Origin of the sequence: Streptomyces sp. NPDC046759 (assembly GCF_040645475.1) — a bacterium.
GTDB lineage: Bacteria > Actinomycetota > Actinomycetes > Streptomycetales > Streptomycetaceae > Streptomyces.
In genome coordinates, this window is record NZ_JBEYYJ010000034.1 from 1 (window position 1) to 56,495 (window position 56,495).

Consider the following 56,495-nt stretch of genomic DNA (forward strand, 5'->3'; position numbering starts at 1 on the left):
GTCACCAACGTCGAGGCGTCGATGTCCTCGCCGTCCTCGCTGCTGCACTGGACGCGGCGCATGATCGAGATCCGCAAGCAGAATCCCGCCTTCGGACTGGGGTCCTACAACGAACTGCTGTCCTCCAACCCGGCGGTACTCGCCTTCCTGCGGGAGTACGAGGACGACCTCGTGCTCTGCGTGCACAACTTCTCCCGCTTCGCGCAGCCGACGGAGCTGGACCTGAGCCGGTTCGGCGGGCGGCACCCGGTCGAGCTGTTCGGCGGGGTCCGCTTCCCGGCGATCGGCGAGCTGCCGTACCTGCTCACCCTGGCGGGGCACGGCTTCTACTGGTTCCGGTTGCGCCGGGACCCGGTCTAGGTACCGCCTCGGTCCGGCCGGGTGGGGCGGTGGGGCGTTTCCATCGCCCCACCCGGGGCACGCAGAAATGACACCCCCTCGCGCTCCGGGGAAAGGACGTGACGCCCCATGGCGGAAACGGTCACCTCATCCGGCACCACCTCGCTGCTCGCCTCCCTGGATCCTTTGTTGCGCGAGTGGCTGCCGAGGCAGCGCTGGTTCGCCGGCAAGGGACGCCCGGTCACCGGGTTCACGCCGGTGGCCGTCACCGAACTGCTGCCGCCGGACGGGCGGCTGGGCCTGTACCACCTCCTGCTGCGCGTCCACCAGCCGTCCGCCCTGGGCGCCGAGCCCCATCCGGGCGACTGCTACCAGCTCCTCATAGGCGTGCGCGAGGCGCTGCCGCCCCGCCTGGCGCCCGCGCTCATCGGACACGTGGAGGGGGGCCCGCTCGCCGGACGCACGGTGTACGAGGCCCTGTACGACCCCCGGCCCGCCGAAGTGCTCCTGGAGGCCCTGCGCACCCAGGCCCGCATCGGCGGGCTGTGTTTCGAGCGGGATCCGCACCAGGAGATCCACGAGGGTCTCGTGGCCCGGCTGATGACCGCCGAGCAGTCCAACTCGTCGGTGGTCTACGGCGACAGGTTCATCCTGAAACTGCTGCGCCGGGTGGTGCCCGGCACCAACCCCGACCTGGAGATACCCCTGGCACTGGCGCGCGAGGGCTGCCCCCGGGTGCCCGCGCCGACGGCCTGGCTGCGCGCCGAGCTGAACGGTGAGTCGTATGTCCTCGCGGTGCTCCAGCCGTTCGTCAGCGGGGCGAGCGACGGCTGGGAGCTGGCGTTGCGCGAGCTGGCCAAGGGCGAGGACTTCGCCGCCGAGGCGCGGGCGCTGGGCCGGGCCACCGCCGAGGTGCACACCGCCCTCGCGCTGGCCCTGCCGACGGTCACCCTCGGCCATGTCCAGCTGCGGGCGCTGGTCGACGGGATGACGGAGCGGCTGGAGGCGGCCGTAGCGGCGGTGCCCGCGCTGCGGCCGTACGGGAACGGGCTGCGCTCGGCCTACCGGGCGCTGGCCGGGCTCGCCGCCGAGGGCCGTACCTGGACCGCCCAGCGGATCCACGGTGACCTGCACCTCGGCCAGTGTCTGCGCTCGCCCTCCGGCGAGTGGTCGCTGATCGACTTCGAGGGGGAACCGGCCCGGCCGGCGGCCGAACGCAGGCTGCCCCAGCCGCCGGTGCGGGACGTCGCGGGGATGCTCCGTTCCTTCGACTACGCGGCCCGTTCGGTGAGTCCGCCCGCGCCGCAGTGGGCGCGCGCGTGCCGGGCCGCGTACTGCTCCGGCTACGGGGAGGTGGCCGGCCGCGATCCGCGCACCGATCCGGTGCTCCTGCGGGCCTACGAGACCGACAAGGCGGTCTACGAGGTCGTCTACGAGGCCCGGCACCGCCCCGACTGGCTCCCCGTACCGCTCTCGGCGATCCGTCGCCTCGCCGCGCCCGACCAGGAGGACCGTTCGTGACGACGAAGAAGTCAGCCCGCGCGAAGGACATCCCCGTCGTGGCCGTCTCCCCGGCGCCGGACGCGGGCGACCGCGACCGGCTCCGGCACGGCTCGCATCACGATCCGCACGCGGTACTGGGCGTCCACCCCGCGCCCGGGGGCTTGGTGTTCCGGGCCTTCAGGCCCTACGCACTGTCCGTCTCGGTCGTCACCCCCGATCTGCGGGCGGAGCTGCACGACGACGGCGACGGGTTCTTCTCGGGTCTGCTGCCGCTTCCGGACGTGCCGGAGTACCGCCTGCTGGTGGAGTACGACGGCACCGTCCAGGAGACCGAGGACGCCTACCGTTTCCTGCCCACCCTCGGCGAGCTGGACCTGCACCTGATCGGCGAGGGCCGGCACGAGCAGCTGTGGCAGGCGCTCGGCGCGCACGTCACCACCCATCAGGGCGTGCCCGGCACCCGGTTCGCGGTGTGGGCGCCGAACGCCCTCGGCGTGCGGGTCGCGGGAAGCTTCAACTTCTGGGACGGCAGCGGCTTCCCGATGCGCTCGCTCGGCTCCTCCGGGGTGTGGGAGCTGTTCGTGCCGGGGATCGGCGAGGGCGAGGCGTACAAGTTCGAGATCACCCGCCCGGACGGTTCACGCACCCTGCGCGCCGACCCGCTGGCCCGCCGCACCGAGGTCCCGCCCGCGACCGCGTCGATCGTGCACGCCTCGCACCACGAGTGGGCCGACGACGAGTGGATGGCGCATCGCGCCGACACCCCGGTGCCCGAGGCCCCCTTCTCCGTGTACGAGGTCCACCTCCCCTCCTGGCGCCCCGGCCTGACCTACCGGCAACTGGCCGAGCAACTCCCGGCGTACGTGGAGGAGATGGGTTTCACCCATGTGGAGCTGATGCCGGTCGCCGAGCACCCGTTCGGCGGCTCCTGGGGCTACCAGGTCACCGGCTTCTACGCCCCCACGGCCCGGCTCGGCACCCCGGACGACTTCAAGTACCTGGTGGACAGGCTGCACCAGGCCGGCATCGGCGTGCTGATGGACTGGGTCCCGGCGCACTTCCCGCGCGACGACTGGGCGCTGGCCGAGTTCGACGGACGCCCGCTGTACGAGCACCACGACCCGCTGCGGGCCGCGCATCCGGACTGGGGCACCCTGGAGTTCGACTTCGGCCGCCGCGAGGTGCGCAACTTCCTGGTGGCGAACGCCGTGTACTGGTGCGAGGAGTTCCACATCGACGGCCTGCGCGTGGACGCGGTCGCCTCCATGCTCTACCTGGACTACTCGCGCGAGCCGGGCCAGTGGACGCCGAACGAGCACGGCGGCCGGGAGAACCTGGACGCGGTGGCCTTCCTGCAGGAGATGAACGCCACCGTCTACCGCCGTTGCCCGGGAGTCGTGACCGTCGCGGAGGAGTCCACGGCCTGGGACGGCGTCACCCGGCCCACCCACCACAAGGGACCGAGCGGCTTCGGCGGGCTCGGCTTCGGCCTGAAGTGGAACATGGGCTGGATGCACGACTCGCTGCAGTACATGAGCCACGAGCCGATCCACCGCCGGTACCACCACCACGGGATGACCTTCTCGATGGTGTACGCCTACAGCGAGAACTACGTCCTGCCGATCTCCCACGACGAGGTCGTGCACGGCAAGCGGTCCCTGGTGTCGAAGATGCCCGGCGACTGGTGGCAGCAGCGCGCCAATCACCGCGCCTACCTGGGCTTCATGTGGGCGCACCCGGGCAAGCAACTCCTCTTCATGGGCCAGGAGTTCGCCCAGGGAGCCGAGTGGTCCGAGGCGCACGGCCCCGACTGGTGGCTGCTCGACCCGTCCTACGGCGCCGAGGCCGACCACCGGGGAGTGCGGGACCTCGTGCGGGACCTGAACGCGCTGTACCGGGCCGCTCCCGCCCTGTGGCAGCGGGACACCGATCCGGCCGGCTTCCAGTGGATCACCGGGGACGCCGCGGACGACAACGTCTTCGCGTTCCTGCGCCTCGACGCCGACGGCACCCCGCTCCTCGCGGTCTCCCACCTGTCTCCGGTGGTCCGCCACGACTACCGCCTCGGCGTGCCCGACGACGTGCCGGCCTGGCACGAGTCCCTGAACACCGACGCGGCCCGCTACGGCGGCGGCGACACCGTCAACCCGGACGTCATCAAGCCCGAACCCCGGACCTGGCACGGCCGCCCGGCAAGCATCCGCCTCACCCTGCCCCCGCTGGCCACGGTCTGGCTGCGGCCGGCCTGACAGGGCCGGCCGGCCGGCGCCGCCCCGGGCGGGCCGGTGGCGCCCGCCGGCCCGCTCCGGCCGCTACCCGCCGGTGACCGCGGCGCCCAGCGCCTTCGGCAGCCCGTCCGTGTACAGCACCCCGAGCCGCTGGGTGGCGCGGGTGAGGGCGACGTACAGGTCGCTCGTGCCGTACTCGCCCGGCTCCACCACCAGGACCGAGTCGAACTCGAGGCCCTTGGCCTGGCGGGGGTCGAGCAGGACGACCGTACGGGTCAGGTCGGGCTCGGCGCCCGCCGTGACACCGTCCAGCCGGGCGGCCAGCGAGCGGTGCAGCGCGCGCGGCGCGATCACGGCGAGGCGGCCCTCGGCCGGGGTGAGTTCGGCGGCCGCCTTGGCGACGGCCTCGGGCAGATCGCCGTCGGCGCGCCGCACCCAGGGCCGTACGCCCGTGGAGCGGACCGAGCTCGGCGGCTCGAAGTCCGGGTTCCCGGCGCGGACCACCGCCGCGGCCAGCTCCATGATCTCGGCCGGGGTGCGGTAGTTGACGCCGAGCCGGGTGTGTTCCCAGCGGTCCTCGACATAGGGGGCGAGGATGTCCGCCCAGGACCCGGCCCCGGCCGCCTCTGCGGTCTGGGCCGGATCGCCGACCAGGGTCATCGAGCGGGTCGGGCTGCGCCGCATCAGCAGCCGCCAGGCCATCGGCGACAGCTCCTGCGCCTCGTCGACGATGATGTGCCCGAACGCCCAGGTACGGTCGGCCGCGGCCCGCTCGGCGGCGCTGCGGTGGTCGGCCTCCTCCTGCCGCTCGGCGAAGCGCTCGGCGTCGATGATGTCGTGCGCCGACAGGACCTCGGACGCGTCCGGGTCACCGTCCTCCTTGTCCTCGAACTCGTACGTCCGGGAGGCGTACGACACGTCGAGGACGCCCTGCGCGTAGGCGATCTGCGTCGCGCGCTCGCGTTCGGCGCGCAGACGCGTCAGCCGGTCGTCCTCGCCGAGGAGTTCGGCCGCCTCGTCCAGCAGGGGGACGTCGGCGACGGTCCAGGCCCGGGTCACCGGGCGGCGGATCGCGTCGGCGTCCTCCTCGGGGAGGTGGCCGTCGGGCTCCGCGAGGAAGTCGGCGACGAGCCGCTGCGGGGTGATCCGCGGCCACAGCCGGTCGATGGCGGACCAGACCTCCGGGTTCTCGGCGAGTTCGTCGCGGATCTGGGTGATGTCGGAGGCGTCCAGCAGGCTGCTGCCGTCGTACGGGTCGGTGCCCACCCGCTCGGCGTAGAGCTCGGTGAGGGTGTTGAGGATGTGGCCCTCGAAGTGCTCGCGGGCCGCGTTGTGCGGCAGCTTCGCTGCGCGGGTGCGCTCGCGGGCGACGCCCACCAGGCCGTCGTCCAGCATCAGCACCTCGCGGTCGTGCTCGATCGCGATCACCGGGTCGGGCAGGGCCTGCCGGTCGCGTACGACGGCGGCGAGCACGTCGGCCATGCCGGCCCGGCCCTTCACGGCGGCCGCCTCCGGGGTGTCGGTGGCGGTCGCCCTCACCCCGGGGAACAGCTCGCCGACCGTGGCCAGCAGCACTCCGGTCTCGCCGAGCGAGGGCAGCACCTCACCGATGTAGCCGAGGAACGCGGGGTTGGGGCCGACGATCAGCACGGCCCGGCGGGCCAGCAGTTCCCGGTGCTCGTAGAGCAGATACGCCGCGCGGTGCAGCGCGACCGCCGTCTTCCCCGTCCCCGGTCCGCCCTCGACGACCAGCACCCCGCGGTGCGGCGCCCGGATGATCTCGTCCTGCTCGGCCTGGATGGTCTGCACGATGTCGCTCATGCGTCCGGTGCGCGCCGAGTTGAGCGCGGCCAGCAGCACGGCGTCGCCGTTGTGGTCCTCGTACCCGGTGCGGGTGGCGTCGCCGAGGTCGAGGATCTCGTCGTGCAGCGAGGTCACCGTCCGGCCCTCGGTGCCGATGTGCCGGCGGCGGCGCAGGCCCATCGGGGTGTGCCCGGTGGCCACGTAGAAGGGGCGGGCGACGTCGGCGCGCCAGTCGATGAGGACGGGGGTGCGCTCGGCGTCGTCCTCGCGCAGCCCGATCCGGCCGATGTGGTGGGCGGTGCCGTCGGCGAGGTCGATCCGGCCGAAGCAGAGCGAACCGTCGACGGCGTTCAGCGCGGCGAGCAGCCCCGAGCGCTCGGCGACCAGGATGTCCCGCTCCAGCCGGGCCTGCATGGGCTTGTCGCCCTGGGCGAGCGCGTCCGCGACCGAGGTCTCCGCCTCGCCGCGCAGCACGTCCACGCGCGCGTACAGTCCGTCGATGAATTCCTGCTCGTGCCGCAATTCATCGTCCGGAAATTCGGTGTTTGACAATTCCGCTCCCGCCCGGATATACTGTGCTCGTTGGACTTCTTCGCGACCGAAAAGAATTCAAGTCGCGAACCACCGAATATACGCACAGAAATCCCCCGAGCGCAATTGCTCAGGGGATTTTTCCGTGGGCGGCCGCTTTTACAGCACGTCGGCCAGCTCCTCCAGCAGCCGCCGCTTGGGCCGTGCCCCCACCATCGACCGCACCGGCTCACCGTCCCGGAAGACCATCAGGGTCGGTGTCGACAGCACACCGTAGGCGACGGTCGTGCCCGGATTCCGGTCCACGTCGATCTGGACGACCTTCAGCCGGTCGCCCTCCTCGAAGGCGATGTCCCTCAGCACCGGCGCCAGCTGCCGGCACGGCCCGCACCAGTCGGCCGTGAACTGCACCAGCACCGGCAGGTCCGAACCCCGCACCTCCGTGTCCCAATCCGAGTCCGTCACCTCGGCGAGACCGCTCACCAAGCTCATCGCGCATGCCCTCCCAGCTCGCATACGGGTTCCGGGCCCCCCGGAACCAGCGCCTCGGCGGCCAGCGCGTCGCGCGCCAGCTCGGCCCGCCGCAACTGCCCGGCGACCGTCTCCCGCACCGCCGACAGCTGCCCGATGAGCGCGTCCAGCTCGTCCAGCTTGCGCCGGTAGACCTCGAGCGAGGCCGGGCAGGAGTCGCCCTCCGGGTGCCCGGCACGCAGGCACTCCACGAAGGGCCGCGTCTCCTCGAGCCCGAAGCCGAAGTCCTGCAGGGTCCGGATCTGCTCCAGCAGCCTCAGGTCGGCCTCGCCGTAGGTCCGGTGCCCCTTGCCGTCACGCCGGGCCGGCAGCAGCCCGCGTGCCTCGTAGTAGCGCAGGGTACGGGTGGTGGTCCCGGCCCGCGCGGCCAGCTCGCCGATTCGCATGCCCACGACCGTAGGCGTTGACGTCGGCGTCAAGGCAAGCGGCGCCGTCCTCGCCCGCGGGGCGTCGTGTGGGGCACGGGCACTCAGACGGTCACCCCCGCCGACTCCTCCACCTCCAGCAGGGACGCGCTGTGCCGCTCCTCCTCGAAGGCCCTGCGACCGCCGCGCAGGCCGAACAGACGCTTGGCGACGGCGATGTAGAGGACCGCCAGGATGTTGAGCACCAGGGTGGCGATCTTCAGGTAGCTGACCTTCTCGGTGAGCTCGTAGATCTCCAGGGGGAGGAAGGCGGCCGTCGCGACCACCGTCAGATACTCCGCCCAGCGCTTGGCGTACCAGAGGCCGACCGCCTCGACCAGCTCGATCAGCGCGTAGGCGAGCAGCAGAGCGGCCACCAGCAGCAGGGTGGAGTGCTTGTAGCCGAACGCCTTCTGGATGGAGCCGACGACCGGCGAGTGGTCGAGGTCGTAGTGGAAGTGCCGGAAGACCGGGCGGAAGACGTCCATGTTCTCGTTGAAGAGCCGGCGCACGGCGTCCTGGCTGTTGCTGAACTTCCACACCGCCACCGCGACCAGCACGATGAACACCCCGCGCACCGCCCGCTCGACGGCCAGGAAGCGGAGGATGAACAGGTCGCGCAGCACCTTGCCGCGCGGCACCAGCGGCGCGTCGGACGCCGGCCCCGAGCCGTGCGGCTCGCCCAGCGCGAAGTCGCCGCAGCGCAGACAGCGCCACACGTCCCCGAGCGCGGTCTCGGCGTGCAGCCGGATCCGCAGCCGGGGGTCGTCGGGCGCGTAGGTGACGTGCCCTTTGCGGGCGCAGGTGCGCCGGTTCCAGTCGATCTTCATCCCCCGTGCCTCCACACAGTTGCTGACACACACGTCCGCACATACTGACGCCATACACGAACGTGCCGTTCCGGTTGATCCGGGTCGGTCGGCACGTTAGTGGATGGGGGCGAGGGTGCGTCAGCCGACGGCGGATTCCACCAGCTCCTTATCCTCCTCCATCGCCTCGGACGCGGCGGACTCACGGCGCGGCAGCAGGATGCCCACCAGGACCGTGCCGATGCCGAGGATCACCGCGCCGACCAGGCTGGTGTGCGCGACTGCGGTGGCGAAGGAGGAGCCGACCGCGTCGGCCATCTGCCGGGCGCCGGAGGCGAGTTCGGCGGCCTGCTGCTTGAGCTGCGCGGCCTGCTGGGGGTCCGGTGCCTTCGCCGCCCGCGCGGCCAGCGCGTGCGCCTTCTCGCCGATGCCCTGGGCGACGGCGTACCCGGCGCCGACCGAGTCCTGCGCGGTGTCCCGGGCGCTCGCCGGGAGCTTGCTGCCGGCGGTGGCGTCGGAGAGGTGGTGGCCGTAGGACGTCGCGAGCAGCGAGCCGAGGATCGCGATGCCGAGCGAGCCGCCCAGCTCCAGCGAGGTGTCGTTGACCGCGCCGCCGACGCCCAGCTCGGACTCGGGGAAGGCGCCCATGATCGCGTCGGTGCACGGCGAGAGGGCGAGGCCGATGGCGAGGCCGAGGATGATCAGCGGGGCGACGAAGTCGCCGTAGCCGGAGCCCGCGTCGATGCGGGTCAGCAGCGCGAGAGCGGTGGTGCCGCCGACCATGCCCGCGGTCACGGTGATCTTCATGCCGAGGCGCGGGGTGAGCCAGCCGGTGAGGGCGGAGCCGACGAAGACCGCGCCGGCCAGCGGCAGCATGCGTACGCCGGTCTGCAGGGCGTCGTAGCCGAGGACGAACTGCAGGTGCTGGGTGAGGTAGTAGAAGGCGCCGAAGACGGCGAGGAAGAACAGGGCGACGGCGAGGTTGGAGCCCGCGAACCGGCGGCCGGTGAAGCGGCGGACGTCCAGGATGGGGCGCGGGTGGCGCAGCTCCCACAGGACGAAGGCGACGAGGCCGGCGCCCGCGACCACGGCCGCCGTGACGGCCTTGGCGCCCCAGCCGAAGTGCGGGCCCTCGATGATCATGTAGACCAGCGAGCCGGTCCAGATCACCGACAGCAGGCCGCCGACGTAGTCGATGCGGTCGTGGTGGCCCGCCTTGGACGGGGGGACGAGGACGAGGGCGCCGACGATCGCCACGGCGGCGATGGGCACGTTGATCAGGAAGGTCGAGGACCAGCCGTGGTCGCGCAGGAGGGCGCCGGCGACCACCGGCCCGGCGGCGATGGCGAGTCCGGCGGTGGCGGTCCACAGGACGATCGCCTTGGCGCGCTCGGCGCGCGGGAAGGTCGCGGCCAGCAGGGAGAGCGTGGCGGGCATGATCAGTGCCGCGCCGACGCCCATCACCGCACGGGCGGCGATGACGGTCGCCGCGCTGTCGGCGAGGTAGCCGAAGACGGCGCCGGCGCCGAAGACCACGAGTCCGAGGACGAGCGCCCCGCGTCGGCTGTACTTGTCGCCGATGGCGCCGAGCAGCAGCATCAGGGCCGCGTAGGGGACGGTGTAGCCGTCGATGACCCACTGCAGGTCGGCGCTGGAGAGCCCGAGGTCCTTCGTCATGTCGGGCGCGGCGACCGTGAGGGCGGTGTTCGCCATCACGATGATCAGCAGGCTCAGGCAGAGCACGAGCAGTGCCCACCAGCGCCGGGCGTAGGGGCGCTCCATCTTCTCGACCGGTTCGGTCATGACGAGTCGCATGGCAGGGGGTCGCCTTCCTCGGTGTGCGACGAGTGACGTGGTGATCACTGTGATCTACACAGCGTCGTGTAATTGCACAGCAATGTGCAATGTACGCCGTTGCACAAGACTGTGCAAGTTGAACCGGGGAGGCGGCCGGCAGCCGGCGGGAGGGCACAATGACGGCCATGACCACGGGTAGCACCAGCCGCGCCGACGCCAACCGGCGCCGCATCCTCGACGTCGCCCTCGCCGAGCTGCTGCGCGATCCCGACGCCTCCATGGACCAGATCGCGCGCGCGGCAGGCGTCGTACGGCGGACGGTGTACGGCCATTTCCCCAGCCGTGAGGCCCTGATCAGCACGCTCGTCGACGAGGCGGTGCAGGCGCTGGCGGACGCGGACGCCGGAGCGCGCACGCGGGTGGGGGACCCGGCGGAGGCGGTGGCCCGCTCGGTGCTCGGCATCTGGGAGATCGCCGACCGCTACCGGCTGCTGATCGCCCTGGCCCAGCGCACGGTCACCGTCCAGGGCATCCGCGAACGGCTCGCCCCGCTGCGCGCCAACAAGATCCGTCTGCTGCAGAAGGGCCTGGACGAGGGCGTGTTCAGCTCCCCGCTGCCGGCGCCGGCCCTGGCGTACGTGCACGAGCAGATGCTCTTCGCGGTCATGGAGGCGGTGAACGACGGCCTTGTGACAGCACAGGAGGCGGGCCGCTCGGCCACGGTCACGGTGCTGACCGCGGCGGGCGTACCCGCCTCGCTGGCCACCGCGCTGGTGGCCAAGGTGAGTGAGGAGTGACGAAGGAGACCGGGCGGCCGAAGCACGGCGGGCTCGGCCGCCGGGCGGTGGTTGCCGGACGCCCGGCCCGGGTTCAGGCGGGGCCGGACGTCCGGAGCTTCCGGGCGGCTCAGGCCTTGGCCAGTTCCCCCTCCCTCGGTTCGGGAAGCCCGGTGACCGTCTGCCCTCCCTCGTCCAGCAGTGTGCTCTCGTCGAACGGCAGCTCACCCGACAGGACCTGCTCCACGCGGGCCTTGTCGATCTCCTTCGTCCAGGAGCCGATCAGCACCGTGGCCACCGCGTTGCCCGCGAAGTTGGTCAGCGCACGCGCCTCGCTCATGAAGCGGTCGATGCCGACGATGAGGCCGACGCCGTCCACCAGGGCGGGCCGGTGCGACTGCAGCGCGCCGGCGAGGGTGGCGAGACCGGCGCCGGAGACGCCCGCGGCGCCCTTGGACGCGACCATCATGAACAGCAGCAGGGTGATCTGCTCGCCCAGGTGCAGCGGCTGGCCCAGGGCGTCGGCGATGAACAGGGACGCCATGGTCAGGTAGATCATGGTGCCGTCGAGGTTGAAGGAGTAGCCGGTCGGCACGGTGATGCCCACGACCGGGCGGCTCACGCCGAGGTGTTCCATCTTGGCGATCAGGCGCGGCAGAGCGGTGTCGGAGGACGACGTCGACAGGATGAGCAGGAACTCGCGGCCGAGGTACCTCAGCAGCCTGAGGATGTTCACCTTGGCGACGAACCACAGCACCGGGCCGAGCACCAGGCCGACGAAGAGCACACAGGTGATGTAGAAGGCCAGCATGATCGTGCCGAGGGCCTTCAGCGCCTCTACGCCGGTCTCGCCGACGACCGCGGCGATCGCGCCGAACGCGCCCACCGGCGCCGCCCACATGATCATGGACAGGACCCGGAAGACCAGCTTCTGGATGTGCCCGATGCCGCGCAGGATCGGCTCACCGGACGTGCCCATCGCCTGGACGGCGAAGCCGACCAGCAGCGCGACGAGCAGCGTCTGCAGCACCACGCCACCGGTGAAGGCGGAGACGAACGTGGTCGGGATGATGCCCATCACGAAGTCGACGAGGCCCTCGCTGCCGCTGGCGGCCTGGGTGTGGCCGGCCTGTTTGGCCGCATCGGTCAGGTGCATGCCCGCGCCGGGGTGGAGGACGTTGCCGACCACCAGGCCGATGGCCAGGGCCACGAACGACATGGCGATGAAGTAGCCGAGCGCGAGTCCGCCCAGCTTGCCGACCTTCGCGGCGCTGCGGATCGAGCCGACACCGGTGACGATGGTGCAGAAGATGACCGGCGTGATCATCATCTTGATCAGGTTCACGAAGCCCGTGCCGAGCGGCTTGAGCTCCTCGGCGAAGTCCGGCGCGGCGAACCCCACCGCGATACCCAGGGCAACGGCGACGATCACCGCGAGGTAGAGGAAATGGGTGCGGTCCCGCTTGACGGGGGTTACGGCAGGTACCGTATCGGCTGCTCCGGCCACGGCGGCCCTCCTTGACGACGTCGTCGGTGTCACCGGCGTGCGGCTCACGTCCGGGGGATTCGGGGATGCGGTGACTATCTCCCGGCCTGTGAGGCCGGTCACCCTTCCGTTCATTTAGTTCACGCCAGAACGGAGAGGCAGACTGACGGCATGCGCCTCCCCGTCCTGACGCGACCTCGCAGCCTGGCGGGCCAGCTGTTCGCCATGCAGGCGGTGCTGCTCGCCCTCGTCGTGGCCGGTTATGCGCTGTTCACCCTGGTCAGCGACCGCGGTCAGGCCGAGGGCGCGGCCCGCCGCCAGGCCACGGCGGTCGCCCGCTCGATCGCCGACTCCCCCTCGGTACGGGCGGCGATCCACACCGCGCAGCCCTCGACGGCGCTCCGGCCGTACGCGCTGAAGGTGCAGACGGACACCGGCGTCGACTTCGTCACGATCATGACGCCCGAGGGAATCCGCTGGACCCATCCGGACCCCCGCCAGATCGGCAGGCGGTTCATCGGCACCATCGCGCCCGCCCAGCGGGGCAGGACCTTCACCGAGACCTACACCGGCACGCTCGGCCCGTCCGTGCGCGCCGTCACGCCCGTGGAGGAGCGTGGCCGGGTCATCGGCCTGGTCAGTGCCGGCATCAAGGTGGAAGCGATCAGCGCGCGGATCCAGGAGCAGGTCACGGCACTGTTCGGCGTCGCGGCCGGCATCCTCGCGCTCGGCGGCGTCGCCACCTACGTGATCAACGCCCGCCTGCGCCGCCACACCCACGGCATGAACGCCACCGAGCTGAGCCACATGCACGACTACCACCAGGCGGCACTGCACGCGGTCCGTGAGGGCCTGCTGATGCTGGACGGGCAGTTCAGGGTGGCGCTGATCAACGACGGCGGGCGGGAACTGCTCGGCGTCGGCCAGGAGGGCGAGGTGATCGGCCGCTCGGTCGCCGACCTGGGCCTGCCGGCCCCGCTGACCGGCGCGCTGCTGTCCTCGGAGCCCCGGGTGGACGAGGTGCATCTGACGGCGTCCCGGGTGCTCGTGGTGAACACCTCCCCCGTGTCGGGGGGCGATCGCCGCGGCACGGTGGTGACCCTGCGCGACGTGACCGAACTGCAGTCCCTGATGGGCGAGCTGGACTCGGAGCGGGGCTTCACCCAGGCCCTGCGCTCGCAGGCGCACGAGGCCGCCAACCGTCTCCACACGGTGGTGTCCCTGATCGAGCTGGGCCGGGCCGAGGAGGCGGTGGAGTTCGCCACGGCGGAGCTGGAACTGGCCCAGGCCCTGACCGACCAGGTGGTCGCGGCGGTCGGCGAACCGGTGCTGGCCGCTCTGCTGCTGGGCAAGACGGCACAGGCGAACGAGCGCGGCGTGGAGCTGGTGGTGTCGCCCGCCAGCCGCCTGGACGACGGCCTGCTCCCGGACGACCTGCCCGCACGGGACCTCGTCACCATCCTCGGCAACCTGATCGACAACGCGGTGGACGCGGCCCAGGGAAGCGTCCGGGCGCGGGTGACCGTGACGGCGTACGCCTCCCCGGACGAGGTGGTGCTGCGGGTGTCCGACACGGGCCCCGGGGTCGACCCGGCCCACGCGGACCTGGTATTCCAGCGGGGGTTCTCGACGAAGCCGGCCGGGCCCGGCGGGCGGGGCCTCGGACTGGCCCTGGTCCGGCAGGCGGTGAACCGCCACGGGGGCACGTTGACGGTGGCGGAGTCCGACGAGGACGGCGGGGGCGGAGCGGTGTTCGAGGTGCGGTTGCCGCTGCGGTCGGCGGTGGGGGACGGCAGATGACGCAGGAACGGCAGCCGATCCGCGTGCTCGTGGTCGAAGACGACCCGGTGGCCGCTGACGCCCATGTGATGTACGTCGGCCGGGTGCCGGGGTTCGTCGCGGTCGGCAGGGCGCACACGGGCGCTGAGGCCCGCCGCGTCCTGGACCGTACGGCCGTGGATCTGCTGCTGCTGGACCTGCACCTTCCGGACGTGCACGGCCTGCAGTTCGCCCGCTCCCTGCGCGCGGCCGGGCATCACGCGGACGTGATAGCGGTGACGTCGGCGCGGGATCTGGCGGTGGTGCGGGAGGGTGTCTCGCTCGGGGTCGTGCAGTACGTCCTGAAGCCCTTCACCTTCGCCACGCTCCGCGACCGCCTGGTCCGTTACGCCGAGTTCCGCGCGGCGGCCGGCGAGGCGAGCGGGCAGGACGAGGTCGACCGGGCCCTGGCGGCCCTGCGCGCACCGACGCCCGCGGCGCTGCCCAAGGGGTTGAGCGGACCGACCCTGGAGCGGGTGACCGGTGCGCTGAGGGAGGCGCGGGAAGGGCTCACGGCGGCGGGGCTGGCCGAGGCGGTGGGGATCTCGAGGATCACCGCCCGGCGCTATCTCGAGCACCTGGTGGAAGCGGGACGCGCCGAACGCAAGCCGGTGTACGGGCAGGTGGGCAGACCGGAGCTGGTGTACCGATGGGTCCGGGGGCCGGGCCCGGGGCGGTGAGCCCGGCTTCGGCGCGGGCCTTTGGTGCGTCGGACCTCGGCTGCCCGGCCGGGCGCCGCGGTGCGGGCGCCCGGCCGGGTGACCCCCCGGTTACAGGTACGGGCGGGTGATGAGCTCGATGGCGTGGCCGGCGGGGTCCTTGAAGTACACCCCGCGCCCGCCGTGCTCGGTGTTCGTCTCGCCTGGGCGTCGCATGTGCGGATCGGCCCAGTGCTCGATGCCGCGCTCGCACAGTCGCCGGTACGCCCGGTCGAACAGCTCGTCGTCGACGAGGAACGCGTAGTGCTGCATCTGGATCTCCACCGGCGGCTCGGCGAACTGGAGCAGCACGCCGTCGGTGAGCTGGATGTTGGTGAACGGGCCCCAGGACGGTGCCGGGGGGAGTTCCAGGAGCTCCCGGAAGAACCGGGCGGACTCACCCCGGTCCCTGGCGGCGATGATGGTGTGGTTGAACGTGACTGTCATGCGGCTGGCCTCGCTGTGGTTCGGCACGGAGAAGGGACTCGCGGTGCAGGAGCACGGGGAGGTCCACGTGCCGAACCGAGGGGGTGCGGTCCACGCACCCGGCGTGCGGTCAGGCCTCCACCGGATCGCCGATCCGTGTGTGGCGCAGGGCCGGTCCGGTGTTCACGTCGGACGACCTTACTCGATCCGGCGGGCTGCGCCAACGGCCTTCGGCCGGCCTGGAGTTCGCACCGGAAGGCCCGATCCGGCGCGCACGCATTGACCTGACCGGACCACCGCTCTTACCTTCACACGGCAGTCATCTCCGCGCCACCCCCACGTGTGCTCAGGAGGTCATGCCCGTGCGCCCCACCGCCGCCCTCTCCGCCCTCCTCACCGCGGCTCTCGCCGCCACCGCGCTCACCGCGTGCGGCGACGGCTCCGGCAGCGGCCCCGACACGATCAAGGTGTCGTACAAGCAGTCCACCGACAACTCCGTGAAGGTGATGGACACCTACCTCGCGGGGATCAAGAAGGAGTTCGAGAAGAAGTACCCGGGGAAGAAGGTCGAGTTCGTCCCCATCAAGGCCCCGGACGCGGAGTACTACACCAAGCTGCAGCAGATGCTCCGCTCCCCGAGGACCGCGCCGGACCTGGTCTACGAGGACACCTTCCTCATCAACTCCGACATCACCAGCGGGTACTTGAAGCCGCTCGACCCGTACCTGGCCAAGTGGCCGGAGTGGAGCCGGTTCATCGGCACCGCGAAGGCGGCGGCCAGGGGGCAGGACGGTAAGACGTACGGCGTTCCGGACGGGACCGACACCCGGGGGCTGTGGTTCGACAAGCGGGTGTTCGGCAGGGCCGGACTGCCGGCGAACTGGCAGCCGAGGACCTGGGACGACGTCCTCGCCGCCGCCCGGACCATCAAGGAGAAGGTGCCCGGCGTCATCCCGCTCAACGTCTACACCGGCAAGCCGGCGGGCGAGCGGTCCGCCATGCAGGGGTTCGAGATGCTCCTGTACGGCACGGGCGACGGCACCTCGGATCCGCTCTACGACCGCACGGCCAAGAAGTGGCTCACGGCGGGTCAGGGGTTCAAGGACGCGTTGAAGTTCGTCGAGACCGTGTACCGGGAGAAACTCGGCCCCGACGTGTCCGACGCCCTCGACCCCAATTTCGCCACCTCCGTCAACGGCGAGCTCCTCCCCCAGGGCAAACTCGGCATCGACCTCGACGGCTCCTGGCTGCCACAGGAGTGGCTGCCCGGCAGCGGGCACGCATGGCCGGACTGGTCCAAGCAGCTGGGACTGGCGTACATGCCGACGCAGACCGGCCGGGCGCCGGGCAAGGTGAGCATGTCCGGCGGCTGGACCTGGGCCATCCCGGCCAGGGCCGGCAACCCGGACCTCGCCTTCGACTTCATCAGGACGATGCAGACCGAGGCCAACGCCAAGAAGTGGTACATCGCCGACTCGGGCATCTCGGTGCGCGAGGACGTCGCGAAGGATCCGTCGTACGCGACCGCCCAGCCCGGGATCAAGTTCTTCACCGACCTGGTGTCCGTCACGCACTACCGGCCCGCGTACCCGGCGTACCCGAAGGTGTCGACCGCCCTCCAGGAGGCCATGGAAGGCGTGACGACGGGTGATTCGTCCGTGGAGAAGGCGGCGAGCGGGTACGACGAGACGCTCAAGGACGTCACCGACGGCCAAGTGGCCGGGCAGTGAGGGCTCACCGCCGGCTCGGCCGCGCCCTCCCCCTCGGCCCGGCCGTCGTCCTGCTGCTGCTCTTCCTCGCCGGCCCGATCGCCTACTGCGTCTACATCGCCTTCACCGACCTGCAGCTGACCGGTCAGGCGCACGCGTCGTTCGTCGGGTTCGCCAACTTCCGCCGGGCCTTCCACGACGACGCGTTCCTGAACGCCGTATGGCTGACCCTGGTGTTCACCGTGCTGTCCTCGCTGGTCGGCCAGAACACCGTGGGGCTCGCTCTGGCCGCGCTGATGAAGCGGGCCTCGAAGCCGGTGCGCACGCTCACCGGTGGGGTCGTCGTCACGGCGTGGGTGCTGCCGGAGGTGGTCGCCGGGTTTCTGCTGTACGCCTTCTTCCGACGGGAGGGAACGCTGAACGCCATCCTTCGGTGGCTCCATCTGCCGCGGCAGGACTGGCTGTTCACCCTTCCCGTCCTCGCGGTGTCCTTCGCCAACGTCTGGCGCGGCACGGCGTTCTCGATGCTCGTCTACTCCGCCGCGCTGGACGAGATACCCGCCGAGATCACGGAGGCGGCCGAGGTGGACGGCGCCGGCGGGTGGCGGCGGATGTGGCACATCACCCTGCCGATGATCCGGCGGTCCATCGGCACCAACCTGATGCTCAACACCCTGCAGACGCTGTCCGTCTTCGGGCTGATCTGGGTGATGACCCGGGGCGGCCCCGGGAACAGGAGCCAGACGCTGCCGCTGTTCATGTACGAGCAGGCCTTCCAGAACAGCATGATCGGGTACGGCACCGCGGTCGCCCTGCTCCTGCTGCTCGTCGGCTCCCTGTTCTCGGTCGTGTATCTGCGGCTGCTGCGGACGGAGGTGTGAGACGGCGATGCCGAGGAACCGCACCTCGCGGCGGCTCGCCGCCGACGTGTCCCTGCTGGCCGTGGCCGTGGCCTTCGCGCTGCCCCTGGCCTGGGTGGTGCTGTCCGCCGTCGATCCGCACGCCGGCCTGCGGGTGCGGATCCCGGACGGGTTCACCCTGGGCAACTTCGACGCGATCCTGACCCCGGACATCACCTACACCCCGCTGCTCAACAGCCTGGTCCTGTGCGGCGGAGCCACCGCACTGACCGTCGTCTGCGCCGCCCTCGCCGCCTACCCGCTCTCCCGGTTCCGCTCCCGGCTCAACCGGCCGTTCCTGCTGACGATCCTGTTCGCGACCAGCCTGCCGATCACCGCGATCATGGTTCCGGTGTACGCGCTGTTCGTACGGGTGAACCTGATCGACACCCTGCAGGGCACGATCCTGTTCTTCGCCGCCTCCCAACTGCCGTTCGCCATCTGGCTGACGAAGAACTTCATGGACGGGGTGCCGAAGGAGCTGGAGGAGGCGGCCTGGACGGACGGGGCGTCCTCGCTGCAGTCCCTCGTCCGGATCGTGCTGCCGCTGATGGGGCCGGGGCTCGCGGTCGTCACCGTCTTCTCGTTCGTGATGATGTGGGGGAACTTCTTCGTCCCGTTCATGCTGCTGCTCACCCCGGACCAGATGCCGGCCTCGGTCAGCATCAACGACTTCTTCGGCAACCGGGGCATGGTCGCGTACGGACAGCTCGCCGCGTTCTCCGTCATCTACTCCACGCCCGTGATCCTGCTGTACGTCCTGGTGGCCCGCAGACTGGGCGGCGGCTTCGCGCTGGGCGGGGCGGTGAAGGGGTGACACCTGGTAACCGCAGGTGACGGGCATGACACCGAATGCCACGACGGAATGTGCGAGCGAGACGTACGAACACACCATGCGTCATCTCGTTCGAACGGACCGTAGTCAGCGCCCGCGGGCCCCCCTACCTTGTGCGAGGTGCGCCAACCCTCAGCTCCCCCGTTCAACGCCCCGGCCGCCCGCAGACTGCGCGCCGCACTCGGCATGGGCCCCGAGCACGTCGCCTACGGCATGCGGGTCTCGTACGGCCTGCCCTATGTCACACCCGATCTCGTGATCGCCTGGGAGCGCGGCGCCGCCGTCCCCTCCAGCCCCGAGCTCACGGCTCTCGCCGGAGTGCTGTGGTGTTCCCCGGGCGAACTGATCGGCAGGCCCCACACCCTGCGCGAGCACCGCATCGCCCGCGGGCTCGCCGGCGAGGACGTCGCCCGGGCCGTCGGCCTGGACCACCGTGCGTATCAGCGCATGGAGGAGAACGACGACTGGCGCGGCAACGAACGCCAGTCCGCCGCACTCGCCGAGATCCTGGATCTGTCACTGCCCGACTTCGTCAGCGTGACCAAGCGGGACGGCCGGCTCGCCGGCCTGCTGCGCAGCGCGGTGACCACACGCTGGCAGGCCTATGTGCGGCCGGTCGCCAAGGTGGTGCCGCTGGACCGGGGGCTGCTGGAGGACGTCCTGCAGCAGCTGCACACGGACTACCAGGGGCAGATGGTGGCCAGCCTGTCCTGGGGCGGGAACGACGCGGCCAACGCCTCGAGCGAGGCCGGCCGCGAGTTCATCGACGGGATCGTCGAGCGCTTCTGGACGCTCGCCGCCTCCTGAGCCCGTGCCCTGCCGGCCCGTCGCCCGCCGGCGCTGCGACCGGAAAGGTGCACCGGCTCGCGACGCCCGCCGCGAGCTTTCCGGAAAACCTTTCCGGTCACAGCACTAGAAGACCGACTCCGCCTCGTCCATCCGGTCCTTCGGCACGGTCTTCAGCTCGGTGACCGCCTCCGCGAGCGGCACCATCACGATGTCGGTGCCGCGCAGCGCGGTCATGCGGCCGAACTCGCCGCGGTGGGCGGCCTCGACGGCGTGCCAGCCGAAGCGGGTGGCCAGCACGCGGTCGTAGGCGGTGGGGACGCCGCCGCGCTGGACGTGGCCGAGGATGACCGGCTTGGCCTCCTTGCCGAGGCGCCGCTCCAGCTCGTACGCCAGCGCGGTGCCGATGCCCTGGAAGCGCTCGTGGCCGTACTGGTCGATCTCGCCCTTGCCGTAGTCCATGGTCCCCTCGGCGGGGTGGGCGCCCTCGGCGACGCAGACCACGGCGAACTTCTTGCCGCGTGCGAAGCGCTCCTCGACCATCTTCACCAGGTCGGCGGGGTCGAAGGGGCGCTCGGGCAGGCAGATGCCGTGGGCGCCGGCGGCCATGCCGGACTCCAGGGCGATCCAGCCGGCGTGCCGCCCCATGACCTCGACGACCATCACCCGCTGGTGGGACTCGGCGGTGGTCTTGAGACGGTCCATGGCCTCCGTGGCCACGCCGACGGCGGTGTCGAAGCCGAAGGTGCGGTCGGTGGAGGAGATGTCGTTGTCGATGGTCTTGGGGACGCCGACGACCGGCAGGCCCGCGTCGGAGAGCATGCGGGCCGCGGTCAGGGTGCCCTCTCCGCCGATCGGGATCAGCGCGTCGATGCCGAACTCGTCGACCATGTCGGTCGCCTTGTCGCAGGCCTCGCGCAGCCGGTCGCGCTCCAGCCGGGAGGAGCCGAGGACGGTGCCGCCGCGGGCCAGGATGCCGCTGACCGCGTCCAGGTCGAGCGTGCGGTAGTGACGGTCGAGCAGACCTCGGTAGCCGTCCTCGAAGCCGATGACCTCGTCGCCGTACATCGTCACGGCGCGGTGCACGACCGAACGGATCACGGCGTTCAGGCCGGGGCAGTCGCCGCCTGCGGTGAGAACTCCGATGCGCATCGTGCTGTGTCTCCTGCTCGCTGTGGGTACCGGTGAGCCGGTGTCGATTGTTTCACGTCCGCCGGAGCAGCGAGCCACTTGACGGGCGCCTTATCCGGCAGCAGGGGTATTGTCAAGAGGGTTCTGCTCACCTTGGTGGGCGATTTTTATGCCGACCACGCGACATTCAGGACATGAGGAACGGAGTGGGTACGTGACGCGCAGCGTGTACGTCACCGGTATCGACCGCGGTGACGGCCGCCAGGTCGTGGAGCTGGGGGTCATGGAACTCCTGACCCGGCAGACCGACCGGGTGGGCGTCTTCCGTCCGCTCGTGCACGACGGTCCCGACCGGCTGTTCGAGTTGCTGCGGGCCCGCTACCGCCTCTCCCAGGATCCCACGACCGTCTACGGCATGGACTACCAGGAGGCGTCCGCGCTCCAGGCGGATCAGGGCACCGACGAACTGGTGTCGGCGCTGGTCGACCGCTTCCACCTGGTGGCGCGCGACTACGACGTCGTCCTCGTCCTCGGCACCGACTTCGCCGACACCCAGCTGCCGGACGAGCTGTCCCTGAACGCCCGCCTCGCCAACGAGTTCGGCGCCTCCGTGATCCCGGTGGTCGGCGGGCGCAGGCAGACGGCGGAGGCGGTGCTGGCCGAGACGCGCAACGCCTACCGGGCGTACGACGGCCTGGGCTGCGACGTGCTGGCGATGGTCACCAACCGGGTGGCCCGCGAGGACCGCGACGAGATCGCCGAGCGGCTCGCCACCCGGCTGCCGGTGCCCTGCTACGTCGTGCCCGACGAGCCCGCGCTGTCCGCGCCGACCGTCTCCCAGATCGCCCACACCCTCGGCGCGAGGATCCTGCTCGGCGACGACTCCGGGCTCGCCCGGGACGCGCTGGACTTCGTCTTCGGCGGGGCCATGCTGCCCAACCTCCTCGGCGCCCTGACCCCGGGCTGTCTGGTGGTGACCCCCGGCGACCGCGCCGACCTGGTCGTGGGCTCGCTGGCCGCGCACAGCGCCGGCACCCCGCCGATAGCCGGCGTGCTGCTCACCCTGAACGAGGTGCCGCGCGAGGAGGTCCTCACCCTCGCCGCCCGGCTCGCGCCGGGCACCCCGGTGCTGTCCGTGGCCGGCAACAGCTTCCCCACCGCCGAGCAGCTGTTCTCGCTGGAGGGCAAGCTGGGCGCGGCCACCCCGCGCAAGGCGGAGACCGCGCTCGGCCTGTTCGAGCGGTACGCCGACACCGCCGACCTGGCCCGCCGGGTCTCGGCACCGAGCAGCGACCGGGTCACCCCGATGATGTTCGAGCACAAGCTGCTCGAGCAGGCCCGCTCCGACAAGCGGCGGGTCGTCCTGCCCGAGGGCACCGAGGAGCGCGTGCTGCACGCGGCCGAGGTGCTGCTGCGCCGCGGCGTGTGCGACCTGACCCTGCTCGGGCCGGAGGACCGGATCCGCAAGAAGGCCGCCGACCTCGGCATCGACCTCGGCGACACCCAGCTGATCGACCCGGCCACCAGCGAGCTGCGCGACGCCTTCGCCGAGCGGTACGCCGGCCTGCGCGCCCACAAGGGCGTGACGGTCGAACTCGCCTACGACGTCGTCTCGGACGTCAACTACTTCGGCACCCTGATGGTCCAGGAGGGCCTGGCCGACGGCATGGTGTCCGGCTGCGTGCACTCCACGGCGGCCACCATCCGCCCGGCCTTCGAGATCATGAAGACCAGGCCCGGCTCGTCGATCGTCTCCTCGGTGTTCTTCATGTGCCTGGCCGACAAGGTGCTGGTCTACGGCGACTGCGCGGTCAACCCGGACCCGGACGCCGAGCAGCTCGCGGACATCGCCATCCAGTCGGCGACGACGGCCGCGCAGTTCGGCGTGGAGCCGAGGATCGCCATGCTGTCGTACTCGACGGGCACGTCCGGCTCCGGTGCCGACGTCGACAAGGTGCGCGAGGCCACCGAGCTGGCCCGCACCCGCCGGCCCGACCTGAAGATCGAGGGGCCGATCCAGTACGACGCGGCCGTGGAGCCGTCCGTCGCCGCGACCAAGCTGCCCGGGTCCGAGGTGGCCGGGCAGGCCAGCGTGCTGATCTTCCCCGACCTCAACACCGGCAACAACACCTACAAGGCCGTGCAGCGCTCGGCCGGCGCGATCGCCGTCGGACCCGTCCTCCAGGGTCTGCGCAAGCCGGTCAACGACCTGTCCCGGGGCGCGCTCGTCCAGGACATCGTCAACACCGTCGCCATCACGGCGATCCAGGCCCAGACGCCCGCCAGCTGACGTCACAGAGAGAGCTTTCGAACACCGTGACCGCGACCCGTGTCCTCGTCCTCAACTCCGGCTCCTCGTCGGTGAAGTACCAGCTCCTCGACATGCGCGACGCGAGCCGGCTCGCCGTCGGCCTGGTCGAGCGGATCGGCGAGCAGACCTCCCGGCTCCAGCACACCTGCGTCACCTCCGGCGGCACCCGCGAGCACAACGGTCCCATCGCCGACCACGACGCCGCGCTCAAGGCGGTCGCCGAGGAGCTGAGCCGGGACGGTCTGGGCCTGGACTCCCCTCAGCTGGCCGCGATCGGGCACCGGGTGGTGCACGGCGGCATGTTCTTCACCGAGCCGACCGTCGTCGACGACGAGGTGCTCGCCGAGATCGAGCGGCTGATCCCGGTCGCCCCGCTGCACAACCCGGCCAACCTGACCGGCATCCGCACCGCGCGGGCGCTGCGCCCCGACCTGCCCCAGGTCGCCGTCTTCGACACCGCGTTCCACACGACCATGCCGGAGTCGGCGGCGCGCTACGCGATCGACCCGAGGATCGCCGACCGTCACCGCATCCGCCGCTACGGCTTCCACGGCACCTCGCACGCGTACGTCTCCCGTCGGACCGCGCGGCTGCTGGGCAAGGACCCCTCCGAGGTCAACGTCATCGTGCTGCACCTGGGCAACGGCGCCTCGGCGTCGGCGGTGGAACGGGGCCGCTGCGTGGACACTTCCATGGGGCTGACGCCTTTGGAGGGTCTGGTGATGGGTACGCGATCCGGTGATCTGGATCCGGCCGTCATCTTCCATTTGGCCCGGGTTGGCGGAATGTCCATGGACGAGATCGACACTCTTCTCAACAAGAGGAGCGGTCTGTTCGGTCTGTGCGGGGACAACGACATGCGGGAGATCCGCCGCCGGATCGACGAGGGCGACGAAGAGGCCGCTCTCGCGTTCGACATTTACATTCACCGGCTCAAGAAGTACATCGGCGCCTATTACGCCGTGCTCGGGAAGGTGGACGCGGTCGCGTTCACGGCCGGCGTCGGCGAGAACGCGGCGCCCGTGCGGGAGGCCGCGATCGCGGGCCTGGAGGGGCTGGGCCTGGCGGTGGACCCGGAGCTGAACGCGGTGCGCTGCGGCGCGGCCCGGCTGATCTCGCCCGAGGGCGCGCGGGTGGCCGTGGCCGTGGTGCCGACGGATGAAGAACTGGAGATCGCGACGCAGACCTATGCGCTGGTCGGAAAGAACAACTGAATAGCACCTGAGCGGTGTGGCACTCATTTGTATCTTCCGCCAGACGGAATATTCCGTAGCGAAACAAACCGATAGGATCGCCCCATGCGCCGTTCGAAAATCGTCTGTACTCTCGGCCCCGCGGTCGACTCCCACGAGATGCTCGTCGCCATGATCGAGGCGGGCATGAACGTGGCCCGGTTCAACTTCAGCCACGGCTCCCACGCCGAGCACCAGGCGCGGTACGACCGCGTCCGGGCCGCGTCCAAGGAGACCGGCCGGCCCATCGGCGTCCTCGCCGACCTGCAGGGCCCGAAGATCCGCCTGGAGACCTTCGCCGAGGGTCCGGTGGAGCTCGAGCGCGGTGACGAGTTCGTCATCACGACCGAGGACGTTCCGGGCGACAGGAACATCTGCGGCACCACCTACAAGGGGCTGCCGGGCGACGTCTCGCGCGGCGACCAGGTCCTGATCAACGACGGCAACGTCGAGCTGAAGGTCCTGGACGTCGAGGGCCCCCGGGTGAAGACGATCGTCATCGAGGGCGGTGTCGTCTCCGACCACAAGGGCATCAACCTGCCCGGCGCGGCCGTCAACGTGCCCGCGCTGAGCGAGAAGGACATCGAGGACCTGCGCTTCGCCCTCCGCATGGGCTGCGACCTGGTCGCGCTGTCCTTCGTCCGGGACGCCAAGGACGTCCAGGACGTGCACCGCGTCATGGACGAAGAGGGCCGGCGGGTCCCGGTCATCGCCAAGGTGGAGAAGCCCCAGGCGGTGGAGAACATGGAGGACGTCGTGATGGCGTTCGACGGCGTGATGGTCGCCCGTGGTGACCTCGCCGTCGAGTACCCGCTCGAGAAGGTCCCCATGGTGCAGAAGCGCCTGATCGAGCTGTGCCGGCGCAACGCCAAGCCGGTGATCGTGGCGACCCAGATGATGGAGTCGATGATCACGAACTCCCGGCCGACCCGCGCCGAGGCCTCCGACGTGGCCAACGCGATCCTGGACGGCGCGGACGCGGTCATGCTCTCCGCCGAGTCCAGCGTGGGCGCCTATCCGGTCGAGACGGTCAAGACCATGTCGAAGATCGTCACGGCGGCCGAGCAGGAGCTGCTCTCCAAGGGCCTGCAGCCGCTGGTGCCCGGCAAGAAGCCGCGCACCCAGGGCGGTTCGGTGGCCCGCGCGGCCTGCGAGATCGCCGACTTCCTCGGCGGCCGGGGCCTGATCGCCTTCACCCAGTCGGGTGACACCGCGCGCCGCCTCTCCCGCTACCGGGCGGTCCAGCCGATCATCGCCTTCACCACGGACGAGGGCACCCGCAACCAGCTCACCCTGAGCTGGGGCGTGGAGCCGCACGTCGTGCCGTTCGTGAACACCACCGACGAGATGGTCGACCTGGTGGACCAGGAGGTCGCCAAGCTGGGCCGCTTCGACGCGGGCGACACGGTCATCATCACCGCCGGCTCGCCCCCCGGCGTCCCCGGCACCACCAACATGCTCCGGGTCCACCACCTCGGCTCCCAGAGCAACTGACAGGCCCCGTAAGGAGCTTGTACGGCGCTGAGGGCGCCCCCCGCGAGCAGGGGGCGCCCTCAGCTGTGTGCGGCTCCCGAACGGGCCTGTGGGACCGGTCAGCCGGTCGTGTACACGTGCATGCCGGGCACGTGCAGGTTGCCGCCGAACTGCGCCGCCTGGGTCACCTTCACGTTGGTGAAGTAGATCAGCGGGATGTTCAGCGGGGGCGGGCTGTCGGGGCTGAACGTGACCGGGATCAGCCCGAGCAGGTTGCCCGAGATGCTCTCCGTGTACATCACGGTGTCGCCGCCCCGGATGGTGGACGTCGAGCCCTTGGACGCCTGCACGTGGTAGGTCTTCCCGGACTGCTTGTCGTTCACCGTCTGGTGCAGGTCGCCGATGTCCGTGCCGCCGGAGATGACGTACTTCAGCACCTTCTTGGTGGCGCCGCTGGCCGTCTTCACCTCGACGATGCCCTGGTAGTCGGCACCCTTGAGCAGCAGGGAGCTGGCGTTCAGGTACCAGGGGTCGTCCGCCACCGGCACCTTGTTGTCGACGCCGCTCTCGTCGGTCGTGGCCGCGGGGCAGTTCTGCGCCGAGGCGGAGGAACTCGCGGACGGGCTCGGCGTGGCCGACTCGGCCGCCTTGACGGTGTCCTGGGCCGTCCTGGAGACCGTGTCGGTGGTCTTCCGCACCGTGCCGGTCGTCTTCTTCACCGTGTCCCCGACCGTCTTGCCGGCCTTGGAGACGGTGTCCTTCACGGTGTCGGTGAGCTTGGAACCGGACGACGAGTCCGACGCCGGCGAGGAGTCCGGGGACGCGCTCGCCGACGGGGTCGCGGACGGCGTCGAGCTCGCGGACGAGCTGCCGGAGTCCTTGCTGCCGCCGCCGAGGATGCCGCCGAGCGTGTCGCCGATGGTGTCCAGCAGACCACCGCTGCTCTTGGACGCGGACGGGGTGGGCGTGGGCGTTGCCGTGTCACCGCCGGAACCCGACGGCCCGGAGCCGGAACCCGAGTCGGCGGAGCCGGAGGTGGCGGTCGGCTCGGGCGTGGCCTTGTCGCCGGAACCTGAATCCGGCGAAGAGGTCTTGCCCGTGCCACCCGACTGCGTGTCCCCCGCGCCGGTGCTGGCCGAGGGCGACGGCGTGGCCGTGTCCCCGGACGAGCTCTGCGACGCGGACGGCGACGGCGACGAGGAGGGGTCCTTGGAGGCGTCCAGCGCCTTCACGCAGTCCTTGTACTCGTCGGCCGTCAGGCTCTTGGACGTCGTCGACGGCGACGGGGTGCCGCCGTTGCCGGCCGCGAGGGCCAGCGTGGACGTGAAGCCCATGCCCATCAGCACCGCCGTCGGCATCGCCACGGAGGCGATCGCCTTGCCCGCCGGCATGTGGAACCTGGTGAACAGCGGCTTCCTGGGGGCCGCGTGTCGGGGCCCGGTTCTCGCGCGGGACCCGTCCACATCGGTCCCGCGGGTCACCTCGTCAGCCGGCACTGTGCCTCCCGTTCGCCCCGTTGGCCGGGCTCGTTCCTGACAGGTCGTTCTTCCCGGGTACGCCCTGGTAGGGGACATCGCCCGGCCCGTCCGCGTGCTGCTCCGGCAGCGGTGCGGTCTGCGGGGCACCGCTCTCACCCGGGGTCGCCTCGGCCGGCGGCTGCGGCTGCGGAGGCGCACCCGGCACCCAGGCCACGGCCATCGCCCCGCCGATGAGGGCGAAGAGGAAGCCCACGACGAAGCCGCCGAAGTTGGAGACGGGGATGGACACCAGCGCGAGCAGGATCGCGGCGACCCCCGCGAAGACCCGTACGTGCTTCTGGAACCAGAGGCTGATGCCCAGGACGATCAGCAGCACACCGATGATCAGGGAACCGGCTCCCGCGGTGGTCGCCATCGCCAGCGTGAGATGTCCGATCTGCAGGTGGGCGTACGGGAAGTACATGATCGGGAAGCCACCGAGCAGGACGAACAGACCGGCCCAGAACGGACGCGTGCCCCGCCAGGCGCGGAACTGCAGCCTCCGGCGGGTGAACTGGCCGGATGCGGCGGCAGAAGTCTCGGCGCTCATGGAAAACAGCTCCCTGGTGCGGCGTTGCTGTGGTGGTGATGTGTGCCGCGTGTGAAAGACGCGGCCGGAAGGTGACGGGCGGGGGTGCCGTCGGCTCCCCCGCCCGTCAACTCGTGCTTAGTAGCACTCGTGCGTACCCGTCTGCAGCGACATGTGCAGGCCGCTGAGCTTGAAGGTTCCGGCCGTGGTCGCCCAGGCCGTCTGCTTCACGTCGGTCAGCGTGGCCGAGTCGGCCTGCTGTGCGAACCCGTAGGGGTTGGCCTGCTCGCTGCCGCCCTTCATGCCCGGACCCTTGTCGGCGTCCTTGCCGGCCACACCGATGTCGATGTTGTTGAAGGTGGCGTCGGCGTTGAGGTCGGAGACGTCGATGTAGAGGTTGTCAGCCTCGACCGGCTTGTCGGCGCCCGCCTTCAGGACGAGGCTCACCGAGCCGAACACCGGGATGTTCGGTGTGACGACGGACTGGCACATGTTGTTGATCGTGGCCTTCTTGAAGGCCGAGACCGCAACCGGGTGCGCCGTCTTCTGTCCGTCGAGGGTGTACCCGCTGTCGATGGCGCCGTACTGCTCGAAGCCCTGACCGACAAGCTTGTCCGCCGTCACCTTGAACGACTGACCCGACACGCTGAACGACGCGGCGAGAGCGCCCTGCGCGAGGGCGACACCTATGCACGCCGTGGCGGCCACGCTGGGCACCATGACCACAGCGAACCGCTTCCATCTGGTCCCGCCACGCACCTGGGACTCCATATTTCCTCCTTCTCGGACGTACATCTCCTGGCCCGGTCTCGCCCCAGTCGGAGGCTCAGCCGGGCAGGGATGGGAGAAGTGCTACGTCCTCGGTAAGGAGAGCGCCCGCGCTCGGCGGCGCGAACCGCGCCCGAATCACCGGCGATCACCCCCGAGCGACAACCACTGGTCGCGCCTGACACGCATCACGCACAACCTTGCTGGACAGGCTTCGCCGGGTGGGCGAAGACCCCCCTGCCCAAGACCCGGCGCCACTGCCGCCGGCTCTGCTCGGTGGGGACCCAGATTCTCCCGTGACCCGACCGGCTGCCGGGGTACGCGAATGGACCGAGCGTCGCCGATCGTGGTGCATTCTCGGCCCGGACACAAGGGGGTTCGTTACTGGCTAGTAACGGCCGGATAACCGGAGTACGACCGACCGGTCTCGGAGTGCGACTCTCGGTGGCATCCAAGGGCAGAGCAAAGCCGTTGATCCCTGGACGAAACCAGACAGACCAACGGCCTCGACTTACTCCGAGTAACAGTTTGCGCCATTACCAAGATTTGGTAAAGCGGAGTCGCCCTGACGCCTCGTCGGCAAATCTTTCACCTCGGCATCACAAGCCGTGGCGTTTAGCGACTGGTCAGAACAGAGCCCGGGCGAGCGCCCTTCGCGCGCCGACCACCCGCGGATCCTCGGGGCCCACGACCTCGAACAGCTCCAGCAGTCTGCGCCTAACCGTGTCCCGGTCGTCACCGACGGTGCGCTGCACGGTCTCGATCAGGCGCCCGAAGGCGTCCTCCACGTGCCCGCCCACCAGGTCCAGGTCGGCGGCGGCGATCTGCGCGTCGACGTCCTTCGGCTTCTCGGCGGCCTCCTGACGGACCTTCTGCGGGTCGAAGCCCTGCACCCGCTGCAGCAACTCGGCCTGCGCGAGGCCCAGTTTGGCCTCCGGGTGGCCGGGGTCGTCGGCCAGCACGTTCTTGTAGGCCCGGACGGCACCGCCCAGGTCGCCCGCGTCCAGCGCATCGGCGGCGGCGTTCAGCGCGGCGTCGTACGGCCCCGCCTGCTCGACGGCCGCCGCGCCCGGCTGCGCGTCCGGGTCGACGCTCAGACCGGTGATGCCGAACCGCTCCTCGGCCACCTGTACCAGCTGGTCCAGGGTCTGCCGGATCTGCTGCTCGCCGGCGGCTCCCTGGAAGAGCGGCAGCGCCTGTCCGGCTACGACCGCGAACACAGCCGGGATGCCCTGCACCCCGAACTGCTGCATCAGCATCTGGTTGGCGTCGACGTCGATCTTGGCGAGCAGGAAGCGCCCGGCGTACTCGACGGCCAGCCGCTCCAGGACCGGGCTCAGCTGCTTGCAGGGCTGACACCACTCGGCCCAGAAGTCGATGACGACGGGTACTTCGGCGGACCGCTGCAGGACATCGCGCTCGAAGCCCGCCTCATCGACGTCGATGACGAGATCGGCCGGGGCGACGGCACCCGTGCCACCCTGCCGGGCGGCCTCGGCGCGCGTCTGCTCGGCCTTGGCCTTGGCCTCCTGGGCCGCCTTCACCGCGGCGAGGTCGACGACGCCGCTCATGGACATGTTCCGTGGCTGCATGCGTCTATCCTCCCCCGTCACCGCGTCGGAATGAAAAAACAGTGCGTGCGGGCGCCGGGTCCCCACCCCACGCCCCGTGGTCGCCGCTCGTGTACGTCCCTCACGAGCTTTCGCTACGAGTCGTAGCGTAATGCCATGCGGGCCCCGCGCGACACCACCCCGCGGTGATCTCCCTCACGGCCGCACAGTTCCCGCCGGTTATGGTCGGGGGATGCAGAGCCGCACTCCCGCCAGCCGTACCGGGCGCCCGCGCAGCGCCGCCGCGGACACCGCGATCCTGGCCGCGACCCGGGAGGCGCTGGTGGAACTGGGCTGGTCCAAGCTCACTCTGGGGGACGTGGCGACGCGGGCCGGAGTGGCGAAGACGACGCTGTACCGCCGCTGGGCCGGCAAGCCGGAGCTGGTGTGCGACGCGGTCGCGGAACTCTTCGACGAGCTGGAACTCCCCGACCGGGGCAGCCTGGCCGCCGACATCGAGGGCGTGGTCCTGCAGTTCGCGGCCATCCTGGCGCGCCCGGAGGCGAAAAGTGGCCTGATGGCGGTGGTCGCCGAGTCCACCCGCGACGACGCCCTGCGCGAGCGGATCCGCGCCTCCATCGTGCAGCGCCAGATGCGCCTGGTCCTGGAGGGCCGCGCCCGGGCCCAGGGGCGGGGCGAACTCCCTGCGGAACCGGATCCGGAGGAGTCCGCCCGCACGGTGGACCTGATCTTCGACATGGTCGCGGGTGCGGTGGTGCACCGCACCCTGGTGAGCGGCAAGCCGGCGGACGAGGAGTGGGTGCGCAGCTTCACCCGGGTGCTGCTGCTGGGCCTGACCGCTCAGCCGATCGGGTGATGCGGGGGGCCAGGGGACGGAGCCCCGGCGCCCCGCACGAGCCGACGGCGCCTAGTGCTGCGACCGCACTAGAAGCCGGCCGGTTCGGTGTACACGCCCCACTCGTCGCGCAGCACCCCGCAGATCTCGCCCAGCGTCGCCTCGGCCCGCACGGCGTCCAGCATCGGCTCGATCATGTTGGAGCCGTCCCGCGCGGCGGCCAGCATCCCGTCCAGCGCCGTCCGCACCGCGGACTCGTCCCGCGCGGCCTTCCGCTCGGCGAGCACCCGCACCTGCTCCCGCTCCACCTCGTGGCTCACCCGGAGGATCTCCAGATCCCCGGTGACGGACCCGGTGGCGACGTTGACGCCGACGACCTTCTTGTCGCCCTTCTCCAGCGCCTGCTGGTAGCGGAAGGCGGACTCGGCGATCTCGCCGGTGAACCAGCCGTCCTCGATCCCGCGCAGGATGCCGGAGGTGATCGGCCCGATGGGGTGCTGTCCGTCGGGGTGTGCCCTGAGCCCGCGCTCCCTGATCTGCTCGAAGATCTTCTCCGCGTCGGCCTCGATCCGGTCCGTCAGCTGCTCGACGTACCACGAACCGCCCAGCGGGTCGGCCACGTTGGCGACCCCGGTCTCCTCCATCAGCACCTGCTGGGTGCGCAGCGCGATCTCCGCGGCCTGCTCGCTGGGCAGCGCCAGCGTCTCGTCGAGCGCATTGGTGTGCAGCGAGTTGGTCCCGCCGAGAACAGCCGCCAGCGCCTCCACGGCCGTACGGACGACGTTGTTGTACGGCTGCTGGGCCGTCAGCGACACACCGGCCGTCTGCGTGTGGAACCGCAGCCACTGGGCCTTCTCGCTCCGGGCGCCGTACACGTCCCGCATCCAGCGCGCCCAGATCCGGCGCGCGGCGCGGAACTTGGCGATCTCCTCGAAGAAGTCCACGTGCGCGTCGAAGAAGAAGGACAGACCCGGCGCGAAGACGTCCACGTCGAGTCCGCGGGAGAGCCCCAGCTCCACGTACCCGAACCCGTCGGCGAGGGTGTAGGCCAGCTCCTGCGCGGCCGTGGCCCCCGCCTCCCGGATGTGGTAGCCGGAGACCGACAGCGGCTTGTAGTCGGGGATCCCGGCGCTGGTGTACTCCATCAGGTCGCCGATGAGGCGCAGATGCGGCTCGGGCTGGAAGAGCCACTCCTTCTGCGCGATGTACTCCTTGAAGATGTCGGTCTGGAGCGTGCCGTTGAGGACCGACGGATCGACGCCCTGCCGCTCCGCGGCGACCAGGTACATGCAGAAGACGGGCACGGCGGGCCCGCTGATGGTCATGGAGGTGGTGACGTCCCCGAGCGGGATGTCCTTGAACAGCACCTCCATGTCGGCGGCCGAGTCGATGGCGACACCGCAGTGCCCCACCTCGCCGAGCGAGCGCGGGTCGTCCGAATCGCGCCCCATGAGCGTCGGCATGTCGAAGGCGACGGACAGACCCCCGCCGCCCGCGGCCAGGATCATCTTGTACCGCTCGTTGGTCTGCTCGGCGTTGCCGAACCCGGCGAACTGCCGGATCGTCCAGGTACGCCCGCGGTAGCCGGTCGGATGGAGCCCGCGCGTGAAGGGGTACTCCCCGGGCCAGCCGATCCGCTCGAATCCCTGGTAGGTGTCGCCCGGGCGGGGCCCGTACACCGGCTCCACGGGATCGCCGGAGAGCGTGGTGAAGTCAGCGTCGCGCTTGCGCGCGGCGTCGTAGCGGGCCTGCCAGCGTCGGCGGCCCTCCTCGATGGCGTGAGCGTCCATACTATCGAATTTACTTGGACGTCCTAGTAAATGTCGATGGCTGACCGCCGCACGATGTCCGTACGGCGGTGAGACGCGTTACACCTTGGCGGCGGCCGGGGCCTGGTGGGCCACCTTGGCCTCCAGCTCGCGGCTGATCCTCCGCTCGACGAAGAAGGCGGCCGTCGGGATCGTCCCCGCGAGCAGCACCCACAGCTGCCTGCCAATCGGCATCTTCGTCTTGGAGCCCAGGTCGAAGGCGACGACGAGGTAGACGACGTACAGCCAGCCGTGGGCGATGGCGACGACCCGGGTGACGTCCGCCGCGCCGTCGATGTGGAGCCCGTACTTCGCGATCATGCTCAGGCACAGCAGCACCAGAAGGACACCGGTGGTGTAGGCCATGACGCGGTAGCGGGTCAGCACGCTCTTCTTCATGGAGTCGAGCGTAACCACCCGTTCCGGGAGATCTTGGCCGGGGTCACTTGTCCTCGAAGTCGTGGGCCGCGACCCGCAGCGGACGGAGCATCGCGAAGATCTCCGCGCACTCCTCCGCGTCGTACACCCCGAGGCCGAAGTCCATCGCCATCAGGTCACGCGTGGCCGCGTCGACCACCTCGCGGCCCTTGTCGGTGATGACGGCGAGGGTGCCGCGGCCGTCGTTGGGGTTGGGCCGCCTGGCGACCAGCCCGGACTTCACCAGCCGGTCGACGGTGTTCGTCACCGATGTGGGATGCACCATCAGCCGCTCGCCGATCTTCGACATCGGCAGCTCTCCGGCCTTGGAGAAGGTGAGCAGCACCAGCGCCTCGTAGCGTGCGAACGTCAGTCCGTACGGCTTGACCACCGCGTCCACCTCGGCGAGCAGGATCTGCTGGGCCCGCATGATCGAGGTGATCGCGGCCATCGACGGCACGCTTCCCCAGCGCTGCTTCCAGAGCTCGTCGGCACGGGCGATGGGGTCGAAGGGGAGACTGAGAGGCTTCGGCACGGCACCAGACCCTACCGGCCAGTCATATTCCGGGCAGCCCCGTCTCGGCTTTCGGTCGCCCGGGCCGCCACGGCCAGCGCGCAGCAGCACAGCACGCCCGCCGCACCGGCCCCGGCGACGGCCGTACGCACCCCCGCCACCTGCGCCGCCGCACCGGCCAGCGCCATGCCGACGCCCTGGACGGTCATCAGCCCTCCGTGCAGCACGGTCATGGACCGCCCGCGCAGTTCCTCCGGCACGGCTCGCACGAACCACTGGTCCAGGCCCAGGGTGTACGCGGCTGCGGCCCCGGACAGCAGCAGAAGCAGCAGGGACAGGGCGAGCCCGGGACGCAGGGCGTACCCGAGGTAGGGCAGCAGGCTCAGGCAGAGCAGCGGGAGGGCGACGCGTTCACGGGCCTGCGGCCCCAGCCGGGCCCCGGCGAACAGCTCGCCCGCCACCGTGCCGGCGGGCAGGGCGCACATCAGCACTCCGAGGCCCGCGGAGCCGCTGCCCAGGTCGTCGGCGTACGGCGCCGCCAGCGCCTCGGGGACGACGGAGAACGCGGCCGGAACCCAGAACATGAGCAGCAGCACGCGCACGCGAGGGCCGGCGAGCAGCGGGCGCAGGCCCGGCGCGGTGTCCGTGCCCCGGCGCGCACGGGCGGGGCGGCGCCGGGTGCCGCAGCGCAGCAGCACCGTCGAGGCGAGGAAGGTGCTCACGGTGATCAGCAGGGCGTGGCGCGGGCCGACGACGGTGAGCAGCAGCCCGCCGAGGCCGTAGCCGGTGAGCAGGGCGCTCTGGGCGACAATCCGCAGCAGGGAGCGGCCGAGGACGAACAGGTCGCCGTCGCCGAGGACGTCGGCCAGCGTGGCCATGCGGGTGCCGGAGAACACCGGCGAGACGACGGCGAGCGCGCAGCGCAGCGCGAGCAGCAGGCCGATACCGGTTCCCGGCGCGGTCATGAGGGCCGCACAGGCCGCGCACACCAGGTCGCAGGCCACCAGCACCCGCCGGGCGGGGAAGCGGTCGGCGAGGGGCGCGAGCAGGGCGCCGCCGACGGCGTACGGCAGGAAGCCGAGCGCGAAGGTGAGCGCGCTCAGCAGGGGCGAGCGCGTGAGGTCGTAGACGAGGACCGACAGCGCGATCTCGCTGACGATCACGCCGAGCATGGACAGCACATGGGCGGCGAAGACGGCCCGGAACTCGGGCACGGCGAAGACACGGCCGTAGCCGGCGGACGCCGGGGCGGTCTGGGTGGGTGCGGACATGCCGGGCAGCGTGCCGCGCACGGGACGGGACGCCGTAGAGTTTCGGCCCCAGCCGAATCTTCCCGGGGGTGGGCATGGCGTCGCGACTTCGCTTCGGCGACGACGACTTCCTGCGCTGCCGGTTCGCGATCTCGCCGCTGTGGGAGACGCAGGAGGCGGTGCGCACCCTGAGACGGCCGGACCGGCACGCCTACCAGGCGCCCTGGCTGCGGCGGATCAGGGACGCGGCCGCCTCTGTCGACCTGAGTCCGCTGTGGCTGCTGATGCCGCGGCGGGGGCACTCCCCGGACTGGCTGGGCGCGCCACCCCTCGGACCGGCCGCCACGTTCGAGGAGGAGATCACGGCCGTGCGGGCGTCCGACCCGGAAGCCGCTCGCGAGGACACCGCCCGCGCGCTGGCCTGCACACCCGGTGCGCTCCACTCCCCGCGCGGGCGGGCCTGGCTGGCGGATCCGGTACGGATGGTCCGGGAACTGGCGGACGCCATGGAAGCGGCCTGGCAGGCGCTGATCGCACCCGACTGGCCCCGGCTGCGGGCCCTGCTGGAGGCGGACGTGGCCTTCCACTCCCGCCGGCTGGCCGAGGTGGGGCTCGGCACGCTGCTGCCGGAGCTGGACGACCGCCTCTCCTGGGACGGCCGTACGCTGGCCCTCGCCCTGCACGTCGAGTACGCCCGCGACCTCGACGGACAGGGCCTGGTCCTGATGCCGAGCGTGTTCTCGTGGCCCGACGTGATCACCGGCTTCGACCCGCCGTGGCAGCCCACGCTGGTCTACCCCGCCCGGGGCATCGCCGGCCTGTGGAGCGAGCCGGGCGCACGGGCGCCCGAGGCCCTGGCGCGACTGCTGGGCCGCAACCGGGCCCGGGTGCTGGCCGCGCTGGACGAGCCGGCGAGCACCGGCGCCCTCGCACACCGGCTGGGCCTGGCCGCGTCATCGGTCTCGTCCCACCTGACGGTCCTGCGCGACGCGGGCCTCCTCACCGCGCGGCGTTACGGCCACCAGGTGCTGTACGAAAGGACGCCGTTGGGGCTCGCCCTCACCGGCTCCGCGTAGGACGGCCGGTCTCGAGGGTCGCGGGGAACCGCGCGATCGACCACGACGACCCGCACCCGGCGGCGCACCGGACCCCCTCTCGCATCGGCCGAGCCGACGGAGTCACCCGTACGCCTCGAGCCGGCGCAGCACCCGCGGCGTACGCGCACGGGTGACCGGCGCCCGCAGACACCGCCGGGCCGCAGGCGTCCCGGCGAGCGGCGCCTTGAAGACCGCGAGCGACCCGGCGACGACCAGGACCAGCGGGCACAGGTACGCCACGGTGGCCGCGAAGGAGCCGAAGAGCCGCAGCAGCGACTCCAGCCCCAGCCCGGTCAGGCACACCGTGAGGACCAGCGCGCGGACCACCAGCTCGACCAGCCAGTTGACCAGGGCCCGTTCGGGAGTGATCCCCCGCTCCAGCCAGAGGCGGAGCCGGTCGAAGGACCATGCCGTCGCCCAGCCCGTCAGCGGCCGCAGCAGCACCCGGTCGGCGACCGAGCCGCACGTGCCTCCGCGGGCGCGGTACTCGCACCCGGTGAGCAGGCGCACGCCCTGCGCGTCGGGTACATAGCGCCAGTAGGCGCTCACCTCGGTGATCGGGGAGAGCGGATGCGAGGAGGAGTACCGCACGGCGCACACGCGCGTGCCGTCGGGGCGGTCCCGCTCGCCGGCCGCGACGCCGTTGCCGGGCACGGTGAGCAGGGGAAGCACGCGCCAGGTGCAGGCGAAGCGACGCGGCTCGCCCGCCGTGCCCGGCAGCGGCTCGATGGACTTGAAGCGGAGGTCCCAGCGCAGGCGCGTGACGGGGTCCTGGGTGCGCGCCCACAGCTCTTCGAGGTCGGCGCGTATGTGTGTCTCTCTGTAGAGACCCATGGTGTTCCCCCAGGCCAGAACGTGAATTCGAGCGATCGCTCGGGTGATCAGGAGGGGAAAGTACACCTCCCCGGGCAACCGCTCAAAAAGGGGCCCGCTACTGCGCCAGATGGCGTTCGACGGTCTCGACCTTGGAGGTGAGCCCGTCGGTCACGCCGGGGCGGATGTCTGCCTTGAGGACGAGCGAGACACGCGGGGCGCGCTCCTCCACAGCGGCGACGGCGCGCCTGACGACGTCCATGACCTCGTCCCACTCGCCCTCGACGGAGGTGAACATGGCGTCGGTGCGGTGGGGCAGCCCGGAATCGCGGACCACCCGGACGGCGTCGGCGACGTACTCCCCCACGTCCTCACCGACACCGAGGGGCGTCACGGAGAAGGCGACGATCATGCGTTGACCACCCCTTCCTTGCGGGCGCGGGCCGCGATGACGGCGTCCTCGGCCTCGCGGCGCAGCCTGCGCTCGGCGAAGAAGCCCCCGGTGGGCAGCACCGAGAGGACGAAGTAGAGGGCGGCGGTCTTCAGCGGCCACTTGGTGCGGTTCCAGGCGTCCGCCCAGAAGATCACGTACAGGACGAACAGGACGCCGTGGACCGCGCCCATCACGGGGACCGCGTTGAAGTCGGTGGTCCGCTTGAGCACCGAGCAGACGAGGAGGACCAGGAAGGACACGGCCTCCGGGGCCGAGACCAGGCGGAGGCGGCGGAGGGCGGTGGCGGTCTTGATGTCCACGGATCACCTTCGGTGGGAGTTTTCCCGACGGTCTGCGGTTACGGTCCGTCGGCGGCGGGCTGCGGTTTGTGAACGCACGCACAAGCGTCCCCCATTGTGGCAAACGGCGGCCCTGGGGGTCCGCTCAGGGTCGGTATCCACCCACGGGCCCTGTTCCGTCCACCCGCGGCGCCGCTACTTTCGCTGCGTGGCGATGTTCCGACTTCAAGGCAGCAAGGTGCTCGCCGTCGACATGACCGGGGACGCCGTGAAGGCGAAGAACGGCTCGATGGTCGCGTACGACGGGCAGATGAGCTTCAAGAAGCTCACCGGTGGAGGCGAGGGGCTGCGCGGGATGGTGACCCGGCGGCTCACCGGCGAGCAGATGACGGTGATGGAGGTGAAGGGGCACGGCACGTGCTGGTTCGCGGACCGGGCGACCGAGATCAACCTGGTGAGCCTTCAGGGCGAGAAGCTGTACGTGGAGTCGAGCAACCTGCTCGTGACGGACGCGGGTCTGCGCACGGGCACGACGTTCACCGGGCTGCGCGGCGCCTCGCAGGGCAACGGGCTGTTCACGACGACGGTCGAGGGACATGGACAGGCGGCGATCATGTCGGACGGGCCGGCGGTCGTGCTCCGGGTCAGCCCGCAGTACCCGCTCATCGTCGATCCGGGCGCCTACATCGCCCACCAGGGCAACGTCCGGCAGTCCTTCCAGTCCGGTGTGACGTTCCGCACGTTCCTCGGGGAGGGCGGCGGCGAGGCCTTCCAGATCCGCTTCGAGGGCGACGGACTGGTGTACGTGCAGCCGAGCGAGCGGAACACGATCGCGGGGGATCTGTAGACATGGCGTTCCGGGAGATCAACTCCAAGATGGTCGAGGCGACCGTGCTGCCCGGGCAGCGGCTGTTCAGCCAGCGCGGGGCGATGCTCGCCTACCGGGGGGACGTGTCCTTCACACCGAACATCCAGGGCGGCCAGGGCGGGCTGATGTCCATGATCGGGCGCCGGGTGTCGGGCGAGGCGACGCCGCTGATGACCGTGGAGGGCAGCGGCACCGTCTTCTTCGGGCACGGCGGCCACCACGTCCACGTCATCAACCTCTCCGGCGACACCCTCTACGTCGAGGCCGACCGGCTGCTCGCCTTCGAGGGCACGCTCCGCCAGGGCACGATGTTCATGGGCTCGCAGGGCGGGGTGATGGGCCTGGTCCGCGGCCAGGTCACCGGTCAGGGCCTGTTCACCACCACCCTGCAGGGCCAGGGCTCCGTCGCCGTGATGGCGCACGGCGGCGTCTTCGAGATCCCGGTCACCCCCCAGCGGCCGGTGCACGTCGACCCGCAGGCGTACGTCGCCCATCACGGCGAGGTCCGCAACAGACTGTCCGCCGCGCTCGGCTGGCGCGAGATGGTGGGCCGCGGTTCCGGAGAGGCCTTCCAGCTGGAGCTGAGCGGCAACGGCACGGTGTTCGTCCAGGCGTCGGAGGAAAAGCTGTGAGCGCGTACGGAGGCACCTACGGCACCCCCGCCGGCCCGGTGGTGCACGACCCGATGACCCTGCCCGCCGACGACAACGTGAACAAGTACACGTTCTGTGTCGAGCTCAAGAGCGGGCAGTGGTTCCTGCAGAAGGGGAAGATGATCGCCTACTACGGGGCGATCGAGTTCAACGGCATCGGACACGGCCGACTCGACCGAATTGTCCGTACGGCATTCCATTCGCCACTGCACGCGAGCGACTGGGTCGTGGCAGGGGGCTCGGGCAAGATGCTCCTCGCCGACCGGGCGTTCGACGTCAACTCCTACGACCTGGACGACGGGAACTTGACCATTCGCGCGGGCAATCTGCTCGCTTTTCAGCCAAGTCTCGCGCTGAAGCAATCGATCGTGCCGGGTTTTCTGACCCTTATCGGAACCGGAAAGTTCGTGGCGGCATCTAACGGGCCGGTGGTGTTCATGGAACCTCCGATCCGGGTCGACCCGCAGGCGCTCGTCGGTTGGGCCGACTGCCCGTCACCGTGCCATCACTACGACCACGGGTACCTGACGGGCGTATGGGGCGGTCTACGTGCGATGACGGGCCTCGGCGGGGCCTCCGGCGAGGAGCACCAGTTCGAGTTCGTGGGCGCCGGCACGGTGCTGCTGCAGTCGACGGAGACCCTCATGCAGGAGGCCGCGACGGGTGTCGTGCCGTCCGAACCGGGGGTACCCGGAGGTGGCGGAGCGGCACCGTCCGGACACGGTCCGCAACCGTCGGGTGCACCGCGCCTTCCCGGACAGCTGGGGGACCTCCAGCGTCGCTTCGGGCTGTGAGCGGTAGTCTGCGGAGTGTGACATCGAACGCGTGCGCACCGTCACACCACCCGAAGTAGTTCGCCATTCAACTTCTTAGGTAGACTTCATTCATGGAGACCGAGACGGCCACGCGCTGGCTGACCGATGCGGAGCAGTGCGCCTGGCGCACCCACCTGGAGGTCAACAGGCTGTTGACGTACCAACTGGAGAAGGATCTGCAGCCGTTCGGCCTGACTATGAACGACTACGAGATCCTCGTGAACCTGTCCGAGTCGGACGACGTGCGGATGCGGATGAGCGACCTGGCCTCCGCGACCCTGCAGTCCAAGAGCCGGCTCTCCCACCAGATCACGCGTATGGAGAACGCGAACCTGGTGCGCCGTGAGAACTGCGAGTCCGACCGTCGGGGCCTGTACGCCGTGCTGACCGAGCACGGCATGGAGACGATGAAGAAGGTGGCGCCCCATCACGTCGCCTCCGTGCGCCGGCACTTCATCGACCTGCTGTCGCCGGAGGCGCTGACGGAGCTGGACAAGGCGTTGAAGCCGATCGCCGAGCACCTGCGGGGGCAGCGGGGACGTCCCTGAGCCCGGCCGAGGAGGCAGGGGGCTGGGGCCGGGCGACCGGGGGGCGGCCGTCAGGCCTGCGGCGGGGCCTGTGTCAGGCCCGCCACCAGCTCGTCGGCCGCCCGGTAGGGATCCAGCTGACCGGCGGCGATCCGCTCCGCGAGGGCGGACAGGCGGCGGTCGCCGTGCAGGTCGCCGATGCGTTCGCGCAGGGCCGTGACGGCGATGGTCTCGACCTCGCGGGCCGCGCGGGCCCGGCGGCGCTCGGCGAGCACCCCGCGCTCCTCCATCCACGCGCGGTGCTTCTCCAGGGCCTCCACGACCTCGTCGACGCCCTCGGAGCGGGCCGCGACCGTCTTCACGATCGGCGGGCGCCAGTCGCCGGGGCCGCGGGCCTCGCCGAGGCCCAGCATGTGGTTCAGCTCGCGGGCGGTGGCGTCGGCGCCGTCCCGGTCGGCCTTGTTGACGACGTACACGTCGCCGATCTCCAGGATGCCCGCCTTCGCCGCCTGGATGCCGTCGCCCATACCGGGGGCCAGGAGGACGACGGAGGTGTCCGCCTGGGAGGCGATCTCCACTTCGGACTGGCCGACGCCGACCGTCTCGACCAGGATCACGTCGCAGCCGGCCGCGTCCAGGACGCGGATCGCCTGCGGCGCGGCCCAGGCCAGGCCGCCCAGATGGCCCCGGGTGGCCATGGAGCGGATGTAGACGCCGGGGTCGGAGGCGTGCTCCGACATGCGGACGCGGTCGCCGAGCAGGGCGCCTCCGGAGAACGGCGAGGACGGGTCGACGGCCAGGACGCCGACCCGCTTGCCCTGCTTGCGATACGCCGTGACGAGCGCGGAGGTCGAGGTCGACTTGCCGACCCCCGGTGAGCCCGTCAGGCCTACGACGTAGGCGTTGCCGGTCAGCGGGGCCAGCGCCGCCATGACCTCCCTGAGCTGCGGAGACGCCCCCTCCACGAGGGAGATCAGCCGGGCCACGGCCCGTGGCCGGCCTTCCCTGGCCTGGGCCACCAGAGAGGAGACGTCCTGCATCAAACAGCTCCGTTCACTTCGCGGCCGCACAACGGCCGACGTACGACGAAATCAGGGGTACAGCAGACCTCAGGCCTTCGGCACCCGCACGATCAGTGCGTCACCCTGGCCTCCGCCACCGCACAGCGCGGCCGCGCCGACGCCGCCGCCGCGCCGCTTGAGCTCCAGCGCCAGGTGCAGCACGAGACGGGCGCCGGACATGCCGATCGGGTGGCCCAGCGCGATCGCACCACCGTTCACGTTCACCTTTTCGGTGGACACGCCGAGGTCCTTCATCGACTGCACGGCGACCGCGGCGAAGGCCTCGTTGATCTCGATGAGGTCGAGGTCGGAGACCTCCAGGCCCTCCTTCTTCAGGGCGTGCAGGATGGCGTTGGACGGCTGGGACTGCAGGCTGTTGTCCGGGCCGGCCACGTTGCCGTGCGCGCCGATCTCGGCGAGCCACGTGAGGCCCAGCTCCTCGGCCTTGGCCTTGCTCATCACGACCACGGCCGCCGCACCGTCCGAGATCTGCGAGGAGGAGCCGGCGGTGATCGTGCCGTCCTTGCTGAAGGCCGGGCGGAGCTTGCCCAGGGACTCCGCGGTGGTGTCACCGCGGATGCCCTCGTCCTTGCTGAACAGGACCGGGTCGCCCTTGCGCTGCGGGATCTCCACCGGGGTGATCTCGGCCTCGTACAGGCCGTTCTTCTGCGCCGCGGCGGCCCGCTGGTGGGACAGCGCGGCGATCTCGTCCTGCTCGGCGCGGCCGATGCCGAGGCGGGTGTTGTGCTTCTCGGTGGACTCGCCCATGGCGATGCCCTCGAAGGAGTCGGTCAGACCGTCGTACGCCATGGCGTCGAGCATCTGGACCGCGCCGTACTTGAAGCCCTCGCGGGACTTCGGCAGCAGGTGCGGGGCGTTGGTCATGGACTCCTGGCCGCCGGCCACGACGATGTCGAACTCGCCGGCGCGGATCAGCTGGTCGGCCAGGGCGATGGCGTCGAGGCCGGACAGACACACCTTGTTGATGGTGAGCGCCGGGACGTTCATCGGGATGCCGGCCTTCACGGCCGCCTGGCGGGCCGGGATCTGGCCGGCGCCGGCCTGCAGCACCTGGCCCATGATCACGTACTGCACCTGGTCGCCGCCGATCCCCGCACGGTCGAGGGCGGCCTTGATCGCGAAGCCGCCCAGGTCGGCGCCGGAGAAGGACTTGAGGGAGCCCAGCAGTCGTCCCATGGGCGTACGTGCGCCCGCGACGATCACCGAGTTGTTCGTTCCAGAAGGCATGAGCTGCGATCCCCTTACCGGCCTGCCCAGGCCGAGGAGTGAACGAGGGTTTACTTCGAATGTACTGATGGCACTCCGTGCCGTCATCGGGCCGTCGGTGTGATCGCGCGCACGTTGCGTAACCACCGCCGTAGCGCTGCACTGAATCCATGCTGACGCGAATCGACCACATCGGGATCGCCTGCCACGACCTCGACGCCACTGTCGAGTTCTACCGGGCGACGTACGGCTTCGAGGTGTTCCACACCGAGGTCAACGAGGAGCAGGGCGTGCGCGAGGCCATGCTCAAGATCAACGAGACGTCGGACGGCGGCGCCTCCTACCTCCAGCTGCTGGAACCGACCCGCGAGGACTCCGCGGTCGGCAAGTGGCTGGCCAAGAACGGGGAGGGCGTCCACCACATCGCCTTCGGCACGGCGGACGTGGACGGGGACGCCGCCGACATCCGGGGCAAGGGCGTGCGCGTGCTCTACGACGAGCCGCGACGTGGTTCCATGGGGTCACGGATCACCTTCCTGCACCCCAAGGATTGCCACGGTGTCCTGACAGAACTGGTCACTTCGGCCCCTGTTGAGTCCCCTGAGCACTGACCCCCGTACATAAGGGCCGGTAGGGTTGGGGGCGGTCGTCCCTCAAACAGGGACGACCGCATGCCGGGGTCCGGGTTTCGGGGGACGAGCGTCGGGGCAGCAGCCCGTGCTCCGCCGTTGATCTGACACCATTCCCCGGGGGCCCCGTTCGGCGGAGGACGAGGCTCGTTGGAGAAGCTGACCAGGGGACGGATGGGACCGCGCAGTGCGGGGCTACGAGAGCCAGGAGCGAGAGCCGGCGGCTGACGTCGACCACCTCTCTCGGTTCGAGGCCGAGATGAAGCGGCTGAAGACCGAGCGGGAAAAGGCGATCCAGCACGCCGATGACCTCGGCTACCAGGTCGAGGTGCTGCGCGCCAAGCTGCACGAGGCGCGCCGCACCCTGATGACCCGGCCCGCCTTCGACGGCGGTGACATCGGCTATCAGGCCGAGCAATTGCTCCGCAATGCCCAGATGCAGGCCGACCAGCTGCGCCAGGACGCCGAGCGGGAGCTGAGCCAGGCCCGCGCGCAGACCCAGCGCATCCTGCAGGAGCACGCCGAGCAGGCCGCCCGGCTCCAGGCGGAGCTGCACCAGGAGGCGGTGACCCGGCGCCAGCAGCTCGACCAGGAGCTGGCCGAGCGCCGCGCCACCGTCGAGTCGCACGTCAATGAGAACGTGGCCTGGGCGGAGCAGCTGCGCGCCCGCACCGAGCAGCAGGCCCGCCGGCTGCTGGAGGAGTCCCGCGCGGAGGCCGAGCAGGCGCTGACCGCCGCCCGCGCGGAGGCCGAGCGGCTGACCCGGGAGGCCCGGGAGCGGCTGCAGAACGACGCCGAGGCGGCCCGCGCCGAGGCCGAGCAGCTTCTGCGCCGTGCCCGCACGGACGCCGAGCGGCTGCTGAACGCCGCCTCCACGCAGGCTCAGGAGGCCACCGACCACGCCGAGCGGCTGCGCACCGACGCGGTCGGCGAGTCCGACGCCGCCCGCCGGCAGGCCGCCGAGCTGAGCCGGGCCGCCGAGGAGCGGATGGCCGCGGCGGAGGAGGCGCTGCGCAAGGCGCAGACCGAGGCCGAGAAGCTGCAGACGGAGGCCAAGGAGGCCGCCACCAAGGCCCTCGCGAGCGCCGAGGCCGCGGGCGAGGCGCGCACGCGCACGGCCAAGGAGCAGGTCGCCCGGCTGGTCGAGGAGGCCACCAAGGAGGCCGAGCAGACCAGGTCCGAGGCCGAGCAGCTGGTCGCGGACGCCCGCGCCGAGGCCGAGAAGATCGTCGCCGAGGCCTCCGAGAAGGCCCGCACGATCACCGCCGAGGAGAGCGCGACCCAGCTGTCCAAGGCCGCCAAGACCGCGGAGGACGTGCTCAACAAGGCGTCCGAGGAGGCCAAGCGGACCACCAGGGCCGCCGCCGAGGAGGCCGAGCGGATCCGCACCGAGGCCGAGGCCGAGGCCGACCGGCTGCGTGCCGAGGCGCACGACATCGCCGAGCAGCTCAAGGGTGCGGCCAAGGACGACACCAAGGAGTACCGCGCCAAGACGGTCGAGCTGCAGGAGGAGGCCCGCCGGCTGCGCGGCGAGGCCGAGCAGCTGCGCGCCGACGCGGTCGCCGAGGGCGAGTCGATCCGCGCCGAGGCCCGCCGGGAGGCGGTCGCGCAGATCGAGGAGGCGGCCAGGTCCGCCGAGGAGCTGCTGGCCAAGGCCAAGGCGGACGCCGACGAGCTGCGGCAGAGCGCGACCACCGACAGCGAGAAGGTCCGCACCGAGGCCATCGAGCGGGCCACGGCCCTGCGCCGGCAGGCGGACGAGACCCTGGACCGTGCCCGCAAGGAGGCCGAGCGGCTGCGCGCCGAGGCCACCGAGCAGGCCGAGGCGGCTCGGACGGACGCCGAGAGTGCCGCGCGCGAGCTGCGCGAGGAGACCGAGCGCGCCGTCGAGGCCCGCCGTCTGGAGGCCGCCGAGGAGCTCAGGCGGCTGCAGACCGAGACGCAGGAGCGGCTGGAGTCGGCCGAGCAGGCGCTCACGGACGCCCGTGAGGAGGCCGCCCGGATCCGCCGCGAGGCCGCCGAGGAGGCCGAGCGGCTGCGCGCCGAGGCCGCCGAGCGGATCCGCGCGCTCCAGCAGCAGGCCGAGGCCGAGGCCGACCGGCTGCGCACCGAGGCCGCCGCCGACGCGTCCGCCTCCCGCGCCGAGGGCGAGGCCGTCGCCGTACGACTGCGCAGCGAGGCCGCCGCCGAGGCCGAGCGGCTGAAGGTGGAGGCCCAGGACACCGCCGACCGGGTGCGCGCGGAGGCGCAGGCGGCCGCCGAGCGGCTCGGCGCGGAGGCGTCCGAGACGCTGGCCGCCGCCCAGGAGGAGGCCGTACGGCGCCGCCGCGAGGCCGAGGAGACCCTCGGTTCCGCACGGGCCGAGGCGGACCAGGAGCGCGAGCGGGCCCGCGAGCAGAGCGAGGAGCTGCTGGCCTCGGCGCGCAAGCGCGTGGACGAGGCGCAGACCGAGGCGACCCGGCTGGTCGAGGAGGCCGACCGGCGCGCCACCGAGATGGTGTCCGCCGCCGAGCAGCACGCCCAGCAGGTCCGGGACTCCGTCGCCGGGCTGCACGAGCAGGCGCAGGAGGAGATCACCGGGCTGCGCTCGGCCGCCGAGCACGCGGCGGACCGTACGAGGCGGGAGGCCGAGGAGGAGGCGGACCGGGTCCGCGCCGACGCCTACGCCGAGCGGGAGCGGGCGAGCGAGGACGCCTCACGGATCCGCCGCGAGGCGAGCGAGGAGTCGGAGGCCGCCAAGGCGCTGGCCGAGCGTACGGTCGCGGAGGCGATGGCGGAGGCCGAGCGGCTGCGCGCGGACGCCGGCGACTACGCCCAGCGGGTGCGCACCGAGGCCTCGGACGCGCTCGCCGAGGCGGACCAGGCGGCGGCCCGCACCCGGGCGGACGCCCGCGAGGACGCCAACCGGATCCGTTCGGACGCGGCGACCCAGGCGGACACCCTCATCACCGAGGCCCGCAGTGAGGCCGAGCGGCTGCAGACCGAGACGATCGCGGAGGCCGAGCGGCTGCAGACGGAGACCGTCGCCGAGGCGGACCGGGTGCGCGCGGAGGCTCTGGCGGCCGCCGAGCGGATGATCGGGGAGGCCACCGGCGAGGCCGAGCGGCTGCGCGCCGAGGCCGCCGAGACGGTCGGCTCGGCCCAGCAGCGCGCCGAGCGGATGCGGGCGGAGGCCGAGCAGGTCAGGGCGGCCGCCGAGGCCGAGGCCGAACGGCTCGTCAACTCCGCGCGCCAGGAGGCGGAGCGGACGCTGGACGAGGCCCGCAAGGAGGCCAACAAGCGGCGTTCGGAGGCGGCCGAGCAGGTCGACACCCTCATCACGGAGACCACGGCCGAGGTCGACAAGCTGCTCGGCGAGGCGCGGGAGCAGGCCCTCAAGACCACCGCGGACGCCGAGTCCCAGGCCGACACGATGGTCGGAGCGGCGCGTGCCGAGGCCGAGCGGATCGCCTCCGAGGCGACCATCGAGGGCAACTCGATGGTCGAGAAGGCCCGTACGGACGCCGACGAGCTGCTGGTCGGCGCCCGCCGGGACGCCACCGCGATCAGGGAGCGCGCGGAGGAACTGCGCGACCGGATCACCACCGAGATCGAGGAGCTGCACGAGCGGGCCCGCCGCGAGGCCGCCGAGACCATGAAGTCCACCGGCGACCGCTGCGACGCGCTCATCAAGGCCGCCGAGGAGCAGCTGCAGAAGGCCCAGGCGAAGGCCAAGGAGCTGGTGTCGGATGCCAACTCCGAGGCGGGCAAGGTCCGCATCGCCGCCGTCAAGAAGGCGGAGGGGCTGCTCAAGGAGGCCGAGCAGAAGAAGGCCAGCCTCGTCAAGGAGGCCGAGGAGCTCAAGGCCGAGGCGATCCGCGAGGCCCGGCGCACGGTCGAGGAGGGCAAGCGCGAGCTGGAGATCCTGGTGCGCCGGCGCGAGGACATCAACGCCGAGATCTCCCGGGTCCAGGACGTCCTGGAGGCGCTGGAGTCGTTCGAGGCGCCGACGGGGGGCAAGGACGGGGCGGTCAAGGCCGGCGCGACGGTGGGCGCCCCCCGATCGGGTGGCAAGTCGTCAGAGGGCTAACCTGAGCGGAGCGTTCCGGTAACGTCTGGGGGCTTTGCCCGACTCTTTGGCAAGCCGCCCGGCGGTCAGCCACTCAAAAGAGGTGCCATTCTCCAGATCAAAACCGTATCCGCTCGATGACACACCGCTTCGGCCCCTAGGATTCCCCTTATCACCTCACCGGTCTCATTCGACAGGAACCCCATGAGCGACACTTCCCCCTACGGCTTCGAGCTTGTGCGGCGTGGGTACGACCGCGCTCAGGTGGACGAACGTATCTCCAAGCTCGTCTCCGACCGTGACAGCGCTCTCGCCCGCATCACCGCCCTGGAGAAGCGCATCGAGGAGCTCCACCTCGAGACGCAGAACGCCCAGGCCCAGGTCACCGACGCCGAGCCGTCGTACGCGGGTCTCGGCGCGCGGGTCGAGAAGATCCTGCGCCTGGCCGAGGAAGAGGCCAAGGAACTGCGTGAGGAGGCCCGGCGGGCGGCCGAGCAGCACCGCGACCTCGCCGAGTCGGCGGCCCAGCAGGTCCGCAACGACGCCGAGTCCTACGCCGCGGAGCGCAAGGCCAAGGCCGAGGACGAGGGCGTCCGGATCGTCGAGAAGGCGAAGGGCGAGGCCGCCCAGCTGCGCAGCGAGGCGCAGAAGGACGCGCAGTCCAAGCGCGAGGAGGCCGATGCCCTCTTCGAGGAGACCCGCGCCAAGGCCGCGCAGGCCGCAGCCGACTTCGAGACGAACCTCGCCAAGCGCCGCGAGCAGTCCGAGCGCGACCTGGCCTCGCGTCAGCAGAAGGCCGAGAAGCGCCTCGCCGAGATCGAGCACCGCGCCGAGCAGCTCCGTCTGGAGGCGGAGAAGCTGCGCACCGACGCCGAGCGCCGCGCCCGCCAGACGGTGGAGACGGCCCAGCGTCAGGCCGAGGACATCGTGGCCGACGCCAACGCCAAGGCCGACCGCATCCGGTCGGAATCCGAGCGCGAGCTGGCGGCCCTCACCAACCGCCGCGACAGCATCAACGCCCAGCTGACCAACGTCCGCGAGATGCTGGCCACGCTGACCGGTGCCGCGGTGGCCGCGGCCGGCACGTCCACCGACGACGAGCCGATCTCCCGCGGCGTTCCGGCGCAGCAGTCCCGGTAACCGCCCGCAGGTCACGGTGAAGGCCCGCATTCCCCCCGGGGAGTGCGGGCCTTCGCCATGCCGCTACCGGAACGCCGGCAGGTTGCGCGCGACCCACGCGCCGAAGGGGGCGGCCGGGCGGCGCAGGACGGCCGTGACGTCGGGGCCGGTCCTCCGCTCGGCCGGAAGCGGTGCACCGAGGACGTCGAGCGTGCCGCTGACGGCCTCCTCCGGCATGAACCGGCTCATGTGGGCGTGCGCGTCCTCGCGGGAGAGTTCCACGAAGGCCACCTCCTCCCCCAGCGCCTCGGAGATGACCGCGGCCTGCCCGCGCGGGCTGATCGGCTCGGGGCCGGTCAGCTCGTAGGCGCGGCCCGCGTGTCCGTCCTCGCGCAGTACGGCCGCGGCGACCGCGGCGACGTCCGCGGGGTCGATCACGGGCAGTGCCACGTCCCCGAAGGGGGCGAAAACCGTGCGCCGGGTGCGCACCGACTCGGCCCAGGCGAGCGCGTTGGAGGCGAAAGCCCCGGGACGCAGGACGGTGCAGCTGTGCCCGGATGTGCGCACCGCCGCCTCGAACTCACGCAGCCGGGCGTGCGAGGGCGCCGCCGGGCGGGTGGCGCCGACCTGCGAGGAGAGCAGAACGACCTGCTCGACGCCGGCGTCCGTGACCGCCTCCAGAAGGGCGTCCGGGCTCTCGCCCCGGCTGTTGAGCTCCCCGCCCAGCAGGAGGAACAGGGCCCGGGCTCCCCGGAGCGCGACCCGCATGCTCCGCGCGTCCCCGACGTCGGCCCTGGCCCACCGGACGCCTGCCGTGGCGTGTGCGGGCTGTGGGCGCCGCGAGACCGCCACCACCTCCTCCCCCGCCTCGGCCAGCAGCTCCACCAGCACCCGCCCGACGTTGCCGGTCGCACCCGTCACCGTGATCATCGCGAACCCCCGTAGTGAGTTAGTTGACTGACTTGTAAGTTACCACGCACCCGCCGGGGGCTGTCTATAGTCAGTTGGGTGACCAACTCAGTGAATCGGCGGGCGCGGGCCTCGCAGAAGCGCCGGCGGCTCACGGCGGCCGCGGCCCGGGTCCTGCACGAGCAAGGGGTCGAGCGCACCACCCTCGCCGACATCGCGCGCGAGGCCGAGGTCCCCGTCGGCAACGTCTACTACTACTTCAAGACCAAGGACGAGCTGGTGCGGGCGGCACTCGGTGAGCACAGCGCGCAGCTGGACGACCTCACCGGCCGGCTGGACCGGCTGCCCGGCCCGCGCGAGCGCCTCAGAGCGCTGGTCGAGGCCTGGGTCGAGCAGCGCGACGTCGCCGCCCGCTACGGCTGCCCGACCGGCACCCTGACCGTGGAACTCGACAAGCGCGCCGACGGCACCCTCGACGCGGAGGCCGGCGCGGTGATCCGGCAGCTGCTGGACTGGGCCGGACGCCAGTTCCGCGAGCTGGGCCTCGCCGAACCCGACGACCTGGCCCTCACCCTCGTCTCCGCCTACCAGGGCATGTCCCTGCTGGCCAACGCCCTGCGCGACCCGGACGTCATGACCCGCCAGGGAGCCCGCCTGCTGCGCTGGCTCGACTCCCTCCGGGCGCCGGAGAGCAGCCACTGACCCGGCGCACGGCGTCCGGCGGTCCGGCGAGGCGTCCGGCGCACGGCATCCGGCGGCCACGGCTCAAGTGGCACGGGCCCGGCGGCCGTCCTAGCGTGGCCGCATGATCCAGCTGGAGGGGCTGACCAAGCGGTACGGCGACAAGGTGGCCGTCGACGGGCTCACCTTCGCGGTCGGGCCCGGCATCGTGACCGGCTTCCTCGGGCCCAACGGCGCGGGGAAGTCCACGACCATGCGGATGATCCTCGGGCTCGACCACCCCACCGCCGGCGACGTCCGCATCGACGGGCGGCACTACGACCAGCTGAAGGACCCGCTGACGTACGTCGGCGCGCTGCTGGACGCCAAGGCCGTGCACGGCGGGCGCAGCGCCTTCAACCACCTGCTGTGCCTCGCGCAGAGCAACGGGATCCCGACCCACCGGGTCGCGGAGGTCCTGGAGACCGTCGGGCTAACCGCCGTGGCACGGAAGAAGGCCAAGGGATTCTCGTACGGCATGGGGCAGCGGCTCGGGATCGCCGCGGCGCTGCTCGGCGACCCGCGGATCCTGATGTTCGACGAGCCGGCGAACGGGCTCGACCCCGAAGGCATCCACTGGATCCGGAACCTGATGAAATCGCTGGCCGCGCAGGGCCGGACGGTGTTCGTGTCCAGTCACCTGATGAGCGAGATGGCGCTGACCGCCGACCATCTCGTCGTCATCGGGCAGGGACGGCTGCTCGCGGACACCTCCATGGCCGACTTCATCCGCCAGAACGCGCGGTCGTACGTCCGCATCCGCTCGCCCCAGCGCGAGCGGCTGCTCGACGTGCTGCACGGGGACGGGATCACCGTCGTGGAGGCGGGCTCGGCCGCGCTGGAGGTGGAGGGCGGCAAGGCCGAGCGGATCGGCGAGCTGGCGGCGCGGCACGGGATCGTGCTGCACGAGCTGAGCCCGCAGCAGGCCTCGCTGGAGGAGGCGTTCATGCGGCTGACGGCCCAGGCGGTGGAGTACCACGCGCGTGCCGGGCCGGAGCCGGCCGCACAGGAGTGGGGCGCCGGCTGGAAGGAGCGTGCGGGATGACGGCCGTCCGGGTCATCCGGTCCGAGTGGACCAAGATCCGGTCGGTGGCGTCCACGGTGTGGACGCTGTCGCTGGCCGCGGTGGTCACGATCGCCCTCGGGATGCTCATCTCCGCGCTGTCGAGGAACCAGTACGACTCGATGCCGGTGCAGGACCGACTGTCGTTCGATCCGACGTACGTGTCCTTCACGGGCATGAGCCTCGGCCAGCTCGCCATGATCGTGTTCGGCGTGCTGGTCGTCTCCAACGAGTACAGCACCGGCATGATCCGGGCCTCGCTGGCCGCCGTACCGCGGCGCGTCACCTTCCTGTTCAGCAAGATCGCGGTGGCCGCCGCGCTCGCCCTGGTGGTCGCGATGGCCACGAGCTTCGCGGCGTTCTTCCTCGGCCAGGCGATTCTCGGCGCGCACCGGGCACAGATCGGCGACCCGGGGGTGCTGCGCGCGGTGTTCGGGGGCGGGCTGTACATGACGCTCATCGCGATGTTCTCCATGGGCGTCGCCGCGATGCTGCGCTCACCCATGCTCTCGCTCGGCATCCTGATGCCGTTCTTCTTCCTGATCTCCGACGTCCTCGGCAACGTGGACGCCACGAAGAGGATCGGCCGCTTCCTGCCGGACCAGGCGGGCAGCCGGATCATGCAGGTGGTCGCGAAGGCCGACGACACCCCGTACGGGCCCTGGGGCGGGCTCGGCATCATGGTGCTGTGGGTGATCGCCGCGCTCGCCGGGGGGTACCTCCTGCTCAAACGCAGGGACGCCCAGTAGACCCGTCTGTGACCCACAGTACGGTTCTGGCTTTACTTTCCCTTGGGTGGAACCGTCAGCGCCTCGATATCCTCCTAACCCTTACGGGGGCGTGTGCCCCGCTGTCCTGAACCTTTCGATGGGTGCGGAGCATGATCGAGGCTGTCGGCCTGACCAAGCGCTACGGCGACAAGACCGCCGTCTACAACCTTTCCTTCCAGGTGCGGCCGGGAGCCGTCACCGGCTTCCTCGGGCCGAACGGCTCGGGCAAGTCGACGACGATGCGGATGATCCTCGGGCTGGACAACCCCACCTCCGGCTCGGTGACGATCGGCGGCTACCCGTACCGCAAACTGCCCAACGCCCCCCGCCAGGTCGGCGCGCTGCTCGATGCCAAGGCCGTGCACGGCGGGCGGACGGCCCGCAACCACCTGCTGAGCCTCGCCCAGCTGTCGGGCATCCCGGCCCGCCGCGTGGACGAGGTGCTGGGCGTGGTCGGCCTGCAGGACGTGGCGAGGAAGCGCTCGAAGGGGTTCTCGCTCGGCATGGGCCAGCGCCTCGGCATCGCCGCCGCGCTGCTCGGCGACCCGCAGGTGCTGCTGTTCGACGAGCCGGTCAACGGCCTCGACCCCGAGGGCATCCTCTGGGTCCGCAACCTGATGAGGGCCCTCGCCGCGGAGGGCCGTACGGTCTTCGTCTCCTCGCACCTGATGAGCGAGATGGCGCTGACCGCCGACCACCTCATCGTCATCGGGCGCGGCCAGCTGCTCGCCGACATGAGCGTGAAGGACTTCATCTCGGCCAACTCCGCCGACTTCGCCCGGGTGCGCACCCCCGACGGCGAGCCGCAGCTGCGCGAGAAGCTCGGCACCACGCTCGCCGAGGCGGGCGGCCATGTGCTGCCGGAACAGGACGGCGCGCTGCGCGTCACCGGGCTGCCGCTGCCCCGGATCAGCGACCTCGCGCACGAGGCGGGCGTCCGGCTCTGGGAGCTGTCGCCGCACCAGGCCTCGCTGGAGGAGGCGTACATGCGGATGACGCAGGGCGCGGTGGACTACCGCTCGACCGTCGACCAGAAGGCGGGCCTGCAGCAGCCGCTGCCGCCGGGCGCGCAGCCGCCCATGCCGGTGCCCGGCCAGGGCCAGCCCGGCTGGTACGCCCCGCCGCCGCCCGAGCAGAGCGGCCGGCCGTTCGCGATGCCCCAGGCGCCCGCGGGCCCGTACGGCGGCCAGGGCGCGCCCGGCGCGGACGCCGCCAACCCGTACGCCCAGCCGGCCCCTCAGGCCCCTCAGGCGCAGCCGGCCCCGCAGGACCGGACGGCGATCCTGACCCCGCAGGCGCAGCCGGCCGCTCCGGCCCCGCGGGACCGGCCCGCGCCCCCCGCCGCGGCCCCGGCCGCGCCGCAGCAGGAGCCCGCCGCCGCTTCCCCGGCCGTCACCTCCGCCCCCGCCGACCCGACCAAGCCCGAGGACGCACGATGAGCACCCACCAGCCTCCGATGCCGCAGGCCCCCGCCGCGCCCCACTGGCAGGCGGCGCCCGGCGGCTCGTACCCCGGTTACACCTCGCCGATCCCGGTCGTGCGCACCCACCTCGGGCACGCGCTGGCCTCCGAGTGGACGAAGATCAAGTCGGTGCGCTCGACGATGTGGACGCTCGGCGTCTTCGTGCTGCTCGCCCTCGGCATCGGCCTGCTCTCCGCCTCGGTGGTCGCGTCCGACTCCGGGTCGACGTCCCTGTCGGACCAGAACCCGCTGCAGTTCGGCTTCTTCGGCCTGCTTCTCGGCAGCATGTGCATCATCACGCTCGGCGTGCTGACCACGGCCTCGGAGTACGGCACCGGCATGATCCGCACGACGATGACCGCCTGTCCGAGCCGGGCCCGGGTGCTCGCCGCCAAATCCATCGTCTTCTTCTGCGTCGCCTTCGTGGTGACCCTGGCCACGTCCGGTTTCATGGCCATGGTCCACGCGTCCATGCTGGGCGGCGTCGGCGGTGCCCGCACGCCCTCCGCCGGGGACTGGCTCAAGGCGACCGTCGGCATCAGCCTCTACCTCGCGCTGCTCGGCCTGTTCTCGCTGCTGATCGGCTCGATCATCCGGCACTCCGCGGGCGCCATCACCATCATGATCGGAGCCGTGCTGGCGCCACTGGTGATCGCGCTGTTCATGGTCTCCAACTCCCTGTCCAAGGTCCGGGAATGGCTGCTGGAGTACTCCATCCCGAGCCAGATGAGCTGTTTCTACGACAACGCCATCAGCACGTCCGGCCCGACGGGCTGGGACCCGCTGTTGATCATGCTGGGGCTCACGGCCGCCGCGTTCGCCGGCGCCTACGTGCTCCTTCAGCGGCGGGACGTCTGAGAGCCGAGGCCCTTCCACGAGCCGGCGTAGCGGCCGGCTTCAGAATTTCGGCGCGTTACGGGACCGCTGCACCCGCGTGGTGCGGCGGTCCTTCGCGTTCCAGCACGCCTTGTGCCAGTGGCGGCGGTCGTCGACGCCCGCGTACTCCGGCCAGGCCACCACGTGCGGGACGCCGGAGTGGATCAACTGGTCGCAGCCCGGGCAGCGGTAGGTCTTGCCCTGCGCGCTCGCCCCGGCAACATGGCGCACGCTCCACTCCTCGCCGTGCCAGCTCTCGGTCGACTGCCAGCCGCCGTACCGGCCGACGGGGTCGTCCTCGGCGCTGCGGCCCGACGATCCGGCGGCATTCGGTCGGTTGCGACGCGGGGACACGGGACACCTCTCGGGGCTATACAGGAAGCACGGTTGCATCCAGCCTACGCGCCACCGCGAGGGGTACGCGTACGGAACCGAATCGCACAAGTCCCCCTCCAGGGCGACCCATTCTGCAGACAATCCGCAAATCTCCCCGCCAGGCCGTGTCCTGGGCACGTGTCAGACGGTTATGCCGAGTGGGGGAGCTCCGGGTCGGAGCCAAGGAAGCAGGAAATGCGATGTACGTAGGAAGTTTTGTGCTGGGCGCCCAGTTCCCGGGTCAGGGCCCCGGGGAGGCCCTGCACCGGGCGGTCCGCTCGGCGGAGGTCGCCGAGCAGGCCGGGCTGGACGCCGTGTGGCTGGCGGAGCACCACTTCGTGCCGTACGGCACATGTCCGTCCGCCGTCACCCTGGCCGCCCTGCTGCTCGGCCGCACCCGGCGCATCCGGGTCGGCACGGCGGTCAGCGTACTGCCCACCGCCCACCCCGTCGCCCTCGGCGAGCAGGCCGCGCTGCTGCACCTGACGAGCGGCGGACGGTTCACGCTGGGCGTGGGCCGCGGCGGACCCTGGGTGGACCTGGAGGTCTTCGGCGCGGGCCTCGCGGCGTACGAACACGGATTCCCGGAGTCGCTCGATCTGCTGCTGCGCTGGCTGCGCGAGCCGCGGGTGTCGGCGGCCGGGGAGCGGTACCGATTCCGCGAGGTGCCGGTCGTACCCCGCCCGTCGGAGGCCCTGACGGAGACCCCGGGACCCGAGGTCGTCGTCGCCTGTACCTCCCCGGCGAGTGTGCGGCTGGCCGCCGAGCGCGGGCTGCCGATGCTGCTCGGCATGCACGTCGGGGACGAGGAGAAGGCCGAGATGGTCGCCCTGTGGCGGCGCTGCGCCCGTGCGGCGGGCCGGCCGGCCGAGGAGATCGCGGGCGCCGCGCACGTCTCGGCCGGGGTGTGCCAGCTCGCGGACCGGCGCACGGACGCGGCGGAGACCCTGATGAAGGCGATGCCGGGCTGGCTGAAGCAGGGGCTCGAGGCGCATGTGACGGTCGACGGACGGGTGCGCTCGATGCGCGACCCGCACGCCTACACCGAACTGCTCTGCGGCCTGCACCCGGTCGGCACCCCGCGGCTCGCCGCGGACCGGCTCGCGGCCACTTCGGAACGCACCGGCATCTCCCGCTTCGCCCTCCTGACGGAGGGCTCGGGCGATCTCGCCGCGACGGAGGAGAACCTGCGCCGGCTGGGCTCCGAGGTGCTGACGCAGTTGCGCTGAGGCGCCCGCCGACTCACCGGCCACCGTGGGGGCTTGCCGCCCCAGTACTGAATGCACCTCCTGCGGATGGAGCGGCAAGCAAGCGGCTCTCCGGGTCTGCCGTACCGGGGCTGCCCGTCAGCAGTCCCGAAGCTCCGGCGACTGGTTGAGCAACTGGCTGCGCACCGAGGTGAAGCGGGCCAGCGTGGCGTCCCCCGAGGGGTCGAGCGGGAACACCGCCACCCGGTGGCAGTTCTGGAAGGCCAGCCGCACACCGAAGTGCCGCTGCAGGGCGCCGCGGATGGCGTCACTCGCGAGCGCACGCAGCAGCTGGCCGCGTGCCTGCTCGTCCGGCGGAGGCGTCTGGTTGTCGGCGAACGCTCCGCCGTCGACCTTCAGCTGAGCCACCAGGGAGCTGATCATCTCCCATGCGTAGGGCAGGGAGGTCCGGACGCAGTCGACGAATGCTGCTTCGTCGACCTCGCCTCGCTCGGCCTGTTCGAGTAGGGCCGGTGAGACGTCGAGCGACATGGGTACTCCTCTCGCACCCCCGCGGAGCAGGGGTTGCCGGACAGGTAAGGGGAGTTCGCTATTTCGAACACGCTCAGTACACATATCGCGACCTCCCGTTCCCTACGGTAGGCAACGGTAGGTGACCGCACCAGCAGAATGCGTATATGGAACGGTCCCGTTACGGGCACAATCGGCCAGGGATGAACAAGAGTTTCCAGGGATAAATGGGACGATCGATCGGGAGCGGGGCGGGCGGATCGCGCGCACCTCGGGCGG

The 56,495-nt window shown here is 71.3% G+C and carries 52 protein-coding genes; 28 read left to right on the forward strand and 24 right to left on the reverse strand.

What is annotated here, in order from left to right:
• The 3 genes from ABZ919_RS34230 to glgB all read left to right on the forward strand — a co-directional run.
• Positions 1-360 (forward strand): alpha-glucosidase C-terminal domain-containing protein (locus ABZ919_RS34230; protein WP_361255727.1); only part of this gene is annotated, 360 nt, incomplete at its 5' end.
• Between the two features lie 108 nt (positions 361-468).
• Positions 469-1,860 carry a maltokinase gene (locus tag ABZ919_RS34235; RefSeq protein ID WP_361255730.1) on the forward strand — a complete coding sequence of 464 codons (1,392 nt, stop codon included), beginning with the start codon at positions 469-471 and terminating at the stop codon, positions 1,858-1,860.
• A complete protein-coding gene (glgB, locus tag ABZ919_RS34240) occupies positions 1,857-4,091 on the forward strand; it encodes a 1,4-alpha-glucan branching enzyme (protein ID WP_361255733.1) in 2,235 nt (744 codons plus the stop codon). Before ABZ919_RS34235 ends, glgB begins: the two co-directional genes overlap by 4 nt.
• 63 nt (positions 4,092-4,154) lie before the next feature.
• Here the strand turns inward: glgB and ABZ919_RS34245 are convergent, their stop codons facing one another.
• The 5 genes from ABZ919_RS34245 to ABZ919_RS34265 all read right to left on the reverse strand — a co-directional run bounded on the left by ABZ919_RS34245 (position 4,155) and on the right by ABZ919_RS34265 (position 9,963).
• Positions 4,155-6,395, reverse strand: a complete 2,241-nt coding sequence (locus ABZ919_RS34245) for a UvrD-helicase domain-containing protein (RefSeq protein ID WP_361255986.1) — start codon at positions 6,393-6,395, stop codon at positions 4,155-4,157.
• Positions 6,396-6,563: 168 nt separating this feature from the next.
• Positions 6,564-6,896 (reverse strand): thioredoxin, encoded by a 333-nt coding sequence (trxA, locus tag ABZ919_RS34250; RefSeq protein WP_361255736.1) that lies wholly within the window; start codon positions 6,894-6,896, stop codon positions 6,564-6,566.
• On the reverse strand, positions 6,893-7,321 hold the full coding sequence (locus tag ABZ919_RS34255) for a MerR family transcriptional regulator (protein ID WP_361255739.1): 429 nt from the start codon (positions 7,319-7,321) through the stop codon (positions 6,893-6,895). Before ABZ919_RS34255 ends, trxA begins: the two co-directional genes overlap by 4 nt.
• A gap of 83 nt (positions 7,322-7,404) precedes the next feature.
• A complete protein-coding gene (locus ABZ919_RS34260) occupies positions 7,405-8,169 on the reverse strand; it encodes a DUF2127 domain-containing protein (RefSeq protein ID WP_361255742.1) in 765 nt (254 codons plus the stop codon).
• Between the two features lie 120 nt (positions 8,170-8,289).
• Positions 8,290-9,963, reverse strand: coding sequence for an MFS transporter (locus ABZ919_RS34265; protein ID WP_361255745.1), 1,674 nt, complete (start codon positions 9,961-9,963; stop codon positions 8,290-8,292).
• 158 nt (positions 9,964-10,121) lie between these two features.
• Between ABZ919_RS34265 and ABZ919_RS34270 the strand changes: the two genes are divergently transcribed.
• Entirely contained in the window at positions 10,122-10,742 is a 621-nt protein-coding gene (locus ABZ919_RS34270; RefSeq protein ID WP_361255748.1) for a TetR/AcrR family transcriptional regulator, read from the forward strand.
• Positions 10,743-10,851: 109 nt separating this feature from the next.
• Here ABZ919_RS34270 and ABZ919_RS34275 read toward each other — a convergent pair whose 3' ends face one another.
• Positions 10,852-12,228, reverse strand: coding sequence for a cation:dicarboxylase symporter family transporter (locus tag ABZ919_RS34275; RefSeq protein WP_361255751.1), 1,377 nt, complete (start codon positions 12,226-12,228; stop codon positions 10,852-10,854).
• A gap of 150 nt (positions 12,229-12,378) precedes the next feature.
• Here ABZ919_RS34275 and ABZ919_RS34280 point away from each other — a divergent pair, with 150 nt between their 5' ends.
• Positions 12,379-14,007: a sensor histidine kinase gene (locus ABZ919_RS34280; protein WP_361255754.1), complete on the forward strand. Its 1,629-nt coding sequence runs from the start codon at positions 12,379-12,381 to the stop codon at positions 14,005-14,007.
• The gene (locus ABZ919_RS34285; protein ID WP_361255756.1) at positions 14,004-14,705 is read left to right on the forward strand and encodes a response regulator; all 702 of its coding nucleotides are present in this window, start codon (positions 14,004-14,006) and stop codon (positions 14,703-14,705) included. Before ABZ919_RS34280 ends, ABZ919_RS34285 begins: the two co-directional genes overlap by 4 nt.
• Positions 14,706-14,795: 90 nt before the next feature.
• Here ABZ919_RS34285 and ABZ919_RS34290 read toward each other — a convergent pair whose 3' ends face one another.
• A complete protein-coding gene (locus ABZ919_RS34290; protein WP_361255759.1) occupies positions 14,796-15,170 on the reverse strand; it encodes a VOC family protein in 375 nt (124 codons plus the stop codon).
• A gap of 335 nt (positions 15,171-15,505) precedes the next feature.
• On the opposite strand from ABZ919_RS34290, the gene ABZ919_RS34295 reads away from it, so the two are divergent.
• From ABZ919_RS34295 to ABZ919_RS34310, 4 genes are all read left to right on the forward strand, one after another.
• Positions 15,506-16,879: an extracellular solute-binding protein gene (locus tag ABZ919_RS34295; protein WP_361255762.1), complete on the forward strand. Its 1,374-nt coding sequence runs from the start codon at positions 15,506-15,508 to the stop codon at positions 16,877-16,879.
• Positions 16,876-17,739 carry a sugar ABC transporter permease gene (locus tag ABZ919_RS34300; RefSeq protein WP_361255765.1) on the forward strand — a complete coding sequence of 288 codons (864 nt, stop codon included), beginning with the start codon at positions 16,876-16,878 and terminating at the stop codon, positions 17,737-17,739. The genes ABZ919_RS34295 and ABZ919_RS34300 overlap by 4 nt, the downstream gene beginning before the upstream one ends.
• 7 nt (positions 17,740-17,746) lie before the next feature.
• Complete coding sequence (locus ABZ919_RS34305; protein ID WP_361255767.1) at positions 17,747-18,574, forward strand: carbohydrate ABC transporter permease; 828 nt, start codon at positions 17,747-17,749, stop codon at positions 18,572-18,574.
• 138 nt (positions 18,575-18,712) lie between these two features.
• The gene (locus tag ABZ919_RS34310; RefSeq protein WP_361255770.1) at positions 18,713-19,399 is read left to right on the forward strand and encodes a helix-turn-helix transcriptional regulator; all 687 of its coding nucleotides are present in this window, start codon (positions 18,713-18,715) and stop codon (positions 19,397-19,399) included.
• Positions 19,400-19,504: 105 nt separating this feature from the next.
• Here ABZ919_RS34310 and ABZ919_RS34315 read toward each other — a convergent pair whose 3' ends face one another.
• Complete coding sequence (locus tag ABZ919_RS34315) at positions 19,505-20,530, reverse strand: ATP-dependent 6-phosphofructokinase (protein WP_361255773.1); 1,026 nt, start codon at positions 20,528-20,530, stop codon at positions 19,505-19,507.
• 193 nt (positions 20,531-20,723) lie between these two features.
• Between ABZ919_RS34315 and pta the strand changes: the two genes are divergently transcribed.
• The 3 genes from pta to pyk all read left to right on the forward strand — a co-directional run bounded on the left by pta (position 20,724) and on the right by pyk (position 25,546).
• A complete protein-coding gene (gene pta / locus ABZ919_RS34320) occupies positions 20,724-22,799 on the forward strand; it encodes a phosphate acetyltransferase (protein WP_361255776.1) in 2,076 nt (691 codons plus the stop codon).
• 26 nt (positions 22,800-22,825) lie between these two features.
• The gene (locus tag ABZ919_RS34325) at positions 22,826-24,034 is read left to right on the forward strand and encodes an acetate kinase (RefSeq protein ID WP_361255779.1); all 1,209 of its coding nucleotides are present in this window, start codon (positions 22,826-22,828) and stop codon (positions 24,032-24,034) included.
• An 84-nt stretch (positions 24,035-24,118) separates the two neighbouring features.
• Positions 24,119-25,546, forward strand: coding sequence for a pyruvate kinase (pyk, locus tag ABZ919_RS34330; RefSeq protein ID WP_361255782.1), 1,428 nt, complete (start codon positions 24,119-24,121; stop codon positions 25,544-25,546).
• A gap of 98 nt (positions 25,547-25,644) precedes the next feature.
• Here pyk and ABZ919_RS34335 read toward each other — a convergent pair whose 3' ends face one another.
• From ABZ919_RS34335 to ABZ919_RS34350, 4 genes are all read right to left on the reverse strand, one after another.
• Positions 25,645-27,021 (reverse strand): hypothetical protein, encoded by a 1,377-nt coding sequence (locus tag ABZ919_RS34335; RefSeq protein ID WP_361255785.1) that lies wholly within the window; start codon positions 27,019-27,021, stop codon positions 25,645-25,647.
• The gene (locus tag ABZ919_RS34340; protein ID WP_361255788.1) at positions 27,011-27,592 is read right to left on the reverse strand and encodes a DUF6114 domain-containing protein; all 582 of its coding nucleotides are present in this window, start codon (positions 27,590-27,592) and stop codon (positions 27,011-27,013) included. The genes ABZ919_RS34335 and ABZ919_RS34340 overlap by 11 nt, the downstream gene beginning before the upstream one ends.
• 117 nt (positions 27,593-27,709) lie before the next feature.
• A complete protein-coding gene (locus tag ABZ919_RS34345) occupies positions 27,710-28,342 on the reverse strand; it encodes a DUF6230 family protein (RefSeq protein WP_361255791.1) in 633 nt (210 codons plus the stop codon).
• Between the two features lie 623 nt (positions 28,343-28,965).
• Entirely contained in the window at positions 28,966-29,931 is a 966-nt protein-coding gene (locus ABZ919_RS34350; protein ID WP_361255794.1) for a tetratricopeptide repeat protein, read from the reverse strand.
• A 211-nt stretch (positions 29,932-30,142) separates the two neighbouring features.
• Here ABZ919_RS34350 and ABZ919_RS34355 point away from each other — a divergent pair, with 211 nt between their 5' ends.
• Positions 30,143-30,766, forward strand: coding sequence for a TetR/AcrR family transcriptional regulator (locus ABZ919_RS34355; RefSeq protein WP_361255797.1), 624 nt, complete (start codon positions 30,143-30,145; stop codon positions 30,764-30,766).
• 68 nt (positions 30,767-30,834) lie between these two features.
• Here ABZ919_RS34355 and ABZ919_RS34360 read toward each other — a convergent pair whose 3' ends face one another.
• The 4 genes from ABZ919_RS34360 to ABZ919_RS34375 all read right to left on the reverse strand — a co-directional run bounded on the left by ABZ919_RS34360 (position 30,835) and on the right by ABZ919_RS34375 (position 34,755).
• Positions 30,835-32,535: a methylmalonyl-CoA mutase family protein gene (locus ABZ919_RS34360; RefSeq protein WP_361255800.1), complete on the reverse strand. Its 1,701-nt coding sequence runs from the start codon at positions 32,533-32,535 to the stop codon at positions 30,835-30,837.
• A gap of 78 nt (positions 32,536-32,613) precedes the next feature.
• Positions 32,614-32,952 carry a DUF3817 domain-containing protein gene (locus tag ABZ919_RS34365; RefSeq protein ID WP_361255803.1) on the reverse strand — a complete coding sequence of 113 codons (339 nt, stop codon included), beginning with the start codon at positions 32,950-32,952 and terminating at the stop codon, positions 32,614-32,616.
• Positions 32,953-32,995: 43 nt separating this feature from the next.
• Positions 32,996-33,505: a MarR family transcriptional regulator gene (locus ABZ919_RS34370; RefSeq protein ID WP_361255805.1), complete on the reverse strand. Its 510-nt coding sequence runs from the start codon at positions 33,503-33,505 to the stop codon at positions 32,996-32,998.
• An 11-nt stretch (positions 33,506-33,516) separates the two neighbouring features.
• Positions 33,517-34,755, reverse strand: a complete 1,239-nt coding sequence (locus tag ABZ919_RS34375; protein WP_361255808.1) for an MFS transporter — start codon at positions 34,753-34,755, stop codon at positions 33,517-33,519.
• Positions 34,756-34,829: 74 nt separating this feature from the next.
• Here ABZ919_RS34375 and ABZ919_RS34380 point away from each other — a divergent pair, with 74 nt between their 5' ends.
• Positions 34,830-35,810: a DUF5937 family protein gene (locus ABZ919_RS34380; RefSeq protein ID WP_361255811.1), complete on the forward strand. Its 981-nt coding sequence runs from the start codon at positions 34,830-34,832 to the stop codon at positions 35,808-35,810.
• A gap of 102 nt (positions 35,811-35,912) precedes the next feature.
• On the opposite strand, the gene ABZ919_RS34385 is transcribed toward ABZ919_RS34380, so the two are convergent.
• The 3 genes from ABZ919_RS34385 to ABZ919_RS34395 all read right to left on the reverse strand — a co-directional run bounded on the left by ABZ919_RS34385 (position 35,913) and on the right by ABZ919_RS34395 (position 37,397).
• Positions 35,913-36,665: a hypothetical protein gene (locus ABZ919_RS34385; RefSeq protein ID WP_361255814.1), complete on the reverse strand. Its 753-nt coding sequence runs from the start codon at positions 36,663-36,665 to the stop codon at positions 35,913-35,915.
• Between the two features lie 97 nt (positions 36,666-36,762).
• Positions 36,763-37,056, reverse strand: a complete 294-nt coding sequence (locus ABZ919_RS34390; RefSeq protein ID WP_361255816.1) for an MTH1187 family thiamine-binding protein — start codon at positions 37,054-37,056, stop codon at positions 36,763-36,765.
• The gene (locus ABZ919_RS34395) at positions 37,053-37,397 is read right to left on the reverse strand and encodes a DUF3817 domain-containing protein (RefSeq protein ID WP_361255819.1); all 345 of its coding nucleotides are present in this window, start codon (positions 37,395-37,397) and stop codon (positions 37,053-37,055) included. Before ABZ919_RS34395 ends, ABZ919_RS34390 begins: the two co-directional genes overlap by 4 nt.
• A 193-nt stretch (positions 37,398-37,590) precedes the next feature.
• Between ABZ919_RS34395 and ABZ919_RS34400 the strand changes: the two genes are divergently transcribed.
• The 4 genes from ABZ919_RS34400 (at position 37,591) to ABZ919_RS34415 (ending at position 40,260) form a co-directional block, all read left to right on the forward strand.
• Positions 37,591-38,223 (forward strand): AIM24 family protein, encoded by a 633-nt coding sequence (locus ABZ919_RS34400; RefSeq protein WP_361255988.1) that lies wholly within the window; start codon positions 37,591-37,593, stop codon positions 38,221-38,223.
• Positions 38,224-38,225: 2 nt separating this feature from the next.
• The gene (locus ABZ919_RS34405) at positions 38,226-38,876 is read left to right on the forward strand and encodes an AIM24 family protein (RefSeq protein ID WP_361255822.1); all 651 of its coding nucleotides are present in this window, start codon (positions 38,226-38,228) and stop codon (positions 38,874-38,876) included.
• 53 nt (positions 38,877-38,929) lie between these two features.
• Complete coding sequence (locus ABZ919_RS34410; RefSeq protein WP_361255825.1) at positions 38,930-39,691, forward strand: AIM24 family protein; 762 nt, start codon at positions 38,930-38,932, stop codon at positions 39,689-39,691.
• Between the two features lie 92 nt (positions 39,692-39,783).
• Positions 39,784-40,260 carry a MarR family transcriptional regulator gene (locus ABZ919_RS34415; RefSeq protein ID WP_071376406.1) on the forward strand — a complete coding sequence of 159 codons (477 nt, stop codon included), beginning with the start codon at positions 39,784-39,786 and terminating at the stop codon, positions 40,258-40,260.
• Positions 40,261-40,310: 50 nt separating this feature from the next.
• Here ABZ919_RS34415 and meaB read toward each other — a convergent pair whose 3' ends face one another.
• Both meaB and ABZ919_RS34425 read right to left on the reverse strand, forming a co-directional pair.
• Positions 40,311-41,279 (reverse strand): methylmalonyl Co-A mutase-associated GTPase MeaB, encoded by a 969-nt coding sequence (gene meaB, locus ABZ919_RS34420; RefSeq protein ID WP_361255828.1) that lies wholly within the window; start codon positions 41,277-41,279, stop codon positions 40,311-40,313.
• Between the two features lie 69 nt (positions 41,280-41,348).
• Positions 41,349-42,548, reverse strand: coding sequence for an acetyl-CoA C-acetyltransferase (locus ABZ919_RS34425; RefSeq protein ID WP_361255831.1), 1,200 nt, complete (start codon positions 42,546-42,548; stop codon positions 41,349-41,351).
• Between the two features lie 149 nt (positions 42,549-42,697).
• Between ABZ919_RS34425 and mce the strand changes: the two genes are divergently transcribed.
• The 3 genes from mce (at position 42,698) to ABZ919_RS34440 (ending at position 48,344) form a co-directional block, all read left to right on the forward strand.
• Positions 42,698-43,138, forward strand: a complete 441-nt coding sequence (gene mce, locus ABZ919_RS34430) for a methylmalonyl-CoA epimerase (protein ID WP_030656158.1) — start codon at positions 42,698-42,700, stop codon at positions 43,136-43,138.
• Positions 43,139-43,343: 205 nt separating this feature from the next.
• Positions 43,344-47,225 carry a polarized growth protein Scy gene (gene scy, locus ABZ919_RS34435; RefSeq protein ID WP_361255836.1) on the forward strand — a complete coding sequence of 1,294 codons (3,882 nt, stop codon included), beginning with the start codon at positions 43,344-43,346 and terminating at the stop codon, positions 47,223-47,225.
• A 183-nt stretch (positions 47,226-47,408) separates the two neighbouring features.
• Positions 47,409-48,344 carry a cellulose-binding protein gene (locus tag ABZ919_RS34440; protein WP_361255839.1) on the forward strand — a complete coding sequence of 312 codons (936 nt, stop codon included), beginning with the start codon at positions 47,409-47,411 and terminating at the stop codon, positions 48,342-48,344.
• A gap of 63 nt (positions 48,345-48,407) precedes the next feature.
• Here the strand turns inward: ABZ919_RS34440 and ABZ919_RS34445 are convergent, their stop codons facing one another.
• Entirely contained in the window at positions 48,408-49,253 is an 846-nt protein-coding gene (locus ABZ919_RS34445) for an NAD(P)H-binding protein (RefSeq protein WP_361255842.1), read from the reverse strand.
• A 78-nt stretch (positions 49,254-49,331) separates the two neighbouring features.
• On the opposite strand from ABZ919_RS34445, the gene ABZ919_RS34450 reads away from it, so the two are divergent.
• The 5 genes from ABZ919_RS34450 (at position 49,332) to ABZ919_RS34470 (ending at position 54,105) form a co-directional block, all read left to right on the forward strand.
• Positions 49,332-49,934: a TetR/AcrR family transcriptional regulator gene (locus tag ABZ919_RS34450; protein WP_361255845.1), complete on the forward strand. Its 603-nt coding sequence runs from the start codon at positions 49,332-49,334 to the stop codon at positions 49,932-49,934.
• A 103-nt stretch (positions 49,935-50,037) separates the two neighbouring features.
• Positions 50,038-50,997: an ATP-binding cassette domain-containing protein gene (locus ABZ919_RS34455; RefSeq protein WP_361255848.1), complete on the forward strand. Its 960-nt coding sequence runs from the start codon at positions 50,038-50,040 to the stop codon at positions 50,995-50,997.
• Positions 50,994-51,764, forward strand: a complete 771-nt coding sequence (locus ABZ919_RS34460; protein ID WP_361255851.1) for an ABC transporter permease — start codon at positions 50,994-50,996, stop codon at positions 51,762-51,764. Before ABZ919_RS34455 ends, ABZ919_RS34460 begins: the two co-directional genes overlap by 4 nt.
• Positions 51,765-51,895: 131 nt before the next feature.
• Positions 51,896-53,224: an ATP-binding cassette domain-containing protein gene (locus tag ABZ919_RS34465; protein WP_361255854.1), complete on the forward strand. Its 1,329-nt coding sequence runs from the start codon at positions 51,896-51,898 to the stop codon at positions 53,222-53,224.
• The gene (locus ABZ919_RS34470; RefSeq protein ID WP_361255856.1) at positions 53,221-54,105 is read left to right on the forward strand and encodes an ABC transporter permease subunit; all 885 of its coding nucleotides are present in this window, start codon (positions 53,221-53,223) and stop codon (positions 54,103-54,105) included. The genes ABZ919_RS34465 and ABZ919_RS34470 overlap by 4 nt, the downstream gene beginning before the upstream one ends.
• Before the next feature lie 39 nt (positions 54,106-54,144).
• On the opposite strand, the gene ABZ919_RS34475 is transcribed toward ABZ919_RS34470, so the two are convergent.
• Positions 54,145-54,477: an ATP/GTP-binding protein gene (locus ABZ919_RS34475; protein ID WP_361255859.1), complete on the reverse strand. Its 333-nt coding sequence runs from the start codon at positions 54,475-54,477 to the stop codon at positions 54,145-54,147.
• 221 nt (positions 54,478-54,698) lie between these two features.
• Here ABZ919_RS34475 and ABZ919_RS34480 point away from each other — a divergent pair, with 221 nt between their 5' ends.
• Positions 54,699-55,727 (forward strand): LLM class flavin-dependent oxidoreductase, encoded by a 1,029-nt coding sequence (locus tag ABZ919_RS34480; protein ID WP_361255861.1) that lies wholly within the window; start codon positions 54,699-54,701, stop codon positions 55,725-55,727.
• A gap of 117 nt (positions 55,728-55,844) precedes the next feature.
• On the opposite strand, the gene ABZ919_RS34485 is transcribed toward ABZ919_RS34480, so the two are convergent.
• Positions 55,845-56,237, reverse strand: a complete 393-nt coding sequence (locus ABZ919_RS34485) for an SCO5389 family protein (RefSeq protein ID WP_361255864.1) — start codon at positions 56,235-56,237, stop codon at positions 55,845-55,847.
• Positions 56,238-56,495 lie beyond the last annotated feature (258 nt).

Coding starts and splice junctions, on each gene's coding strand:
- ABZ919_RS34265 (WP_361255745.1), bottom strand. CDS start 9,963: ATGCGACTCGTCATGACCGAACCGGTCGAGAAGATGGAGCGCCCCTAC.
- ABZ919_RS34460 (WP_361255851.1), top strand. CDS start 50,994: ATGACGGCCGTCCGGGTCATCCGGTCCGAGTGGACCAAGATCCGGTCG.
- ABZ919_RS34425 (WP_361255831.1), bottom strand. CDS start 42,548: ATGCCTTCTGGAACGAACAACTCGGTGATCGTCGCGGGCGCACGTACG.
- ABZ919_RS34350 (WP_361255794.1), bottom strand. CDS start 29,931: ATGCAGCCACGGAACATGTCCATGAGCGGCGTCGTCGACCTCGCCGCG.
- ABZ919_RS34340 (WP_361255788.1), bottom strand. CDS start 27,592: ATGAGCGCCGAGACTTCTGCCGCCGCATCCGGCCAGTTCACCCGCCGG.
- ABZ919_RS34295 (WP_361255762.1), top strand. CDS start 15,506: ATGCCCGTGCGCCCCACCGCCGCCCTCTCCGCCCTCCTCACCGCGGCT.
- ABZ919_RS34380 (WP_361255811.1), top strand. CDS start 34,830: ATGGCGTCGCGACTTCGCTTCGGCGACGACGACTTCCTGCGCTGCCGG.
- ABZ919_RS34385 (WP_361255814.1), bottom strand. CDS start 36,665: ATGGGTCTCTACAGAGAGACACACATACGCGCCGACCTCGAAGAGCTG.
- meaB (WP_361255828.1), bottom strand. CDS start 41,279: ATGCAGGACGTCTCCTCTCTGGTGGCCCAGGCCAGGGAAGGCCGGCCA.
- ABZ919_RS34485 (WP_361255864.1), bottom strand. CDS start 56,237: ATGTCGCTCGACGTCTCACCGGCCCTACTCGAACAGGCCGAGCGAGGC.
- ABZ919_RS34270 (WP_361255748.1), top strand. CDS start 10,122: ATGACGGCCATGACCACGGGTAGCACCAGCCGCGCCGACGCCAACCGG.
- ABZ919_RS34360 (WP_361255800.1), bottom strand. CDS start 32,535: ATGGACGCTCACGCCATCGAGGAGGGCCGCCGACGCTGGCAGGCCCGC.
- ABZ919_RS34255 (WP_361255739.1), bottom strand. CDS start 7,321: ATGCGAATCGGCGAGCTGGCCGCGCGGGCCGGGACCACCACCCGTACC.
- ABZ919_RS34260 (WP_361255742.1), bottom strand. CDS start 8,169: ATGAAGATCGACTGGAACCGGCGCACCTGCGCCCGCAAAGGGCACGTC.
- ABZ919_RS34470 (WP_361255856.1), top strand. CDS start 53,221: ATGAGCACCCACCAGCCTCCGATGCCGCAGGCCCCCGCCGCGCCCCAC.
- ABZ919_RS34355 (WP_361255797.1), top strand. CDS start 30,143: ATGCAGAGCCGCACTCCCGCCAGCCGTACCGGGCGCCCGCGCAGCGCC.
- ABZ919_RS34400 (WP_361255988.1), top strand. CDS start 37,591: ATGTTCCGACTTCAAGGCAGCAAGGTGCTCGCCGTCGACATGACCGGG.
- pyk (WP_361255782.1), top strand. CDS start 24,119: ATGCGCCGTTCGAAAATCGTCTGTACTCTCGGCCCCGCGGTCGACTCC.
- ABZ919_RS34305 (WP_361255767.1), top strand. CDS start 17,747: ATGCCGAGGAACCGCACCTCGCGGCGGCTCGCCGCCGACGTGTCCCTG.
- ABZ919_RS34365 (WP_361255803.1), bottom strand. CDS start 32,952: ATGAAGAAGAGCGTGCTGACCCGCTACCGCGTCATGGCCTACACCACC.
- ABZ919_RS34315 (WP_361255773.1), bottom strand. CDS start 20,530: ATGCGCATCGGAGTTCTCACCGCAGGCGGCGACTGCCCCGGCCTGAAC.
- ABZ919_RS34280 (WP_361255754.1), top strand. CDS start 12,379: ATGCGCCTCCCCGTCCTGACGCGACCTCGCAGCCTGGCGGGCCAGCTG.
- ABZ919_RS34290 (WP_361255759.1), bottom strand. CDS start 15,170: ATGACAGTCACGTTCAACCACACCATCATCGCCGCCAGGGACCGGGGT.
- ABZ919_RS34480 (WP_361255861.1), top strand. CDS start 54,699: ATGTACGTAGGAAGTTTTGTGCTGGGCGCCCAGTTCCCGGGTCAGGGC.
- trxA (WP_361255736.1), bottom strand. CDS start 6,896: ATGAGCTTGGTGAGCGGTCTCGCCGAGGTGACGGACTCGGATTGGGAC.
- ABZ919_RS34345 (WP_361255791.1), bottom strand. CDS start 28,342: ATGGAGTCCCAGGTGCGTGGCGGGACCAGATGGAAGCGGTTCGCTGTG.
- ABZ919_RS34285 (WP_361255756.1), top strand. CDS start 14,004: ATGACGCAGGAACGGCAGCCGATCCGCGTGCTCGTGGTCGAAGACGAC.
- ABZ919_RS34445 (WP_361255842.1), bottom strand. CDS start 49,253: ATGATCACGGTGACGGGTGCGACCGGCAACGTCGGGCGGGTGCTGGTG.
- ABZ919_RS34440 (WP_361255839.1), top strand. CDS start 47,409: ATGAGCGACACTTCCCCCTACGGCTTCGAGCTTGTGCGGCGTGGGTAC.
- ABZ919_RS34415 (WP_071376406.1), top strand. CDS start 39,784: ATGGAGACCGAGACGGCCACGCGCTGGCTGACCGATGCGGAGCAGTGC.
- mce (WP_030656158.1), top strand. CDS start 42,698: ATGCTGACGCGAATCGACCACATCGGGATCGCCTGCCACGACCTCGAC.
- ABZ919_RS34465 (WP_361255854.1), top strand. CDS start 51,896: ATGATCGAGGCTGTCGGCCTGACCAAGCGCTACGGCGACAAGACCGCC.
- ABZ919_RS34390 (WP_361255816.1), bottom strand. CDS start 37,056: ATGATCGTCGCCTTCTCCGTGACGCCCCTCGGTGTCGGTGAGGACGTG.
- ABZ919_RS34235 (WP_361255730.1), top strand. CDS start 469: ATGGCGGAAACGGTCACCTCATCCGGCACCACCTCGCTGCTCGCCTCC.
- ABZ919_RS34455 (WP_361255848.1), top strand. CDS start 50,038: ATGATCCAGCTGGAGGGGCTGACCAAGCGGTACGGCGACAAGGTGGCC.
- ABZ919_RS34375 (WP_361255808.1), bottom strand. CDS start 34,755: ATGTCCGCACCCACCCAGACCGCCCCGGCGTCCGCCGGCTACGGCCGT.
- ABZ919_RS34405 (WP_361255822.1), top strand. CDS start 38,226: ATGGCGTTCCGGGAGATCAACTCCAAGATGGTCGAGGCGACCGTGCTG.
- ABZ919_RS34410 (WP_361255825.1), top strand. CDS start 38,930: ATGACCCTGCCCGCCGACGACAACGTGAACAAGTACACGTTCTGTGTC.